At 45.2% G+C, this 57,671-nt stretch carries 52 protein-coding genes, 1 pseudogene and 1 riboswitch (2 of these 54 cut by a window edge); of the genes and pseudogenes, 34 read left to right on the forward strand and 19 right to left on the reverse strand.

The window, feature by feature from the left end:
- Together B9Z54_RS22755 and B9Z54_RS22760 are read left to right on the forward strand one after the other, a co-directional pair.
- Nucleotides 1-804, forward strand: partial view of a hypothetical protein gene (locus tag B9Z54_RS22755; RefSeq protein WP_113930626.1) — the 3' portion only. The gene continues 66 nt to the left of window position 1, outside the view; the window shows 804 of its 870 coding nt (coding positions 67-870); the start codon falls outside the window, past its left edge; it ends in the stop codon at nt 802-804.
- A gap of 61 nt (nt 805-865) precedes the next feature.
- Nucleotides 866-1,294: a hypothetical protein gene (locus B9Z54_RS22760; protein WP_113930627.1), complete on the forward strand. Its 429-nt coding sequence runs from the start codon at nt 866-868 to the stop codon at nt 1,292-1,294.
- A gap of 106 nt (nt 1,295-1,400) precedes the next feature.
- Here B9Z54_RS22760 and B9Z54_RS22765 read toward each other — a convergent pair whose 3' ends face one another.
- A complete protein-coding gene (locus tag B9Z54_RS22765; protein ID WP_113930628.1) occupies nt 1,401-3,059 on the reverse strand; it encodes a M4 family metallopeptidase in 1,659 nt (552 codons plus the stop codon).
- A 270-nt stretch (nt 3,060-3,329) separates the two neighbouring features.
- Complete coding sequence (locus B9Z54_RS22770; RefSeq protein WP_113930629.1) at nt 3,330-3,647, reverse strand: hypothetical protein; 318 nt, start codon at nt 3,645-3,647, stop codon at nt 3,330-3,332.
- A gap of 357 nt (nt 3,648-4,004) precedes the next feature.
- On the opposite strand from B9Z54_RS22770, the gene B9Z54_RS22775 reads away from it, so the two are divergent.
- The 14 genes from B9Z54_RS22775 to B9Z54_RS22845 all read left to right on the forward strand — a co-directional run bounded on the left by B9Z54_RS22775 (nt 4,005) and on the right by B9Z54_RS22845 (nt 17,739).
- Nucleotides 4,005-4,763 (forward strand): transporter substrate-binding domain-containing protein, encoded by a 759-nt coding sequence (locus tag B9Z54_RS22775; RefSeq protein WP_113930630.1) that lies wholly within the window; start codon nt 4,005-4,007, stop codon nt 4,761-4,763.
- Between the two features lie 28 nt (nt 4,764-4,791).
- A complete protein-coding gene (locus tag B9Z54_RS22780; protein WP_113930631.1) occupies nt 4,792-5,451 on the forward strand; it encodes an amino acid ABC transporter permease in 660 nt (219 codons plus the stop codon).
- Nucleotides 5,444-6,178 carry an amino acid ABC transporter ATP-binding protein gene (locus B9Z54_RS22785; RefSeq protein WP_275887840.1) on the forward strand — a complete coding sequence of 245 codons (735 nt, stop codon included), beginning with the start codon at nt 5,444-5,446 and terminating at the stop codon, nt 6,176-6,178. The genes B9Z54_RS22780 and B9Z54_RS22785 overlap by 8 nt, the downstream gene beginning before the upstream one ends.
- An 88-nt stretch (nt 6,179-6,266) precedes the next feature.
- Complete coding sequence (locus B9Z54_RS22790; RefSeq protein WP_113930632.1) at nt 6,267-7,469, forward strand: M20 family metallopeptidase; 1,203 nt, start codon at nt 6,267-6,269, stop codon at nt 7,467-7,469.
- 116 nt (nt 7,470-7,585) lie between these two features.
- Nucleotides 7,586-7,783, forward strand: coding sequence for a hypothetical protein (locus B9Z54_RS22795; RefSeq protein ID WP_113930633.1), 198 nt, complete (start codon nt 7,586-7,588; stop codon nt 7,781-7,783).
- Nucleotides 7,784-7,964: 181 nt separating this feature from the next.
- Nucleotides 7,965-8,414 carry an Lrp/AsnC family transcriptional regulator gene (locus B9Z54_RS22800; protein ID WP_113930634.1) on the forward strand — a complete coding sequence of 150 codons (450 nt, stop codon included), beginning with the start codon at nt 7,965-7,967 and terminating at the stop codon, nt 8,412-8,414.
- 464 nt (nt 8,415-8,878) lie between these two features.
- The gene (nikB, locus tag B9Z54_RS22805) at nt 8,879-9,820 is read left to right on the forward strand and encodes a nickel ABC transporter permease (protein WP_113930635.1); all 942 of its coding nucleotides are present in this window, start codon (nt 8,879-8,881) and stop codon (nt 9,818-9,820) included.
- Between the two features lie 25 nt (nt 9,821-9,845).
- The gene (locus B9Z54_RS22810; RefSeq protein ID WP_187444491.1) at nt 9,846-10,751 is read left to right on the forward strand and encodes an ABC transporter permease; all 906 of its coding nucleotides are present in this window, start codon (nt 9,846-9,848) and stop codon (nt 10,749-10,751) included.
- Between the two features lie 207 nt (nt 10,752-10,958).
- Nucleotides 10,959-12,497, forward strand: a complete 1,539-nt coding sequence (locus tag B9Z54_RS22815; RefSeq protein ID WP_113930636.1) for a glutathione ABC transporter substrate-binding protein — start codon at nt 10,959-10,961, stop codon at nt 12,495-12,497.
- 7 nt (nt 12,498-12,504) lie between these two features.
- Nucleotides 12,505-13,509, forward strand: coding sequence for an ABC transporter ATP-binding protein (locus tag B9Z54_RS22820; protein WP_113930637.1), 1,005 nt, complete (start codon nt 12,505-12,507; stop codon nt 13,507-13,509).
- The gene (locus B9Z54_RS22825) at nt 13,478-14,473 is read left to right on the forward strand and encodes an ABC transporter ATP-binding protein (protein ID WP_113930638.1); all 996 of its coding nucleotides are present in this window, start codon (nt 13,478-13,480) and stop codon (nt 14,471-14,473) included. The genes B9Z54_RS22820 and B9Z54_RS22825 overlap by 32 nt, the downstream gene beginning before the upstream one ends.
- 8 nt (nt 14,474-14,481) lie before the next feature.
- Nucleotides 14,482-16,086: a gamma-glutamyltransferase family protein gene (locus B9Z54_RS22830; RefSeq protein WP_113930832.1), complete on the forward strand. Its 1,605-nt coding sequence runs from the start codon at nt 14,482-14,484 to the stop codon at nt 16,084-16,086.
- Between the two features lie 562 nt (nt 16,087-16,648).
- Nucleotides 16,649-17,212 (forward strand): chromate transporter, encoded by a 564-nt coding sequence (locus tag B9Z54_RS22840; protein ID WP_113930639.1) that lies wholly within the window; start codon nt 16,649-16,651, stop codon nt 17,210-17,212.
- Nucleotides 17,209-17,739: a chromate transporter gene (locus B9Z54_RS22845; RefSeq protein ID WP_113930640.1), complete on the forward strand. Its 531-nt coding sequence runs from the start codon at nt 17,209-17,211 to the stop codon at nt 17,737-17,739. The genes B9Z54_RS22840 and B9Z54_RS22845 overlap by 4 nt, the downstream gene beginning before the upstream one ends.
- Before the next feature lie 60 nt (nt 17,740-17,799).
- Here B9Z54_RS22845 and B9Z54_RS26295 read toward each other — a convergent pair whose 3' ends face one another.
- The 3 genes from B9Z54_RS26295 to mntA are packed head-to-tail and all read right to left on the reverse strand — an operon-like array spanning nt 17,800 to nt 19,793.
- Nucleotides 17,800-18,942 (reverse strand): SEC-C metal-binding domain-containing protein, encoded by a 1,143-nt coding sequence (locus B9Z54_RS26295; protein ID WP_275887841.1) that lies wholly within the window; start codon nt 18,940-18,942, stop codon nt 17,800-17,802.
- A gap of 55 nt (nt 18,943-18,997) precedes the next feature.
- Complete coding sequence (gene hepT / locus B9Z54_RS22855) at nt 18,998-19,405, reverse strand: type VII toxin-antitoxin system HepT family RNase toxin (protein WP_113930641.1); 408 nt, start codon at nt 19,403-19,405, stop codon at nt 18,998-19,000.
- Nucleotides 19,395-19,793, reverse strand: coding sequence for a type VII toxin-antitoxin system MntA family adenylyltransferase antitoxin (gene mntA / locus B9Z54_RS22860; protein ID WP_481747818.1), 399 nt, complete (start codon nt 19,791-19,793; stop codon nt 19,395-19,397). The genes hepT and mntA overlap by 11 nt, the downstream gene beginning before the upstream one ends.
- Before the next feature lie 812 nt (nt 19,794-20,605).
- On the opposite strand from mntA, the pseudogene B9Z54_RS22865 reads away from it, so the two are divergent.
- The 6 genes and pseudogenes from B9Z54_RS22865 to B9Z54_RS22895 all read left to right on the forward strand — a co-directional run bounded on the left by B9Z54_RS22865 (nt 20,606) and on the right by B9Z54_RS22895 (nt 30,337).
- Nucleotides 20,606-22,098, forward strand: a pseudogene (locus B9Z54_RS22865) (TIGR02677 family protein).
- Nucleotides 22,099-23,262: a TIGR02678 family protein gene (locus B9Z54_RS22870; protein WP_113930643.1), complete on the forward strand. Its 1,164-nt coding sequence runs from the start codon at nt 22,099-22,101 to the stop codon at nt 23,260-23,262.
- Nucleotides 23,259-27,371, forward strand: coding sequence for a TIGR02680 family protein (locus B9Z54_RS22875; protein ID WP_113930644.1), 4,113 nt, complete (start codon nt 23,259-23,261; stop codon nt 27,369-27,371). Before B9Z54_RS22870 ends, B9Z54_RS22875 begins: the two co-directional genes overlap by 4 nt.
- Before the next feature lie 8 nt (nt 27,372-27,379).
- Entirely contained in the window at nt 27,380-28,642 is a 1,263-nt protein-coding gene (locus B9Z54_RS22880) for a TIGR02679 family protein (protein WP_240190068.1), read from the forward strand.
- A 694-nt stretch (nt 28,643-29,336) separates the two neighbouring features.
- The gene (locus B9Z54_RS22890; protein WP_113930647.1) at nt 29,337-29,744 is read left to right on the forward strand and encodes a hypothetical protein; all 408 of its coding nucleotides are present in this window, start codon (nt 29,337-29,339) and stop codon (nt 29,742-29,744) included.
- A 71-nt stretch (nt 29,745-29,815) separates the two neighbouring features.
- Complete coding sequence (locus tag B9Z54_RS22895) at nt 29,816-30,337, forward strand: type 1 glutamine amidotransferase domain-containing protein (RefSeq protein WP_113930648.1); 522 nt, start codon at nt 29,816-29,818, stop codon at nt 30,335-30,337.
- A gap of 47 nt (nt 30,338-30,384) precedes the next feature.
- Here B9Z54_RS22895 and B9Z54_RS22900 read toward each other — a convergent pair whose 3' ends face one another.
- Together B9Z54_RS22900 and B9Z54_RS22905 are read right to left on the reverse strand one after the other, a co-directional pair.
- On the reverse strand, nt 30,385-31,080 hold the full coding sequence (locus B9Z54_RS22900) for a hypothetical protein (RefSeq protein WP_113930649.1): 696 nt from the start codon (nt 31,078-31,080) through the stop codon (nt 30,385-30,387).
- A 183-nt stretch (nt 31,081-31,263) separates the two neighbouring features.
- Entirely contained in the window at nt 31,264-31,584 is a 321-nt protein-coding gene (locus B9Z54_RS22905) for a hypothetical protein (RefSeq protein ID WP_113930650.1), read from the reverse strand.
- A 308-nt stretch (nt 31,585-31,892) separates the two neighbouring features.
- On the opposite strand from B9Z54_RS22905, the gene B9Z54_RS22910 reads away from it, so the two are divergent.
- The gene (locus B9Z54_RS22910; protein ID WP_113930651.1) at nt 31,893-33,029 is read left to right on the forward strand and encodes a sensor histidine kinase; all 1,137 of its coding nucleotides are present in this window, start codon (nt 31,893-31,895) and stop codon (nt 33,027-33,029) included.
- Between the two features lie 38 nt (nt 33,030-33,067).
- The gene (locus B9Z54_RS22915; protein ID WP_113930652.1) at nt 33,068-33,529 is read left to right on the forward strand and encodes a VanZ family protein; all 462 of its coding nucleotides are present in this window, start codon (nt 33,068-33,070) and stop codon (nt 33,527-33,529) included.
- Nucleotides 33,530-33,615: 86 nt separating this feature from the next.
- On the opposite strand, the gene B9Z54_RS22920 is transcribed toward B9Z54_RS22915, so the two are convergent.
- On the reverse strand, nt 33,616-34,977 hold the full coding sequence (locus tag B9Z54_RS22920) for an FAD-binding oxidoreductase (RefSeq protein WP_113930653.1): 1,362 nt from the start codon (nt 34,975-34,977) through the stop codon (nt 33,616-33,618).
- A 304-nt stretch (nt 34,978-35,281) separates the two neighbouring features.
- Here B9Z54_RS22920 and B9Z54_RS22925 point away from each other — a divergent pair, with 304 nt between their 5' ends.
- The 5 genes from B9Z54_RS22925 (at nt 35,282) to B9Z54_RS22950 (ending at nt 40,888) form a co-directional block, all read left to right on the forward strand.
- Nucleotides 35,282-36,232, forward strand: a complete 951-nt coding sequence (locus B9Z54_RS22925; protein WP_113930654.1) for a hypothetical protein — start codon at nt 35,282-35,284, stop codon at nt 36,230-36,232.
- A 642-nt stretch (nt 36,233-36,874) separates the two neighbouring features.
- The gene (locus B9Z54_RS22935) at nt 36,875-37,516 is read left to right on the forward strand and encodes a DUF4129 domain-containing protein (protein WP_113930655.1); all 642 of its coding nucleotides are present in this window, start codon (nt 36,875-36,877) and stop codon (nt 37,514-37,516) included.
- A 12-nt stretch (nt 37,517-37,528) separates the two neighbouring features.
- Nucleotides 37,529-38,656 (forward strand): DUF4350 domain-containing protein, encoded by a 1,128-nt coding sequence (locus B9Z54_RS22940; RefSeq protein ID WP_113930656.1) that lies wholly within the window; start codon nt 37,529-37,531, stop codon nt 38,654-38,656.
- A complete protein-coding gene (locus B9Z54_RS22945; protein ID WP_113930657.1) occupies nt 38,653-39,582 on the forward strand; it encodes an AAA family ATPase in 930 nt (309 codons plus the stop codon). Before B9Z54_RS22940 ends, B9Z54_RS22945 begins: the two co-directional genes overlap by 4 nt.
- Before the next feature lie 7 nt (nt 39,583-39,589).
- Nucleotides 39,590-40,888, forward strand: a complete 1,299-nt coding sequence (locus B9Z54_RS22950; protein WP_481747821.1) for a DUF58 domain-containing protein — start codon at nt 39,590-39,592, stop codon at nt 40,886-40,888.
- On the opposite strand, the gene B9Z54_RS22955 is transcribed toward B9Z54_RS22950, so the two are convergent.
- Entirely contained in the window at nt 40,866-41,843 is a 978-nt protein-coding gene (locus B9Z54_RS22955; RefSeq protein WP_113930659.1) for a stage II sporulation protein M, read from the reverse strand. The two genes, B9Z54_RS22950 and B9Z54_RS22955, sit on opposite strands and share 23 nt — an antisense overlap.
- A gap of 109 nt (nt 41,844-41,952) precedes the next feature.
- Here B9Z54_RS22955 and B9Z54_RS22960 point away from each other — a divergent pair, with 109 nt between their 5' ends.
- Nucleotides 41,953-42,759 (forward strand): RDD family protein, encoded by an 807-nt coding sequence (locus tag B9Z54_RS22960; protein ID WP_113930834.1) that lies wholly within the window; start codon nt 41,953-41,955, stop codon nt 42,757-42,759.
- A 448-nt stretch (nt 42,760-43,207) separates the two neighbouring features.
- Here the strand turns inward: B9Z54_RS22960 and B9Z54_RS22965 are convergent, their stop codons facing one another.
- The 4 genes from B9Z54_RS22965 to trhO all read right to left on the reverse strand — a co-directional run bounded on the left by B9Z54_RS22965 (nt 43,208) and on the right by trhO (nt 48,042).
- On the reverse strand, nt 43,208-44,170 hold the full coding sequence (locus tag B9Z54_RS22965) for a polysaccharide deacetylase family protein (protein ID WP_113930660.1): 963 nt from the start codon (nt 44,168-44,170) through the stop codon (nt 43,208-43,210).
- A complete protein-coding gene (locus tag B9Z54_RS22970; RefSeq protein ID WP_113930661.1) occupies nt 44,167-45,516 on the reverse strand; it encodes a glycosyltransferase family 2 protein in 1,350 nt (449 codons plus the stop codon). The genes B9Z54_RS22965 and B9Z54_RS22970 overlap by 4 nt, the downstream gene beginning before the upstream one ends.
- A gap of 15 nt (nt 45,517-45,531) precedes the next feature.
- The gene (locus B9Z54_RS22975) at nt 45,532-46,395 is read right to left on the reverse strand and encodes a glycoside hydrolase family 16 protein (protein WP_113930662.1); all 864 of its coding nucleotides are present in this window, start codon (nt 46,393-46,395) and stop codon (nt 45,532-45,534) included.
- Nucleotides 46,396-47,067: 672 nt separating this feature from the next.
- Nucleotides 47,068-48,042 (reverse strand): oxygen-dependent tRNA uridine(34) hydroxylase TrhO, encoded by a 975-nt coding sequence (gene trhO, locus B9Z54_RS22985; RefSeq protein ID WP_113930664.1) that lies wholly within the window; start codon nt 48,040-48,042, stop codon nt 47,068-47,070.
- 276 nt (nt 48,043-48,318) lie between these two features.
- Nucleotides 48,319-48,405, forward strand: a riboswitch (cyclic di-GMP riboswitch).
- A gap of 71 nt (nt 48,406-48,476) precedes the next feature.
- Between trhO and B9Z54_RS22990 the strand changes: the two genes are divergently transcribed.
- A complete protein-coding gene (locus B9Z54_RS22990) occupies nt 48,477-48,695 on the forward strand; it encodes a hypothetical protein (protein WP_113930665.1) in 219 nt (72 codons plus the stop codon).
- Between the two features lie 7 nt (nt 48,696-48,702).
- Nucleotides 48,703-49,518 carry a GGDEF domain-containing protein gene (locus tag B9Z54_RS22995; protein WP_113930666.1) on the forward strand — a complete coding sequence of 272 codons (816 nt, stop codon included), beginning with the start codon at nt 48,703-48,705 and terminating at the stop codon, nt 49,516-49,518.
- Between the two features lie 37 nt (nt 49,519-49,555).
- Here B9Z54_RS22995 and B9Z54_RS23000 read toward each other — a convergent pair whose 3' ends face one another.
- Together B9Z54_RS23000 and B9Z54_RS23005 are read right to left on the reverse strand one after the other, a co-directional pair.
- Nucleotides 49,556-49,756, reverse strand: a complete 201-nt coding sequence (locus B9Z54_RS23000; protein WP_113930667.1) for a hypothetical protein — start codon at nt 49,754-49,756, stop codon at nt 49,556-49,558.
- Between the two features lie 102 nt (nt 49,757-49,858).
- Entirely contained in the window at nt 49,859-50,596 is a 738-nt protein-coding gene (locus tag B9Z54_RS23005) for a plasmid pRiA4b ORF-3 family protein (protein WP_113930668.1), read from the reverse strand.
- Nucleotides 50,597-50,692: 96 nt separating this feature from the next.
- Here B9Z54_RS23005 and B9Z54_RS23010 point away from each other — a divergent pair, with 96 nt between their 5' ends.
- Nucleotides 50,693-51,601 carry an acetamidase/formamidase family protein gene (locus tag B9Z54_RS23010; protein ID WP_113930669.1) on the forward strand — a complete coding sequence of 303 codons (909 nt, stop codon included), beginning with the start codon at nt 50,693-50,695 and terminating at the stop codon, nt 51,599-51,601.
- 822 nt (nt 51,602-52,423) lie between these two features.
- Here the strand turns inward: B9Z54_RS23010 and B9Z54_RS26565 are convergent.
- The 4 genes from B9Z54_RS26565 to B9Z54_RS25085 form a co-directional block, all read right to left on the reverse strand.
- Complete coding sequence (locus B9Z54_RS26565) at nt 52,424-52,981, reverse strand: hypothetical protein (protein WP_345840760.1); 558 nt, start codon at nt 52,979-52,981, stop codon at nt 52,424-52,426.
- The gene (locus tag B9Z54_RS26570) at nt 52,978-54,099 is read right to left on the reverse strand and encodes a beta/alpha barrel domain-containing protein (protein ID WP_345840761.1); all 1,122 of its coding nucleotides are present in this window, start codon (nt 54,097-54,099) and stop codon (nt 52,978-52,980) included. Before B9Z54_RS26570 ends, B9Z54_RS26565 begins: the two co-directional genes overlap by 4 nt.
- A 344-nt stretch (nt 54,100-54,443) precedes the next feature.
- The gene (gene murB, locus B9Z54_RS23020) at nt 54,444-55,364 is read right to left on the reverse strand and encodes a UDP-N-acetylmuramate dehydrogenase (RefSeq protein WP_113930670.1); all 921 of its coding nucleotides are present in this window, start codon (nt 55,362-55,364) and stop codon (nt 54,444-54,446) included.
- Nucleotides 55,365-55,620: 256 nt separating this feature from the next.
- Nucleotides 55,621-55,770 carry a hypothetical protein gene (locus B9Z54_RS25085; RefSeq protein ID WP_162785337.1) on the reverse strand — a complete coding sequence of 50 codons (150 nt, stop codon included), beginning with the start codon at nt 55,768-55,770 and terminating at the stop codon, nt 55,621-55,623.
- A gap of 527 nt (nt 55,771-56,297) precedes the next feature.
- On the opposite strand from B9Z54_RS25085, the gene B9Z54_RS23025 reads away from it, so the two are divergent.
- Nucleotides 56,298-57,671: the 5' portion of an LPXTG cell wall anchor domain-containing protein gene (locus B9Z54_RS23025; protein WP_113930671.1), read on the forward strand. The gene runs 942 nt beyond the window's last position; the window shows 1,374 of its 2,316 coding nt (coding positions 1-1,374); the start codon lies at nt 56,298-56,300; the stop codon falls past the right edge of the window.

The following is a 57,671-nucleotide window of genomic DNA, read 5'->3' on the forward strand; positions in this document are numbered from 1 at the left end:
GCGGTCCTTGCCGCAGGCCGTCTTTTCGATGTTCACCTTGTGTATGAGTGGATCTTCTATGCTAACAACTACATACTGGTTGTCTTGCTGCTATTATTGGCAGTGCCAAAGAATGTATATGCCCTTTGGACAATCAGAGCGGCAGCATTGATGCTCCTTGTCTCCAATACCACTTTTTATTACTATATGGGAAATATAAATGTGGTTGTTTCCAAGCCGGAAGATGGTGATCATACGCTGATTCTCAAAGAATATGAAAATAGCAGATATGAAACGGTCAGGTTAAAGCCCTTGGCATTCCTTTTCGGCAGGGAAACAGCTGTCTTAAAAGGAAGTTCGGAATATAAGGCCATCCAAGAAGGTGAATACAACGTAGAATGGGTCAGCGGCGATTCTGCTATTATTACTTATAAAACAGAGGAAGAGAGTCTTTTGGAACAGGATGTGTTCAACTTCCGAGACTCTGATTATGTCAGTTATCAATATGCTCTCGTTGCCTTGACGGGTAAGTGGTATGAGAAGGATAACCCGGATAGCTATTTTATGGTTGACCAGGGGGAGATACTATATGCGAAAGATGGAGAACTGCATTATTACAGTGAGGATGAGGCAGAGCAGCAGGGAATCTTCTCTCTGGTTTTTAAAGGAGCTGATGAAAAGCCTTCCTTTACCATCATCCTTAATTCCGATGCAGAGTATGGAGAAGATGGGCTCATTAAAAAAGGCGGGACCATCACCATCTCTCCAGCTGATTTAAATGAGACAGAGGGGAAGGTCTACCTCAAGGAAGAAAATCAGGAATGAGTTTCCTGTGAATTGAATAGGAAGATATACTATAGATAAACCAATCAGGGAGAGGGATAGTATGAAAGTGCTAAAGGTGTTGCTTTTCGCAGTGATTTTTCTTGGAATAGCAGGCTATGCAGTCTATCATTTCGGCACTAATATGGCTTCTGAAAAGATAGCAGACTATGTCAATGAGGAAGCAGTCAATTCTGGGCAGCTCGAGGACGTGAAACAGCAGATAGCAGCAAACCCAGAGCTTCAGCAGTTTCTGACAGACGGTATTGAAAATGTGGATGAAAGCTCTTTGGTATATCAGACAAAAGAAGAAGCGATTAATGGTGTGATCAAAAAGGTCGGGATCAGCGAGTTGATAAACCTTCAGTCTAAGGTTTCAGATGGTGTTACTCTAGAAGAGCAATCTGAGATTATTGCTATGCTGGAGGAGAAAATGAGTGAGGAAGAGATTCTTGCGCTTAAAGTATTGGTGAATAAAGAGCTGGGACTATAAAGAGAGGAATGGGGCAGCGGTTTGTGACTGCTCTTTTTTAATATGAAAAAGAAGCATCCAGGAAAGGGCAGCTGCCTTGGATGCTCCTTTTAACTATGAAATTTTATTATTCTGTAATCCCCACCGAATCAAATCCACCGGCAGCGGCTGCAACTTCAGGACTTCCTTCTCCATAAATGTCGATAGCTGACTGTATAATGGATTCCCTGGCATGGCTGAAGTCTGAGTCAGGTGTCAGATAGACAGTAAGCGCGCGGTAGTAGATTTTACCGAGCTTTTCTCTGCCGATGTCCTGGGCCGTCAAATAAGCGGCATGGTTAATAATCGAAGAGTTGATGTGCACTCCGCCGTTGTCCAAGTCACCAGGCAGATCGTAATATTCATCCATATGGGAAGGGTACATGCCGTCACCATTTCCGTATGGAACATAGTCAGCACCGACTGGGAATCTGCTTGGATCGCTCAAGCTTCTAAGGGCATCCCTGCCATCTTCTCTCGCTGCAGGAGCCATGATGTCTTCCCCCATTTCCCAATCAGAATCGTCAATTAAAGCTCCGAAGATATCCGAGAAGGCCTCATTCAATGCACCTGATTGGAAGCGGTAAACGAGTCCGGCCGAGTTGGATGTTACTCCGTGTGCCATTTCGTGAGCCGCTACATCAAGCCCTGCGGACAGAGGTACCATGAATTCGCCATCTCCATCCCCGTAGACCATATAGGTTCCATTCCAAAAAGCGTTATTATAGTTTTCCCCGTAATGGACGACCGATTGAATCGGCATACCGTTATCATCAAGAGAATTGCGGTCATGTTCATGCAGGTAGTACTCGTACACTTGTTCAGAATTATAGTGGGCATCCACCGCCGCTCTGTCAAAGTCATCCTTAAAGGATGCGTCTTTTCCATGGAACACCTCTAAATATCCTTTTGAGTAATCATATGTAATGATCCCCTCTAATCCTTCGTGACTGTAATCAGCCAGGTTAAAAACAGTTCCACCATGCTTTGGCTTGCTTCTTGAAATGTGTAATTTGCGTTGTTCTCCCCATACTCCGAGTCCTACTCCATTTTGGGTTTTGATCTCTTCCGCGTGCATGATGGCGTTGTATTGATCGATGACTTTTCCAGTTTTAGCGTTGACAAATACATACCAGTTACCCGGTTCATCTCCTAGGAAATTGATGTTCACTTTATGGGCGAGATGGTTTTCTCCTTCGAACGGATAGATTACCAGATCAGAAGAAGGCAGCTGGTCTAAGGTGGCGGGAGCGTCTACGGAAGCTTTTGCTGTTTCAAGGGCAGTTTTTACTGAAACAACTGGAGTGGTATCAAAACTGCTTTCATCAATCTCTTTGTTGAGTGCGCCGTTCACTGATGTAATTTCATTTTTTTCATTATAGTGGACAAGCACCTCTGCTCCTTCAACAGGGACTCCATTTTTCGTCTGGCTGTAGCGGAAATGGGTCATGCCCAGTTCATCTTTTTCTTTCTTTTTCAACTTTAGGTTTGTATGAGGTTTTTTCATGCTGAGTCTTGTTTTATTCTCATTGAGGAAGTTGAGGGCATCTGCAGACGATACAGCAGAACGTTTGGCGGCTTGTTTTTCCTTCACAAAGAGCGGTACGTTGGCATTTTCATTCCATTTCTTTACTGAGCTGCTTTCTGCCTGTGTTTCAGGCTGCACAGCAAGGACGTTGCTGTAAGGAAGGGAAGCAGAGATAAGGGCAGTTGTGATGAGAATAGGGGCAAAAACTTTTTTCTTCAATCAAATTCCTCCTATATTCAAGTTAGTACAAGTATAGAAGAGTTGATAGACAATTACATGATTAGTTTGAATTATCTTACAATTATACAAAATAGTGACAATAGTAGAGTTTTCTGTGTCATTTCGATTGTCGAAATAGATAGAAAGTCCTTTATTACATTAAAGCGTCAAAATAATAAAAAGAACCCTGTGGTTTGATGTCCACCAGGGTTCTTGTTTTACTAAGTATTCTTGGCTGATTTTATAAAATTTTCCATTCTTGATGGAGTATTAAGCGACTGTTCGAAATTCGTTTGAACGTCGATCAGTCTTTGAAGCATCAATCATGAGGAAAATGGCAGTGATAATATGCATAATCATTCCCACAAAAGGAATCCAGGCAATACAGGAAGTCACAATTCCTAATATACTTCCTGTGTAAGCTCCTTCATCTCTCTTTGTTAATACAAGAGTAATAATATGTAATATCAACATAATTGCTAATGGTGTCCATAGAAATCCCAGAACGATGGCAGCTCCTAAAATAGGAACCCCCAAGAGTGCTTCAAATGCTCCTGTTACCCATTTCATAATACGCGATGCAGACATGATGGCTAACCTCCTTTATTTACAATTTAATCCATTATACCATAACAGACAGCAGGAAAGAGAAGTCTCTATTGCCAGAATGGAGCAGATGTGTCAGGGAAAAATTGTTTTACTATTAGGTCAACAGTGACTATGATGAAATTTTCTACTCGTCTGTAAAGCAAGCTCCATATCTCCGAGTGCTTGGCATTTAAGAACTTTTGAAGACTAAAGAATACCAAAAGGATTACCACATAAATATACAAAGGGGGTTCATGTTAATAAATATTTATAAATAACGTTGCATAAATATAAAAATGTGTTAAAATACATTTTATTGAATAAATATTAATTTTATTTTTAGGGGGATCAAGCAATATGAAAAAACTAATGACAGGTTTGATGGCGGTTGTAATGGCCGGTTCACTGGCTGCTTGCGGTACTTCGGAGGAAACGAGCGGAGAAGGGAAAGAGAAGATCGTGATGGGGACATCGGCAGACTTCCCTCCATTTGAAACGCATGATACTGATGGAGAGATTGTCGGTTTTGATATTGATCTTGCTAAGCATATTACAGAAGAACTTGGCTATGAACTTGAAATCAAGGATATGAATTTTGACGGACTGATCGGGGCGCTTCAGGCTGATACGGTGGACTTTGTGGCTTCCGGGATGTCCGCGACAGATAAGCGAAAAGAGAATGTCGATTTTTCGGTTGAATATCACCGCTCAGGAGAAATGTTCATCACTTTGCCAGAGTCAGAGATTGAGAGCATGGATGATTTAGATGGCACAAAAATTGGCGTTCAACTCGGAACAATCCAGGATGAAGCAGCGAAAAAATTAGCAGGTACTATTGATATAGAAGTAAAGGCATTGGATAAGGTACCCGCTTTGATTCAGGAGTTGAAATCGAAACGAATTGATGCCATTTACCTTGATAAAACAGTAGCTGAGGGGTATATCGAAGAGGTAGGTCTGAAAGGCTTTGATGATGAAAGTTCCGTGTCTCCCGGGATGGCCATCGCCTTTCCAAAAGGAAGCGAACTGGCAGAAGACTTTTCTGAAGTAATCGAAGAAATGAAAGAAAACGGCGAGTTGGAGAAGCTTGAAGAGAAATGGCTGAAGGATGAATAAATATTAATTAAGAAATGAGGTGGCAGGCATGAATTTGGATTTTTCCCAGATCGTGCCTTCTATTCCTTTTATACTGAACGGAGTCTGGGTCACGTTACTTTTCGTTTTAGTGTCGGGAATCGTAGGTTTTATCATCGGAACAATACTATCATTATTCAAGATTGGCAGAATCAAAGTTTTGAAATGGATTGCGGATGCCTACACATCCATTTTCAGGGGAACTCCGCTGATTTTACAGCTGATGCTGATTTATTTTGCCACTCCTCAGCTGACAGGCTATGACATTCCGCCGTTCCTTGCCGGGATGCTTGCATTCGGGCTGAATTCAGGAGCGTATATTTCGGAAATCATCCGTGCGGGTATACAGGCAGTGGACAAAGGGCAAAGGGAAGCAGCCGAGGCGCTGGCAATCCCATACCGTCCGATGATGAAGGATATCATTTTGCCGCAGGCGTTGAAAAATATTCTTCCTGCCCTGATGAATGAATATATTACATTGACAAAGGAATCCGCCATTGTCTCGACAATCGGGTTTTTAGATATTATGAGAAGATCGCAAATCGTCAGTGCCAACACGTATACAGCGTTTGAACCGCTGATTTTTGCCGGGTTCATCTACTACGTCCTCGTGATGGGCTTAACGCTGCTTGGAAGAAGACTGGAAAGGAGGCTGAGACAGAGTGAATAAGGAATATATTAAGATAAACAATCTTCATAAAAAATATGGCAAGCTGGAGGTTTTAAAAGGAATCTCGACCACGATTGGCAAAGGAGAAGTAGTGGCGATCATCGGTCCTTCCGGTTCAGGGAAATCCACGATGCTGCGCTGTCTGAATCTTTTGGAAACACCTACAAGCGGCGAAGTCTGGATCGGTTCGGAGGAGATTACGAATCCGAAAACCGATATAATGAAAGTAAGACAGAACGTTGGGATGGTATTTCAGCATTTCAACCTTTTTCCGCATAAAACGGTCCTTCAAAATGTCATGTATGGCCCGATGGTTGTAAAAGGTGAATCAGAGGCCGAAGCGGAGCAGAATGCGCGGCGGCTTTTGAAGTCAGTAGGGCTGTCGGAAAAAGCAGATGACTATCCGAACCGGCTGTCCGGCGGGCAAAAACAACGTGTGGCTATAGCGCGGGCACTCGCAATGTCACCGGATGTCATGCTGTTTGACGAGCCGACATCCGCCTTGGATCCCGAGATGATCAAAGAAGTGCTTGATGTTGTCAAATCACTTGCGCATACAGGGATGACGATGGCCATTGTCACGCACGAAATGGGGTTCGCCAAAGAAGTTGCAGACAGGATTCTGTTCCTGGACGGCGGGGTACTTATGGAAGACGTGCATCCTGAGGAGTTTTTTCATAATCCAAAGAGTGAGCGTGCCAAAGAATTCCTGGAGAAGGTGCTTTAGTGCTTTAAACCACTAAAAGTATTTTGCCTGGTGACAGTCACTCCCCGAAATATGTCGAACAATTTTTATGTAAGGAGGTTTGAGATGTATGAATGAGATAAAGCAGCGAGTGGCGGAAGAGATTGATGGTTTGAAGACAATTTTTAATGAAATCAGTATTTATATTGGAGAGAATCCTGAGCTTGGTCATGAGGAATTCAAGGCGAGCAAGGTTCTGTCGGAAACCCTCGAGGAATATGGTTTCGAAGTCGAGAAGGGCACATGCGGTTTGCCGACTGCTTTCCGGGCTGTTTTTGACAGCGGGATGGAAGGACCGGTCATTGGGTTTATGGCTGAATACGATGCACTGCCGGAAGTCGGGCACGCATGCGGTCACAATTTGATCGGCACGATGGGCATTGCTGCCGGGATCGGCCTTAGCAAGGTCCTGTCAGAAACAGGAGGCAAGGTGATTGTCTACGGAACGCCTGCGGAAGAAACCCGCGGCGGCAAAGTGACGATGGCTGAGGAGGGAGTATTCGACGAATTGGATGCTGCCTTGATGCTTCACCCTCTCAACAGCTATGTTAAGAGCGGTTCTTCACTTGCGATGGACGCCATCCAATTTGAGTTTTTCGGCAAGCCAACCCATGCAGCGGCCAGCCCGCAGGATGGAATTAATGCACTGGATGCCGTCATCCAGACCTTTAACAGCATCAATGCCCTGCGCCAGCATATCCTGCCGTCCGCCCGCATCCACGGCATCATCACAGAAGGCGGGAAGGCTGCGAATGTAACCCCGGATTATGCTGTAGCTCAATTTTATGTTCGAGGGAAAACCCGTGCTTACGTAAATGAATTGACTGAAAAAGTGAAGAAGTGTGCGGAAGGGGCAGCCCTGCAGACAGGGGCCGAAATGAAGCACTCCTTCTACGAATTTTCTTATGATGACATGATCACCAACTCTGGATTGTCAGATGCTTTTACAGAACAATTGATTGCCCTGGGAGTCTCTCCGTCTGAAATCCAGGATCAGCGCGACGGCAGCGGGTCGCTCGATATGGGCAATGTCAGCCAGGTGGTGCCATCGATCCATCCTTATATCAAGATCACTGACGGAGCCTTTGCCTGCCATACCCATGAATTCCGGGAAGCGGCCATGACGGATCAGGCAAGGGAAGCGATGATACTCGGCGCAAAGGCGATGGCGTTGACTGGGGTTGAGGTGCTGGTTAATAAGGAGCTGTTGGCTAAGGTGAAAGGTGAATATGCCTTGGTTCGTGACAGTCACGCCCCGGAATATGTCGAATAATCATTAGGTGAGTGAAACTCTGTTTAAATTCCATCGTCGGACACCCGGTTCTCTGGAATATTCCCTGCCCAGTTGGTAACTATAAGCTCATACATGTTATCAAGGGAGGAATCAGCATGGCTAAGGGTAATGAAGACAGGATTGCCGAGCAAGAGCGGCAAAAAGTTGTGGAAGCTCAAAATAAGGTTGAGCAGTTTAATGGAGTGGATACTGAGTTTTCGCTTTATGAGGATGTCCAAAAAGCGATGGCGAAAAGCCAGCAATATCAGGCTAAGCATAATCAGCCGACATATGAACCGAATAAACCCTTATAAAAGTAAAAGATCCAATTGTCATCTCATAGTGACAATTGGTTCTTTTTTGTATGAAAATTCAATCATTCGACATATCTCGGGGCGTGACTGTCACCAAAAAAGAAGATGGCACCCTTCACAAACCAAGGATCATAAGTATAATAGGAAATATGATTAAATCGGAAATGTGGTGCTAAACGGGATGAAGATTGATGATGTTGATCGTAAGATTTTGCAAATCCTGACCCAGAATGGCAGGACATCGTATGTGGATATCGGAAAAGAGCTGGGTTTGTCACGGGTATCTGTTCGTGAGCGGGTTAACCAGCTGATTGAAGGCGGAGTGATTGAGCGTTTCAGCGTTGTGATCAATTCGGAGAAGGTAGGAAAGACGGTTTCTGCTTTCTTTGAGGTGGACTGTGAACCTGCGTATCTGGTTGAGGTTGCCGAGAAGTTGGTCGATCTTCCTACTGTTGCAAGCTGCTACCAGATGACCGGTCCTAGCACCTTGCATATGCACGTACTGGTAGATGACTTCTCAGCATTGGAAAACTTCGTCAACAACGAGTTATATGCGCTCGAAGGCATCACCAGGGTGGAGAGCCATATTCTTTTGCGCAGATTCAAGAGCCGGAATGGTTTGAAATTATAAAAATTGCCTGCATAACGGAACCATCCCATTGTGACTTAGAAGGTGCTTGAAGCCTTTCTAAGTCTTTTTTTGTGCTTTTTGAGTGAATCTAATAATACTTCTTTAGTACTTTAAAGCGCTAAGAGGGGCCGTCCCTTTTAGTGATTTAATCCTCTAAAGCAATCAGCAAAGCTCTCATTCTGAAAATCTTTTACTCCTACGCACCATCTATTGTTAAATTTTTCAATTTAAGCAGTAGTTTATCCCTAACAAATCAGGTTGAACATGGGTCTTAATAAACAACTTAATCTTTTTTTCAAAAACACTAGAAATATTCTGAATAATCATTTATAATCGTCCCTAACAACTTTTTACTTCCGTTTGTAAAGTTAAATGATTTTTTGAGCTAACAAACGAAGGTTATCAACTGAAAGTGTTATCTAAAGTAATGAAGCGCTTTCATAATGAGGGGGAGGGAGAACTACATGATAGCTCTGATTTCACGCAGATTTATTCAACTGATCTTATTATTATTCGGGATTTCCTTTCTTGTTTTTGGGAGCATGCACTTGGCACCAGGAGATCCGGCCGCGATAATCGGCGGTCCGACAGCCAGTGATTCCGACATTGCAGCCATCCGGGACAGCCTGGGCTTGAATGATCCATTCCTGGTTCAGTACTGGGATTATTTAAAAAATATCGTCCAGGGAGACTTTGGTTATTCCTACCAGACGAAACAATCGGTATCAGAAGCGATTGCCGTCCGCTTCCCGAACACTCTTAATCTCGCAATTGCGAGTATGATTGTCGCAGTGGTCATCGGGGTCGTTGCCGGTATCATTTCCGCCCTGAAACAAAATTCCTGGCTGGATGTTACCAGTACCGTGTTTGCCCTAGGGGGAATATCCATCCCGAACTTCTGGCTTGGGACCATCCTGATTCTCGTTTTTGCAGTAAACCTTCAAATTTTACCCGTCGGAGGCTTGAGTGCTCCATTCTGGACAGTAGAAGGGATGAAGCAGCTGATCCTGCCGGCAATCACACTTGGAACCGGATCGGCAGCGATGATTGCCAGAATGAGCAGATCTTCCATGCTGGAAGTCATCAGGGCGGACTACATACGTACGGCAAGGTCGAAAGGTGTTAAAGAAAAAACCGTTATCTGGATACACGCACTGAAAAATTCCATGATTCCCGTCATTACCGTCATTGGCTTGAATTTCGGTTTTCTATTAGGAGGAACTATCATCACGGAACAGGTTTTTGCTATCAACGGAGTCGGTAGATTGATGATCGACGCGATTGCGGCAAGGGATTTCCCGATGGTACAGGGTTCAGTGCTCCTGGTTGCGACATTATTCGTTCTAGTTAACCTGATCGTTGATATCGTTTACGTCTTTATTGATCCAAGAATCAGCTACGATTAAGCCGTTAAAGGAAGGAGGAACCATCTTGTCAGCTCAAGCAGTAGTTAATGAAGAAATCAAGCAAGAAACAAAGCAGAAGAAGAAAGAAAAGTTTCTCTTCACAACCTTTAAGCGATTGCTGAAAAATAAACTGGCCGTCATTGGCCTTGTCATCATCGCCATACAACTGATTCTCGCCATTGCAGCACCGGTCATTGCCACACATGATCCTTTAAAGCAGAACTTATCTGCCAGTGAGTTGCCTGCCTTTTCAGAGGGATATTGGCTCGGGACAGATAACTATGGAAGGGATATATGGAGCCGTATCGTCTACGGAGCAAGGATTTCCTTAACGGTCGGTCTTCTGGCTGTGAGTCTAGGGTTGATTGGTGGAGTCACGCTGGGACTGATTTCAGGATACTATCGCCGTCTTGATGGCATCATCATGAGAATCGTCGATTTGCTATTCGCGTTTCCGGGTATCCTGCTGGCGATGCTGATCATTGCCATCTTGGGAACAAGCCTGGTGAATGTCGCCATTGCGATCAGTATCTGGTCAATTCCATCCTGTGCCCGGATTGTCAGGGGATCGGTTCTGACTGTTAAAAAACAGGAGTACATTCAGGCGATGCGCTCGCTGGGAGCAAGTGATCTCAGGATTCTTGTCAAGCACATCCTGCCGAACTGCATGGCGCCGATCATCGTTTTTGCGACAATGAGGATGGCAACCGCCATTCTTTCAACATCGGCTTTGAGCTTCCTTGGACTAGGGGCACAGCCTCCGACACCAGAATGGGGAGCAATGATCGCCCAGGGGCAGAACTTCATGTGGACTTCACCTCATATGACGGTAGTGCCGGGAATCGCAATCATGCTTATCGTTTTTGCTTTTAATGTAGTAGGAGATGGATTGAGAGATGCGCTGGATCCCAATATGGATATGAATCAATAGTTATTGTTGCTATTTAAATAATAGTTGATTACCGCTCGTGGTATCCGGCCACGAGGGGATAGGCGCTGGAACAAGACGCACGCTGGTCCTAAAGGAGAGCGCACACCTTCCGCTCCAATCAAGTTTGAATATAATCAGGCATGACTTAGATAAAAACAACTTACATCTTTTTTAAATAAATGACCTAAAAAATAGGGGGAAAGCTCAATGAAAAAGTGGTTGGCAGTTCTATTGACAGCAATGCTTGCACTAGCAGCAGGATGTTCCAGCAACGCAGGCAGTTCGAGCGGAGGAAGCGCAAGTGGAGGGGATGTACCTCAGGAGCTAACGTATGCATCTACCTCTGATATCGTCGGACTTTCACCGATCGGCACCAATGATTCGGTTTCATCCCGCGTTATCGAACAGGTTTATGAAACTCTTTTCGTCCGTAACCCTGAAACGATGGAAGTGGAACCGAAATTAGCAGAGTCCTATGAAACACCTGATGAAAACACATGGGTGATCAAGCTGAAAAAGGATATCGAGTTCACAGATGGAACTCCTTTAAATGCCGAAGCGGTTAAATACACGTTTGATAAGTTCCGCGATCCTGAAACTGCCGCGCCGCGTGCCTCCCTATTGGAACCGATTTCCGAAGTAAAGGCCGTGGATGAATTCACGGTTGAAATCAAAACAGAAAAGCCATATGGCGCGATGCTGGCAGCACTTTCTCACACGAATGCTTCCATTGTCAGCCCTGAAGCAGATCAATCTCAGGACTTAATGAAGGAACCGGTCGGAACAGGTCCATTTAAATTCGTCAGCTGGACACAGGGCGATCAGGTTGTTTTAGAAAAAAATGCCGGCTACTGGCAGGGTGAGCCGACTCTTGAAAAAGTTACATTTAAAGTCGTTCCTGAAGTCAACACAGCCATCTCCATGCTGCAGACAGGGGATGCTCAGTTCATCGATGCAATTCCATCGGATCAGCTGAAACGTGTTGAATCCTTGAACAATGTCGAAGTCACGAAAAATGAAGGAACACCGATGTATTACATGGGCTTCAATATGGAAAGGGAACCAATGAATGATCTTGAGTTCCGTCAGGCAGCAGCTTATGCCCTCGACCGTGAAGCATATGTAAACAAGCTTAATGGCTTAGGTGTTGAAGGAAACAGTGTCATCGGACCGAAAGTATTCGGTTTTGACGAATCAGCTAATGAAGCGGGATACAGCCATGATTTTGAAAAAGCAAAAGAACTTGTTGAAGCGAATGGATATGGAGATGAGGAGCTCACTATTCTTACAGCGAACACAGAAGCTTACATGATGATGGCAGAAATAGCTCAGTCACAGCTGACAGAAGCAGGATTCAATGTAGAAATCGAATCAATGGAGTGGGGGACGTTCCTGGATACAACAAAAGAAGGAAACTTCGATATCACGTTCATGGGCTGGTCCAACTCGACAGCAGACGGAAGCGAACTTCTATACCCGAATTTCCACAGCGACAACATTGGGTCTTCCAACCGCATGGGATACTCCAATCCTGAGTTTGACAAGTTAGTCGATGAATCCAGACAGAGTGTCGATCAGGAAGTGCGCCAGCAAAAGCTTGATGAAGCCAACAAGATTCTCGTAGAAGATGCGACTGCGGTCATCATGCATCATGGCGTTGTTACAGCAGCTTACGATAAATCCGTTAAAGGACTGGAAGTAGACCCGACAGGACAATGGTCATTATACAACGTTTCTAGAGAGTAGGGATACAATGTCTAACGAATTATTATCTGTAACCAACCTGAATACTGCTTTCCGTACGGCTGATGGTGAACTGTCAGCGGTACGGGGCATCTCGTTTTCAGTCGATAAAGGAGAAACACTGTGCATCGTAGGGGAATCCGGGTGCGGCAAAAGTATCACGTCGCTTTCCATCATGGGGCTGCTGCCGAGCAATGGCTACATTAAAGATGGGTCCATCGATTTTGCCGGCCGAGATTTAACGAAGCTGAAGCCAGAAGAACTCCGCAAAGTACGTGGAAAAGAGATTTCAATGATCTTTCAGGAGCCGATGACAGCATTGAATCCTGTGTTAACGATTGGCTATCAACTTCGCGAACCACTGATGCTTCATAAAAAAATTTCCAAAAGGGCCGCACATAAAGAAGGGATCGAACTATTAAAGCAGGTAGGGATCCCTTATCCGGAAAAACGGATGAATCAATACTCCCACGAGCTGAGCGGCGGAATGAGACAGCGTGTAATGATTGCGATCGCGCTGGCCTGCCGCCCGCAGCTGCTGATTGCCGATGAACCGACAACCGCTCTCGACGTAACCATCCAGGCGCAGATTCTAGATCTCATCCAGGATCTCAAGGACGACCTGAACATGGGGGTCGTCATGGTCACGCATGACATGGGTGTTGTGGCTGAAGTCGCCGACAAAGTAATGGTCATGTACGCTGGTGAAAAAGTGGAGGAGGGAGATGTCGAGAGTATCTTCACAAACCCTCAGCACCCCTACACGCAGGGGCTGCTTCGATCAGTGCCTGATGTAGATGATCCATCCTTTGAGCTGGAAGCAATTCCGGGATCGCTCCCCAATTTGAATGAGAAAATTTCGGGTTGCCGATTCCATCCACGTTGTCCTTTCGCGATGGACTGCTGTAAAACCGAATCACCCCAGGAATACAATGTAAATGGAACTCATCGTGTAAAATGCTGGCTTCAGGAGGTGCAAGAGGATGGAAGTTCTAGAGAAAAAATCGCTACTTAAACTCGATCATGTTCAGAAGTACTTCCCTATTAAAGGAGGATTCCTGAAACGTGTGCAGGGAAATGTAAAAGCTGTTGAAGACGTGAGCCTGGATGTTTATGAAGGAGAAAGTATCGGCATCGTTGGCGAGTCGGGCTGCGGAAAATCAACACTCGGCCGCACCATCCTTGGCCTGGAGGATATTACTAACGGCAAAGTCCTTTATAAAAATAATGAAATTCAAGGATTGAGCGGCAGTAAACGCAAAGAGCTGACAAAAGAAATGCAGATGATCTTCCAGGATCCTTATGCTAGCTTGAATCCGAGGCAGCGGATCGGAAATGCTCTTGAAGAAGTGTTCATTATGCATACAAATCTTTCAAGCAGTGAAAGAAGACAGAAAGTATACGATCTGTTAAAAGAAGTGGGCTTGAAAGAAGAACACTACGACAGGTATCCGCATGAATTCAGCGGCGGCCAGCGCCAGCGGATCGGGATTGCGCGCGCCATTGCATTGAATCCTTCTGTTATTATATGTGATGAGGCGGTCTCCGCTTTGGATGTGTCGGTACAGGCACAGGTGTTGAAGCTTTTGAAAAATCTTCAGGAAAAGTACGGTCTGACTTACCTGTTCATTTCCCATGACCTCGGGGTGGTCCGCTACTTCTGCGACCGTGTAGTGGTCATGTACCTAGGGAACACGGTCGAACTGGCTTCATCCGAACGCCTTTATGCCAATCCGCTTCACCCTTATACAAAAGCACTCCTTTCCTCGATCCCTCGCCCGAAGGTAGGGGCAAGAAAGGACAGGATCCGTCTGACAGGAGAAATTCCCAACCCGGCGAATCCTCCATCAGGCTGTCCTTTCCATACGCGCTGCCCGCTTGCGACAGAGATTTGCAAACAGGAGAAGCCGGAATGGAGGGAGATCGAGAGGGATCACTTTGTGGCTTGTCATCATGTTGAACAGGAGGTTGTAAATTAATGGAGAACATGGACTTTTTATACCACCCGTATTCTTCCCAGCGAAATACGGTATTTTCAAAAAAAGGGATGGTGGCGACATCCCAGCCATTGGCCGCACAGGCAGGACTTGAGATTCTGCAGCGCGGCGGAAATGCGATTGATGCCGCCATTGCGACGGCAGCTGCTTTGACGGTCGTAGAGCCTACATCCAATGGAATCGGCGGTGATGCCTTCGCGCTCGTGTGGGTGAAGGATAAGCTGCATGGCTTGAATGCCAGCGGACCGGCACCTAAATCGATTTCCATTGAAAAAGTCAAAGAACGCGGTCATGAGAAGATGCCGGTTCATGGCGTCATTCCCGTCACAGTTCCAGGAGTTCCTTCCGCGTGGGCGGAGCTGTCTGGGAAATTCGGAAAGCTTTCTTTAAAAGAAGCGCTGGAACCGGCCATCCGACTGGCTGAAGAAGGATACCCGCTGACACCGATTCTCGGTAAGTATTGGTCACTTGCGTACAAAAAATTCAAAGAAATTTTAACCGATGAAGAATTTCAGCCGTGGTTCGAAACCTTTGCTCCTGATGGAAGGGCACCGGAAATCGGGGAGGTCTGGTCGTCGAAAGGCCATGCTTCAACTTTGAGATCCATTGCCGAGACAAACGGAGAAAGCTTTTACAGAGGCGAGCTTGCTGAAAAAATCGGTGCCTTCATGGAGAAGCACGACGGATTTTTATCAGCAGACGATCTGAAGGATTTCCGTGCAGAATGGGTAGACCCGATCAAGACCGATTACCGCGGATATGATGTCTGGGAAATCCCTCCTAATGGGCAGGGATTAGTCGCATTGATGGCATTGAATATCGCAAAAGGCTTCGAATTCCAGGAAAAAGATGCAGTCGATACATACCACAAACATATCGAAGCAATGAAGCTGGCCTTCACCGACGGAAAAGCCTTCATCACGGAGGAAAGCCATATGCCGCTTTCAGTCGATGAGTTGCTATCCGACCGTTATGCATCAGAGCGCCGTGGACTTATTGGCGACGAAGCTCTCACTCCGGAAGCTTATGATATTCCAAGAGGGGGTACTGTCTATTTAGCGGCAGCGGACGATGAAGGCAACATGATTTCATACATTCAAAGCAACTATATGGGCTTCGGATCAGGCGTTGTAATACCGGGAACAGGAATCGGCCTGCAAAACCGCGGCCACGATTTTTCACTGAATCCTGAGCACCCGAACGCCTTGAAGCCTGGCAAAAAGACATATCATACGATCATCCCGGGTTTTCTGACGAAGGATAATAAAGCCGTCGGACCGTTCGGTGTCATGGGCGGATATATGCAGCCGCAAGGCCACTTCCAAGTGGTCAGCAACACAGTCGATTTTCAGCTGAATCCACAGTCAGCTCTAGACGCGCCAAGGTGGCAGTGGATCGAAGGGAAAAAGGTGTTAGTCGAACCAAACTTCCCGACACATATAGCACAGGCGCTCGCAAGAAAAGGACATGAAATCGTGACCGCAACAGATGAGGGAATGTTTGGCAGAGGCCAGATTATCTGGAGAGATGAGAAAACAGGCGTCCTCATGGGAGGAACAGAGTCGAGAACAGATGGAGCCATTGCGGCTTGGTAAAATCATGTCCGGACATCAGAAGAAGCGGAGCGGGGCATACTAACAGTGCCTTCTTCATTGATTGATGTCATGCTCATTTAAGGCTTTTTGAGAAAGTTGCTTAATAGGGTTGTTTCATACAGGTTTATTGATTTCCGCTCCAGGTGCCGACTCCGCGGGGCGGGCGGTGAAGTAAAAGCAGAAGCGGCCGTTCAGCGACGTACAGATTTTAGGGCTCTCGCATGAGATAAAGGAATCACGAAGAGAGAAAGCGATTCGATGATGACTTATCGCAAGGAGAGAGACCGAAATCTGCTAGTCGCTGGCCGCTGGAGCTGGATGAGCCTCCTCAGCTTCGCCTGCGGGGTTACGTTCCAGTGGGTACGTAACCTTGGTCTCACCTGTCCCGCTAGTCCCGCAGGAGGTCGAACACCTTCCGCTCCAATCAATATCAGGCAGGTAAGTATCCAATTGTCAAATAAAGAGTTATTGCCTAACCTGAAGGCGCAACACCTCTTAAAAGCAGCAATTATTAAAATAGCTTAATTATGAGCATATCCAACAACAAGAGGGTGATAAAACCTTGAAGCAGCTTCAATTATTTTTAGCATTTTTCCGGGTGGGGATTTTGGGTTATGGCGGAGGGCCGTCATCCATCCCGCTCGTCCATAAAGAAGTCGTGGAGAAATACAAATGGATGGACGATGATGATTTTTCCGATGTTCTCGCACTTGGAAACGCAATGCCGGGACCGATTGCGACGAAAATGGCGGGATATATCGGCTGGAGAGTCGGCGGTCTAATAGGAATGATCAACGCCGTACTGGCCACAATCATCCCGACAATTATTTTAATGATTTTGCTCCTCAATGTTCTGAATGCTTATAAAGACAAGGCCTGGGTGCAGGGGATGTCCAACGCGGTGGTTCCCGTCGTCGGTGTCATGCTTGGTGTTCTAACCTGGGACTTTATCGTAAAATCCAAGGGTGCGCTGGGCTGGACGGTGACAATCGCAATCCTGATCGGCAGCCTCATTATCATTGAAATGCTGGGCATCCACCCGGCCATCGTCATAATAGGACTCCTTCTATATGCCCTGCTTGGGAAGAGGAAAAAGGTACCTGAGAGAGGGGTGAAAGCCTCATGATCTACTGGGACATCTTTTTAGCCTTCTTCATCCCGGGAATATTGGGTTACGGAGGCGGACCCGCATCCATTCCTCTGGTTGAAAATGAAGTCGTTGACCGTTATGAATGGATGACGGTGAACGACTTCAGTGAAATGATTGCCTTGGCGAATGGTCTGCCGGGACCAATCGCAACGAAAATGGCTGGCTATATCGGCTATGAGCAGGGCGGGATCCTGGGAAGCATAATCGGTGTATTTGCCACCGTCGCACCATCCTTGATCCTTATGATTGTTCTGCTGAGCCTATTGATGAAATTCAAAAGCTCACCAAGAGTCAAGAAAATGACCAACCTGGTCAAACCGACCATCGCCGTTCTATTAGGCGTAATGACATGGGGATTCCTTTCCAATTCCTACGAGGGCATCGGCTGGCTGCAAACCATCCTGATTGCAGTGGCAGCTTTCGTCCTGCTGGAAAAGATGAAGGTGCATCCGGTTTATGTCATTGGCGGGGCATTGGTTTATGGGGCTGTGTTCCTTGCGTGACAGTCACCCCCCGGTATTTGTCGAAAAAACCCCAAGCCAATCCCGGCTTGGGGTTTCCCTTTATAAACAACACTTCTTATATTTCTTCCCGCTTCCGCATGGGCAAGGATCATTCCGGCCGACTTTGTCTTCTTTAACAATAGGGGAAGCCGCCGTTTGAATTCTTTTTTCTTTCTCAATCAGATTCATTTTCGTTTCCTGAAGGGCAGGATGGTCGATTTCGTTCAAAACCACATTAGCATAAAAGGAATGTTCCAAATCTGTAATCATCATGTCGTAGCCCTCTGACAGTTGCTTTTCTACATGAGGAATAGCTTCAACGGATAAGTGCTGGCAAAGAGCGTCCAGGATGTTTGTCCGCATAGAGATATCTTCTGCTTTGGCTAAAAGCCTCAGCAGTGCCTGCTCTGCTTGCGGTGATTTGATTTTGGCCAATACATCCACGCTGTAGATGAACGTGTCTTCATTAAGTGAAATCTTTTCTACTTCTTCAACCACTTCATTTGTCCCGATTTTTATGAGGGCAGAAGAAATTTCCTCCAAAGCTTCATCTCCGTCATCCCTGACGAGTAAGCTTATCAGATCGGGAATGGTGGACTCAGTCTGCAGTTCTCCTGCCATATATACTTGAAACAAACCGATGGAAGGCATAAAGGAATACTCAAGCAGCTCTTTCATCGCGTTTTCGGCTTCCCAATCCTCTATGATTTCTCTATCGATTAACTCATTAACGATACGTTTTCCAAACTGAAGAAGAGAGTGGTTGTAGTCGCCATTATCCAGGTCATTCGCAATCCCGGCGAGCTTCATGAAGAGTCCCTCTTCGTCCATTTCCGGCAGGAGTTTCAATTCTTTTAGGAAAGTGGCGTCCAGGTAAGGTTTTAATTCCCTTTCGTATCGAAGAAGGACAGAGGTTTCCGCATTCTTCAGCAGATTGACATACCATTCTTTATTGGGTTTATCCTTTTCCAGTCTGGAGATCAGTTCTACAACCCCATCCTCATCCACCGGCAAAAAGCTGATATGAGGAAGGATGGAGGATGGGAAAAGAGTTGCGAGCCCGCGGTCATAGGTTTCCAGGGCTTTAAAAAGTGTGTTTGGCTGAGCAAGGTGGCTGTCCTGCAGGATGGTAACAGCATAGTGCTGGATAAATGGGTCATCGCTTAATAAAGCGGATTCGATTTTATGTAAAAAAGTAGACATGGGAACAGTCCTTTCTTTCAATACTAGATTTTAATAAATGGAGATTTTTCACACCCTATTCTTTCATTAGAATAGCCTTAGAGAACTGCTTGAAATCATCTAAGTGAACCTCTACTATTTTCTGAAGGATTTTGAGGTTGAGTTCCTGATAATCATGGACAGCGATATTCCGGAATCCTACCATGGCTTTCATTTTAGCTGAAATGGAATCGGATATGATGTTCTCTTTTTCCAAGAGAGTAAAGGCATCCCGGCTAGTCTGTGGAAGTCCAAGCTTTTTCTCAGCCACCACATGCATAGCCAAATAGATGCTCGCTTCACAAGCACGCTGTATTTTAAGGACAATGGAATCTTGTTTAGTGAAGTTATGAAGTGTTTGAGGGTTATGTTCATATTCTTCGTTGACTCTCTTTATGCAGCGTTCGATGATACTGACCTTGTTAAGAATCACGTCACTTTTCATATATTACTCCACTTTCTTTAATTTTTTGAAGGATGGGCTCACGCTCTTCATTCAGTTTGGCATATTCCTTGAGTACCTTCATTTGAAATTCCATTCTTTTTCGATCATCCATACAATAGATCACTTTTCCAGTGTGAACGACTTGGGCTTGAAAGACAGTGTTGGCTTCATTAAGGTCAATCAAGTCTATATCCTTATTCAATTCTGCTGCCAGTCTTTGCGCTGTCATAAAAATCGTATACTTATCAAGAGCATTCTCGCTTAAAAAGGCTATATCAATATCACTCTCTGGTGTAGAATTCCCTTTAACGGTTGAGCCGAAAATAATAATGAGATAGGGGGAGACAGCTTCCTTAAGGTTGCTTATAATCGTTTTTTTCAAGTCCACGCAAATTGCCTCCTTTTTTTAAAAAAAAGGCTGTTTTCACAAAGATTGTGGTTGTTTAAAAGTAATGGATTTCCGCTCCAGGCGCGCGACTCCGCGGGGCGGGCGTTGAGCCTCCTCGGCTTCGCCTGCGGGGTCTCACCTGTCCCGCTAGTCCCGCAGGAGGTCGCACGCCTTCCGCTCCAATCCTCCTAGCTAAAAAGGAGGAGGATAAAACCCATTCAAAATCAACAATCTTCTAGAAAAGAACCTTAAAAAAGAATGTTCTTGCTCACTATTCTATTCCCATCCTTCGGCAATCGCAACTGTTGGAGGAAAGCCTGAAAAAAACCAAGAATAAAAACTCTTCTTCTTCCACAATCCCGTTACATTCCGGGCATGAAATAAAAGTATCATTTATATGGAATCCGACATATCCGTGGGTGAGTTCCTGAATCAAAAAAATGTCCTTCCACTCGACTTAATTTATGCTCACAGTAATTGCAATGAAATTCCCTTGCACCAAAATCCTCTGCTTCTTCCTCTTTTTGTCTGCGTTTCTTTTTTCTGCCCACAATCCTCGCTCCTTTCCTATTGATGTGATTGCTTCTACTCTAGCAATTTCTTCTGGTATTCGACAAATTCCGGGTGGTGACTGTCACGCCCCGGTTTTTCTTTATTTCCTCTTCAAAAACACCTCTTGATAATTCGACAGATTCCGGGGCGTGACTGTCACCAAGATGAGAATACCAAGGAATACCGTCTCCAAATGGGAGACCATTTCTAGTACAATAGAATTAATAGATTAGCTTGATAGAAGGGGTGGGGTGTCTGGGATGGATGTTACGTTGAAGAAGATTGTGGAGGCGAGTTATCTTACAGCTGATTCGGCTCCGCATTATCGGACGATTTTGCGGTATTTTTATGGGCAGCATGAGCAGATGAGGGATTATATTGCTCCGGAAGAGGTGCTGGAGCATATGAAGTCGGTTCCCTATTTTTCTGATTATACTGAGGAGCAGCTGCATCAGCAGCTCGGACAGCTGGTGAAGTGGAATAACCTGATTGCCCGCCAGGATATGACGAACGCCAAGACGGTCGAGGAGTATAAGAAGAAGCGGTTTCGTTATCAGTGCACTCCATATACAGTGGAAATCGAGAGGATGCTGTCAGGCCTGGAGAAGATCGGTGATTCTTTTCAGGGATCACTGGAACGTTCGCAGTTTGACCGGCTTCTGCAATCACTCTCCGTTTTGGAGAATGAAGTGGACAGAAGATTGTCCAAAACACCTGAGGAGTATATGCGGGTGTGGGAAGATGTTTTCCGTTATTTCCAAAGCATCCGTACCAGCACAGCCGATTACATAGCTTATATCAATAGCGAACAAACAGATCAGCGCATGCAGACCGAGGCTTTCCTTGTTTATAAAAATCAATTCACGACGTATTTAAGAGATTTCATTGTATCTCTTCAAAAAACGTCTCTGCAAATTCAGGAGCGTTTGAACAGCTTGAGTGAGGATAAGCTGCAAGCTTTTTTCCAAAGGCTGATCAAGCACCGCCAATCGATTCCGCGCCTTGAGGACGTGTCTTCATCAACTGAAGAGTGGCTTTCTGAATATGAAGGCTACTGGGACTCGCTGTGCCGCTGGTTCCTGGAATCAGGCTCGCAGCGCAGTGAGTTGGAAGTGCTTCAGTGGCAGACGAATGAAATGATCCGCCGGATGACCAGGTATGTTCAAAGAATCGGAGAGAGGCAGCAGCATTTTCGGAGCAGGAAACGCGATTATCTTCATTTGGCAAATTGGTTCACCGAAAGCAGCGGGATCGATGAATCTCACAGGCTTTCGGCTGTCGTTTTCGGCTCCATGACCATCCAGCATTTATCCCTGGAGGAAGGCACGACTGACAACCTTCATGCAGACACCTGGGATGAAGAGCCGGTGCTGCGGACGATCAAGCCAAGGACCATCCGTTACAGGGAAAAACCAAGCCGGGCGGATTCGACTCTAATGAAGAAAAGAAGCAGAAACAACGGCAGCTTTATTTAGAAGAACGAATGCATGAAAAACAGTTGATTGAAAAATACATGAACAAAGGTGTCATTGAATTGTCTACAATTGGGACCGTGGAGCCATTCATCCGCAAAATTTTACTGAGCTGGATCGGGAAATCGATGGCTTCGAAAAACAGGAAAGTAAAAACGGATTACGGTCTGACGGTGGAGGTCAAGCTGGATAAGAGCAAGATGATCACTTTGCAGGCCGAAGACGGAAAGTTATCTATGCCGAATGCTGTTTTCCTATTCGGGAAAGAAGGGGTGAAATAAGTGGAGCAGACCCAGATTTTTGACGAAAAGGCGATTCAGGGAATGGATCTTCTTTTTCACCACTATTGGATTCTAAGATCGAAACAGCCTGAATGGTACCAGATGATCAGGGAACGCGAAAAAGTGCTGCGCCGGTATATCTCTGATAAGTTCGGACTGAGGCTTATTGTTCACCAGCATTTTATAAAACTGGAGAAAATCCCTGCTGAGCCGGAAAGGTGGATGGGCATCCAAGAGTTCCAGGAACCAATGGATTATGCAATCTTCTGCTGTGCTCTTTCGTTCCTTGAGGGAAAGGCGGTGGATGAACAGTTTCTGCTGTCGGAAATCTGCCAGGAAATCCAGAGTGATTATCCCGGCGATTTTCCGCTGGATTGGACACTGTTTACCCATCGAAAATCGCTGATCAGGGCAGTGAAGGTACTGATGGATTTTCAGCTGATCCGTACGATCGACGGAGATATCTCCCGTTTTGACCATAACGAGGAGCAGGAGGTCTTATATGAGGCAACCACCTACAGCCGGTACTTCATGAGAACCTATCCGGACGATTTTGCTGCCTATATGCATTGGGAAGAATTGCTGAAGGAAGATTGGAAGCTGAATCAGGAAGATGAACGGCGAAAACGAGTGTACCGGAAGCTGTTCTTTTCCCCGGGCCTTCACCGGCAGGACCAGCAGGATCCGGATTTTCTGTACATCCGCAATTTTCGGAACCGCCTCAGTGAAGACATTGACAAACACAGCGATTACCAGCTTCATGTTTATAAGAATACAGCCTTTCTATCCTCGGCCGAAAGCAGGCAGTACCATAATCTGTACCCAGATGCCAAAGCGTCCTCTGACCTTCTTCTTCAGCTGTCGAAAGAGTTTCACGGGCAGCCGGAACGGTACACGCCTGCTGAAAATGGGGAGATTATTTTTACAGTAAGTGAGTTCGAGCAGGCCATCGATGAGCTTAGGGAGACGTATGGCAATGGCTGGTCAAAATTTTTCAGAGAAAAGAATACAAGCGGTATCGCGGCGGAGTTGATGGCTTCGATGAAAGACTGGATGATGGCGGAAGAAGACGAGGAAACAGGCCTGATCAAAATTAAGCCGCTGCTCGGTGTCATCGCGGGAGAATATCCTGCAGATTTTGAAAAAGGAGGAGAGAGGGAATGACGGACACGCAATGGATGATGAATAAAGCGGGGCTGCTAAACTTCTGGTATTACGATGAAGAGATCTTTAAATTCTCGGAAGGCAAGCTCCTGCTTAGGGGAACGAATGGATCCGGAAAATCGGTGACGATGCAGAGTTTTCTTCCAGTGCTGCTTGATGGGAAGAAATCCCCTGACAGACTTGATCCGTTCGGTTCCAAAGCGAGAAAGATGGAGGATTATCTTCTCGGCGAAAAGGAAGTCGTAAACCGCGATGAACGGACAGGTTACTTATTCATCGAATACAAGAAACGCGGAACGGACCAGTATGTGACAACGGGAATCGGCATGCAGGCGAAGCGAAATAAAGGCATTAAATCGTGGTATTTCCTCCTGACGGATAACCGCCGTATTGGGAAGGACTTTCACCTTTCGCAAGTCCATCTTGGCGACAGGGTGCCTTTTTCAGCAAAAGAATTGGAAAACCGAATAGGAGACGGAGGCTATGTGGTCCATACGCAGCGCGAATATATGTACCTGGTCAATAAGCATGTCTTCGGCTTTCAATCGGTGGAAGCGTATGAAGATTTAATCAAGCTTCTGATTCAATTGCGGAGCCCGAAGCTCTCAAAGGATTTCAAGCCGACCGTCATTTATGAGATTCTCGAATCGGCTCTTCCGCCTTTGACAGACGATGAACTCCGTCACCTTTCCGATACGATCGAAAATATGGATCAGACACAGCAGCAGTTGGAACAGCTGGAGCGGGAATTTGACTCGAGCCAAAAGCTGACCGCGCAATATCACCTGTACAATCAATATATTCTGGCAGAAAGAGCGAAGCAGTGGCAGGTATCTCAAGATCGCCATGGCAAGGGACAAGAAAAGACTCAGGCGCTGGAAAAAGAAGTGGAGGAGCTAAGCTCGGAAATCCTTCGTTTGGAAGAGGACCAAAAGCTTGCTCTCCAAAAGCGAGACCTGGCTGAGTCTGAAAAAGGGCGCCTGCAAAAGCATGAAGTGTGGAAGCTCGAAGAAGATAAAGCGAGTATGAAGGAAGAGCTTAGCAGGTTGACCAAGAGTCTTCGTGACTTGCAAGAAAAATGGGATAAAAAGAAAGCGAAGCTCAATGATGATTGGAAACAGCGGGAAATGAACGAGACAGACTTGAGCAGGCAGGAGCAGACTGTGGAAGATTTGCTGGATGAGCTGGAAGTCGACGGAGAAGAGGCTGCTTTCAGCCAGCATGCTGTCAATGCTGCGGATTTTCAAAGACATTCCAGAGAAGAATTTGATTTCACCGTTTGGTCCAAGGAGGCTGAACAGCATGAAGGCCTGCTTTCATCACTCGGGAAGCTTGCCGAAAAGCTGGACAGCTTGAGTACAAATTACGACCGCCTGCAGCAGGAATCGTCAGAGAAAAAGCAGGAAATCGATGCATTGCAAAAAGAACAGGATCATCTTAGTCAATGGTTCACTGAACAGAAAGCCACCCTCCAGAACGACGTGTTTTCTTGGATTGGGCGCCATTCGAAATTATGCTATTCAGAAGAACACCAGCAGGAAATGGCCCGGTCCCTGCAGGGGCTCTATGAGGCGAACCGATATGACGATATCCGGGAAATGCTCCTGTCAGGCATAAATGACTATTCAGCTGAAGTCAAAGCTGAAATGAGCATGGCCCGCCAAAGGCAGTCAGAGAAGAAGCAAGAAATAGCAGAGGCCGATAACCAGCTTCACTACTGGAAGAACTTAAAAATGCCAAACCCTGACCGCCACGGTGATACAGAAGAATACCGCCAAATGCTGCGGGAGAAAGGTGTCCCGTTCCTTCCGTTTTACGCTGCGGTTGAGTTTCAGGACCATGTGACAGAAGAACAAAAAGAACGCCTGGAGTCTGCGCTTATGCATGCGGGGCTGCTGGACAGCCTGATAACGGAAGAAAAAACGGATCTCGTCCATGACCGGTTTATCCGCGCGGAGCCGCTTGTTCTCGGCCACACGCTCGCCGATTATCTGTACCCTGATGTGGATGAAAGTAATGGGATACCTGGAGCGCTCGTCGATGAGGTCCTGCGCAGCATTTCCCTCGACGAACAGGAAAACGGCTTCCGTATCGATCTCGATGGATCCTACTCGACAGGATGCCTGGAAGGCCATGCCCCGGAGGAAGGGCCTTCCAAATATATCGGCAGAACTTCGCAAAAGAGATACAAGTTGCAGAAAATTTCAGAGTGGGAAGAGAATCTTGCCGTATTGAAGGGTGAACTGCAGCAATGGGAACGAACGGTGTTGAATTGTGAAGAAGCTTTAAAAGAGGCAGAGGACTGGAAAACAACCATTCCTTCTGACAAGGAACTTAGCGATCTTCATCAAAGCATCGAAACCAATCAACGGGCCATCTCCCAGGAAAAGCAGCAGCTTTTGAAGCTTGAAAGCCGCTGGAAAGAGATTCTCCAGGAAATGCAGAAAACAAAGCTGGAATTGCATGGCCAAGGCAGCTCCCTGAATCTGAAGCTGGATCTGGAAACTCTTGCTGGAGCATTGGAAGCATCAAGGAGTTACCGGACTTATCTTCATAAGTTGGATAAGGTTTCGCAAAGGTGTTTCTTTATTTCACAACAAATTGAAACTCTTTCCTCCCTTATGGAATTAGCTGAAGAAGAGCTGGACGAAATCCGCGGCGACCAAAATGTCTCAGAATCCAGACTTTCTGCCATAGAAGCTGAAATTCAGTCAATCGAAGAACAGATGAAGCTGAAAGGCATTGATGATATCCGGAAGCGGATCAGTGAGGTCATTGACGAGCTGAGAACAGCAGGGGACCAAATCAGTGAGTTGTATGAAGTGCTTCCACAGAAAAGAGCGGCACGCCATACACTCTTGAAGGAGTTGGAGTCAGCGAGGATAAATGCCTCGTTTTGGCTGAACATGTCCTTGGAGTGGGGCTCCATTGTGAAAAAAGAACTGAGCCGCGGATTCATCGAAGGAGAAGCTTCCGATCCTTCAGGTGTTCTCTCTGAGCTGGGTGCTGTTTTAGAAAAGCATGACAGAGCCAAGTTAAGTGAGCAGCTCACCAAAACATTTTTAAATGAACAGCAGAATCTGATGGAGTACAGAATGTTCGAGTATTCCGAAGAGGAAGAGCGCCCAGACTGGTTCAGCGAAGACTTCGGCGAGTACTATGAACCTTTTAAAAATGAATGGGAACAGCTCCGGGGCCGGCGGCTTGTGCAGATGGAATATCAGGGACAGCGGGTCAGCCCGTATTTCGTCCGATCTTCCCTGGAAAAAGAATTGGAATCACAGCGCGGCTGGCTGGATGAGCAGGACCGCCAGCTCTACCAGGATATCATGGTCAACACAGTCGGTGTGATTCTCCGGAACCGCATTCAGCGGGCCCAGAAGTGGGTGAAGGAAATGAACGCCATCATGGAAAGCCGCGACAATTCATCAGGGCTGTTATTCTCCGTGGCCTGGAAGCCTTTGACGGCAGAATCCGAGCAGGAACTGGACACAAGCGACCTGGTAAAACTTCTTCAGCGCAACAGCAAATTTTTAAACGAAGAAGACCTGAACCGCATCACCAAGCACTTCCAATCAAGAATCGAGAAGGCGAAAGAACTGATCCAGCTTCGCAATGAAGGGTCGACGCTGCATCAGGTCCTGAAAGAAGTGCTTGATTACCGCAAGTGGTTCACCTTCGTCCTGTCCTTCAGGCGTGTCAACGAGCCTAAGAGAGAATTAACGAACAACGCTTTCTTCAAATTCAGCGGAGGAGAAAAGGCGATGGCAATGTATATCCCGTTATTTACCGCCGCCTACTCCCGTTATAAAGAAGCGGGTGAGATGGCGCCTTATATCATCTCGCTGGATGAAGCATTCGCCGGAGTCGATGAACAGAATATCCGTGACATGTTCGAAGTGGTCGAGCAGCTTGGATTCAACTACATCATGAACTCGCAAGCTCTATGGGGCGATTATGATACCATCTCCTCCCTCTCGATCAGCGAGCTCGTCCGCCCGAAAAATGCCGACTTTGTAACCGTCATCCGCTATGAATGGGATGGAAACCAAAGGAACCTCGTGATAGAGGAAGAGACGAAAGAGGATGAGGAAGTGCTTATCAATTGAAGGCGCCGTTGAAAATTTTTATAGAGGAACCAGGCTTTCTGAAGCTCTTCGCTCTTTTTAAGCAAAAATACCGTTCGCTGGGAAGAGTGTCCGGAACGGTGAAGCTCGATGGATTCTCAGATGAGGAAATAGCATCGATAGCAGGATTTATGGGGGTTTCCCCTGAGAACTTGAGAGATAAAGGAAAAGCAGCACTTGCCGATTTTGAGCGGGAGCTCGCCCGCACTCCATTCAGGGAGTACAGTTTCGTTGAGCTTTTGCAGGAAGTGCTCGGGGAGACGGTTTTAACAAAGAGAGAGGAAGACAATCTAACATTACAGGCGGAAAAGAAATTCCTTGCCTCGATGAAGGCGGATGCGCCCGCTGTTACATGGTGGTGGGAGAGGCTTGAGGAGAAGTCCGCTGACTCCCGTATGTTCTGGACGCTGTACAAGCAGGATCCGGTCCGGTTGCAGCAAGCGTTATTAACGGTTGCTGCTGCAGCTGGAAGCCTTCCTAAAAGAGGGGAGTTTATCCGGCTACCTGTCTTCGCGCAAAAAATAACCGGAAATCCTCACTCTTTTGATACAAGTGGTGTAACTGGCAAGCTTCTTCTTCATGCCTTGTTCGTACAAAGTGTGAGCAGGGGTGAATGGGAGGGAAGCATCCCTAAGACTTCAGGAGAAATGAATGACCTATTAGGACTTCATGGTCTCTTGAAGGATGATCTATGGAGCTTTGTGACGTGCCGGGGATTCTTGGCTGAGGACGGAAAAGGCAGGCATCCTGTCTGGGAAGGGGCTGTTGCCCGCGGCTCTGTGATGAATGTCCCGGTAAGAGAATTGCTTGGTTTGGAGAGTGTCTGGCCTGCTTCTGGAAGTGAAGTATGGATCGTAGAAAACTCCAGCGTCTGCTCAGCTTTAATTGATAAAGTGCCAAATGCTCCTGTCATTTGCACTCATGGCCAGCTCCGGACAGCCGGGTGGCTGCTTCTGGATTATCTTGTGGAAGAAGGATGTAAACTGAACTATTCAGGAGACCTCGATCCGGAAGGCCTGCTGATCGCCGATGGAATCTGGCGCAGGTACCAGGATAGTGTCATCTTCTGGCGGATGGATTCCAATTCCTATCGCAAAAGCATTTCAGAGGAAGATATCACCTCGCGAATCGGGAAACTGGATTCGCTCCAGTCCCAGGAGCTGACTTCGGTTGCGTCTTTGGTGAAGGCTGAGGGGAAGGCAGGATACCAGGAGGGCTTGATTGAGGATTTGATTCGGGATATGCGTGCGTAAACTTGAATTATTTTAAGATTAGAGAGTTTACCCCAGGCTTTGCAGGCTTGGGGTTTTTAGTATGGTGTGTGTCCGTTGTGGTTCTCTTAGGAAATATAAGAGGTGGGTGTTTGATTGTGATGATGGTTGGTGGTTTTTGGTCAGAAGAGGCTTGATGAGACCTAGTTTGGGGTGGCTTTGGACGGAAGAGGTGAGAAAGGTGCGTGGAGTGACCGAAGAGAGGGTGACTTCGGTCAGGAGAGGTGAGAAAGGTGAGAGGGGTGACTGAAGAGAGAGTAACTTCGGACGGGAGTAGAGTGAAAAGTGAGAGGGGTGACCGAGTGAGTGTGACTTCGGTCAGGAGCGGTGAGAAAGATGTGATTCGTGCACGAAGCGAAGGTAACTTCGGGCAACAATAGATGCAAAGAAGCGTGAGAAGACCGAGTCCGGTCAGCAGAAGAGTGGAGGATACGTTTCGAGCCCAATTCGAGGTAACTTCCTTTATGAATAAATACGTAAACTCACAGAAACCACTTTGTCGAATTTTCTCTAAAGGTTTCTCCTTTCAGCTCATGCCAGATAAAGATTATAATAGAAAGATAAGGAGGTATGTCTATTGATAGAAACCCTTACTATTTAACTCCACTTCATTTACCCCGGTTTCAACATCCGCGCAGTCCAATTCAAACTCTACTAAAGAAAGGAAGAAGTTAACTTGCCGAAAGCTTACCTCGTCAACACAAACAAATCCCAAAATCCCCACAACGAAGCAGAGATGCTGGAAGAACAGAAGGTCGCTGCTTATTACTCTCCATGGAAATACCTCATCAACCACATCGAAGCCAATGACATGGTGTTTCTCTACAGCAATGGAAATGGTATTATCGCCCGTGGAATCGGTTCGGGTATCATAGAAAAAACCGGAGAGGATGAACTGGAACACTTCATGCCTCTTGTTCAATTTGAAAAACTGGAGGAACCACTGCCGCCTTCAGCGATTGTGCAGCTTGCCCAAGGGATGACGGATGAAAATTACAAAATCAAGTGGAACCAGACGATGATTCATATTCAAGGATTTATTGGTGAAGAAATCTGGCGCTATATCACGAAGAATAATATGTAACCGTCCGGGAAATTTGCATTTCTATTTCTCCTGTCAGAAAATAAGGGAAGAAATGCAAAGGAGGACTGTCCATGAAACTGAAAGATAAGAAAGTGTTGCAGCTTGTCAGTGATGATTTCGAAGATCTTGAACTGTGGTATCCTGTACTGCGGTTGAAAGAGGAAGGAGCGACGGTTCATCTTGCAGGTGAAGAGAAGGGCCACTCCTATAAGGGGAAATACGGTGTACCTGCTGTTTCGGATGTTTCTTTTAAAGATGTGAATCCTGATGATTACGATGCGCTGCTTGTGCCGGGCGGATGGTCGCCGGATAAGCTGAGAAGATATGAAGAAGTTCTGTCGATTGTGAAAAAAATGAACGAGCAGAACAAACCAATCGGTCAAATTTGCCATGCGGGATGGGTGCTGATCTCAGCAAAAATCCTCGACGGTAAAAAAGTGACAAGCACTCCGGGCATCAAAGATGATATGGAAAATGCGGGTGCCACGTGGGTGGACGAGCCTTCCATCATTGACGGCAACCTGATTTCCAGCAGAAGGCCGCCTGATCTGCCGGATTATTTAAGAGATTTTATCTCTGTAATGGAAAAATAAACGAAAAAAGACGAATCCCGTTATACGGTGGGATTCGTCTTTTTTGTTTATTTTTTCAGCTTCTGTATGTCTGTCTCGGCGTTGAATAACCTTTTATTCAACACCTCTGACTTGGAATCTATTTTCGTATGAAAGGTTCTCAGCATGGCGATGACATCCTCGTTCTGGCTGGTCTCAATGCGTTTGGCGATTTCCTTGATTTCATCCTGGCCGGTTTCCAGATTGGATAGCCGTTTGTAGATGGCCTCTGTGTTATTTTCCTGCCTTGCGAAGGCTTTGTCGTGTTTATCAAGGCGGCCGCTTAAATTATGGTGTTGCTGGTCCAGCCGGGTAGTGACTTTACCTTCCAGCTCATCAAGGCGGGCATCGAACTTTTGGTCTTGTTTGTCAAAACGAGCATTGGATTTTTGGTCTTGTTCGTCAAAGCGGGCAGTGAATTTTTTATCTTGCTCATCAAGGCGGGCGGTGAATTTCTTATCCTGCTCATCAAGTCGCTCGGTAAATTTCTTATCTTGTTTATCAAGACGGGCCGTGAACTTCTTATCTTGTTCATCAAAGCGGGCCGTGAATTTTTTATCTTGATCATCAAAACGTGCATTAAATTTTTTATCTTGATCGTCAAAACGTGCGGTGAACTTCTTATCCTGTTGATCAAAACGGGCAGTGAATTTTTTATCCTGCTCTTCAAATCTTGCATCTATTTTTTCCAGTTTACCTAATATCTCTTTTAATGTTTCTTCCATTGCGATCACCTCTTTAAAGGTAATTTGTTTTGGAAAAACCTCAGGAACTTGATTTATCCCGGGATACCAAGGAGATTCTCTTTGAACAGAAAGGATCTCCTTTGCTTACCAGGATATTTAGTGATTTAACGCGATTTTTCGAGGCCAATGCCGAACAGCAACTAAGTTCAAGAAAAGGGTCTTTTAAAAAGAGTAATCTTTGCCTGCAATGGTACCAAATTCGAAAATTTTGTAGGCGGTAAGGGTGAAGCATTCGACTTCTTCTTCATTAAAAAGTTTGCCGGCGTCTTCCGTCATAGCATCCAGCCTCGCTTTGACTCCCTCTGATAAGTCTTCCCGAAGGTAATCGTCCAAAATATTAGCCTTGGAATAAAGGGAAAACAGAAAGCCGTCGAAGAAGAGATTCATTCCATAGAATTCGATGAATCGATAGTGGAAGGGAGACTCGAACAGCGGCTCGAGCCGGCGGATTTCTTTTTCAAAATAGGCAGTCTCATATAGCACTTCCAGTATATCGGGGATAGACTCACTGTAAGAGTGCAGAACATCTTCTTTTATCTTTTCCCGATTTTTTGTTAAATCATCAGATAGCGGGTGTTTTTTATTGAAGTTTTCAATGGGGACCTCCAGAATAGAATTTTTGTGGAATGCGGGGTTGAAGTGGCGGGTTCAGCAGTGAAAAATTTCCATTATTCACCTCCTCTTTGTTATTTTAACACGAATTTAATTTTAAATGAGAAAAATTTTCCGAAAAGTCACTCTATAATTTGGTATGATTAGAAGTAAGAATGATAGGTAAGGGTGGGGCTCAAGTGACGGCAACTTCTGATAGACTGGCATTATTTCTTGAAGAGAATTTTTTGGAGTTTTTACAGACCTGGCGGAAGAAGGTTGTTATATCGGAAAGTGACATGTATAAAGAAGAAGTCGTAAATAATGGTGTGAGGATGTATGAGTTGGTGAAACGCGCTATCAGCAGTCCGCTGAGTGAAGAAGAGATTAAACTGCTTGCTCGTAAGGTGGCCAGGGAGCGTGTGGAATCAGGTGTCAATATTAGTGAATTTGTTTACAATGTCAACGTGGGCAGAAGTGAAATCATCAAGTGGGTCAGTACCTCGGGGATCGGGATAGAGGAGCTTCACCCTTATTTCGAGGAAATCAACCGGGTCTTTGACCGTTTCTCTTATTTTGCTGTGAGGTTTTATTCCGAAATCAAGGACGAGCAGTTGAAGGAGAAAGAGTTGTATATCGACCAGACCCATAAAGAAAGATTGACGATCCTTGGGCAGATGAGTTCTAGCTTTGTCCATGAATTCAGAAACCCTTTAACATCCATCATCGGCTTTACGAAATTATTGAAAAGTGATTTCCCGGAGCTTCCTTACTTGGACGTAATGAGCCATGAACTGGATCAACTGAACTATAGGATCTCACAATTCCTTCATGTTTCGCGAAAGGAAATCATTGAAAGCAAGAAGGAAAAATTCCTTGTTTTCACGATGCTGAGCGAATTGATAGAATTTCTATATCCAAGCCTGGTGGATGGGGATGTGCAGGTGAAATCCCATCTTGATTCCCAAGTTTATATAAAAGGAAATAAAGAGGAACTGAGGCAGGTATTCTTGAACCTGATCATGAATTCGATAGATGCTCTGCAGCAGGTGAAACGCGACAGAAGAATTACCATCAGCTGTACGTTTGAAAATGAAGAGATCCTAATCAGGATTGCCAATAACGGACCAGAAATCAGTGAAGAAGCACTGGAAGCCATCTTTGAGCCGTTTTACACAACGAAGGAACTCGGAACAGGGATTGGTCTATATATCTGCCGCAAGCTGGTGGAAAAGCATGAGGGCAGTATCAGCTGTACCTCGAGTGTGGATGAGACGGCCTTTACCGTCGTCATTCCGGCAGCCAAAGAGGAACTGGGAGCGAGTTTGCTGCTGTAGTGGTTTAAAGTGTTAAAGGGAAAAGCATAGAGCCGCCGATGATTGGCAAGAATGATGACCGGGAGGGATTCATTTTGCGGTTGTTGGTGGTTTTTTTGTATGTGGGTATGCTGTTTGTTTTGACATGTTCATATAGTTTCAATGAAGTAATCGCTTCTCAAAAGGTGAGTTTCGTCTTTAATGCCGAGCCGAATTGGGTAAGTTTCTTTGAATATAAATTCAGCTACTCAGCCCCATCTTATATTCTTCAGAAAGCTGGACATGCTCTAAGTTTTTTCATTCTGGCATTCCTTTTGATGGTCGTATTTAGCAAGCTTACGGCAGTGTTACTTCTTTCAACCTTTTTCGCAGTCTTCACAGAGGTGGCGCAATTGTTTTTTCATAGAACGGGATGTCTGGTTGATGTGTTTATTGATTTAAGCGGAACTGCAGCATTCTTGCTGGTCTGTTCTCTGAGCAAAGATAAGAGTGGGGAAGTTGGAAAGAATGTACTCGGTTAACGAATTTCTTTCTATTTCTTCAACGCTTTAAAGCACGAAGAGGGACTGTCCCTTTTCGTGCTTTAGTGTGTTAATGTGACTGCCAATCAAAAGATCTTTCCAGGATTCAACCGGTTATCAGGATCAAGCAGCTTTTTAATGGATTTCATAACGGACAGAGCGGCACCATGCTCAAGTGCCTGATACTTCATTTTTCCAAGGCCGACTCCATGTTCTCCTGTGCAGGTGCCGCCGACCTCGATGGCTTTCCGGGCAACGAGGTCGTTGATCCGTTCGGCGGCGGCTGTTTGCCGGGAATCGCTGGAGTCATAGACTACCAGTGTGTGAAAGTTGCCGTCGCCTACATGGCCGAATACACCGCCTAAAAGTCCGCTTTCATCTATAAGTGAGCGGGCATAGACCACCATTTTTGCAAGCTCTGAAATAGGAACACAGACATCCCCGCCTGACTGGGACATTCCGGGAATATGGCGAAATGAGTAGGATAGTTCATGACGTGCCCGCCACAGCTCAATGCTTTCCGCAGCGGTACTCGCTCTAGCCCAGTTCACCCCTCCATGATCAAGGATCAACTCCCTCGTTAAAGCTGCATCTTCTTCAGCTGAAATTTCTGTACCCGAGAATTCCAAAAAGAGAGAGTGTGCTTCCGGAAAAGAATGTTGGCCAGCTAAGTTCACTTGTCTGATGCTGGCCGCATCCACAAGTTCCATCCGCAGGATTTGGACTCCGCTCATTAAAATTGAATGGGCAGCCTCTGCGCATGCTTGTGGAGTTGGGAAGGTGCACCGTGCGGTTACAGTATGCTCGGGAATGCCATGCAGTTTCAAGTTGACTTCAGTAACAATTCCCAGCGTTCCTTCCGAACCTACGAGCAGGCCGTTGAGGTTGTAGCCGCTGGAGGATTTTTTTGCGCGGCTTCCCGTGTTGATCACCGTTCCATCAGCGAGGATCACTTCCAGATTCAGCACCTGGTCTCGCATGGAACCATACCGGACGGCTGTAGTCCCGCTGGCATTCGTGGCGACCATGCCGCCGATACTGGCATCTGCGCCTGGATCGACCGGAAACTGAAGACCATGGCGGTTGATGGCTTTATTTAATTGCTTTCTCGTGATTCCCGGCTGAACGGTGACGGTTAAATCTTCCGGGTTGAACGAGAGAATATCATTCATTTTTTCAAAATTAATTGAAATTCCTTTATGGATGGGAATCGCATGTCCGTCCAAACCGGAACCTGTTCCAAATGGAATCGCGGGCAGGTTGTATCTTTTCGCGATATCCAATATGGAAATGATGTCTTCCTTATTTTCAGGAAAAACAACCACATCAGGTTCGACTGGGAGGTGGGAGGATTCATCGCGGCTGTGCCAGTACATATCTCCTTCACTAGTGCTTACATTATCCCCGCCCAATAAAACAATTAATTTGTTGATCATATCCTGCTTCATCAAATCACCTCCTAATAGTCTTAAAATTCAAACATCTCTATAAAAAATATATTAACATAAAAATTCCTATCATTCTTTTAAAGTGGTTTAACACAGGCTGCCGCGTTAAACCACTAAGAGGGACAGTCACCTATCGCGTCTCACCGCATTGCCGTACTAAATAGACTGTCCCTCTCATCTCGGTGAAGCAATAAAGCCACATTTTGAATTAATTACAGTTATTGGTCGTAATATTCTATAAAAATGATAAAATAGTCATTATATTGAATCTTTTTTGCATTCTAACTTTTGGGAGGATTACAGGATGAATTTACAGCTTAATAGGCCAAAGGGATTTGGCGAAATTTTGGATCAGACATTTCGTCTGAGCAAGAACAAATTTCTTGATTTTTTCTTGGTTTTACTTATTTTATTAGGACCGATTTACCTCCTGCAGGCTCTATTTGAGCTATTATCGGGAACAAGCTTTTTCAGGCAGGTGGGCGAAGGCGATGACTGGTTCACCCAGATGATGTCTGCTTTTGAGGGAACGACGCCGGAAATGACGGAGCAGAATTCGAACGTTTTGCTGGATTTGGGCATTTGGTTTTTGGGGCTGATCAGCACAGGTTTATCCCTGGTGGCATCTGCCGCAATTATCTATGTCGTCAATCATATTCGTAAGGATGAAGAATATACAGTCGGAGGCGTCATAAAGAAAGGTTTCTCCCGTTTCTGGCCGCTAGTGGGAAGCAGTATCGTATTTGGTCTTATTGTATTCGGCTTGGTTATTTTGCCGGTCTTGATCATCACATTCAGCGGAGTCTTTATGTTTGGATTTTCGGAGTCGTTCGCTATAGACTCGCTCGCAGGTTCCATTATGACGGTTATCTTCATCCTGCTGATCTTTTTGGCAGTCGCAGTCGGTATTGGATATCTGTTGACTCGCTGGTACTTTTACCTGGGAGTTGTCGCCACTGAGAGAGCCGCGCCTGGAATAGGCAAGAGCTGGAACCTTACAAAAGGACAGGGATGGAAGCTTTTGGGTGTGTTCATTGTTCTATTCTTGATTACAGGGGTAGTTTCTGCTGCACTTGAATTCACACTGGGGGCTTTTCTAGGAAACAGCGTCCTGTTCAACCTTCTCTATAATTTGATTACCCTCATCACCACTATTTTCCTATCCGTCGGTTTTGCCGTCATGTTCTTTGACCTGAAAATCAGGAACGATGCGGAAGACCTGCAGGATATGATCCAGGATTACAAACAACAGTAGCGGTTTGGTGCCTGCCTTCCAAGGCGGGCGCTCATTCTGTTATATGAAGTGTCTGTTTTAGTATAGGTTTTTACTTTTTAAAAGGCTCTGTTAGTTAACACTGTTGTTATTAGATGTTTTGGGTTCATGTACTACTAAGAAGGTATCACCCAATTAAGAACTAATGTGGGTTAATCAATTTGCTGAAACCATTAAATGCAATTCAATTATGAATCTGCCCAGCGTTTATATAGAAAATTTTTCCTTCCTATTTACAGTGGATTCTCATTTCTTCCGGATATGTTGACTGGAGAGGAAGGTGTGAGATCTCCTGTTGGACTAGCGGGCGTCTAGTTGCAGCGCCTAGCCTCTCGGGGTCAAATAACCTCAAGAGAATAAAAGGAAAGACCGCCTTTTTTTCTCTTGAGAACATTTGCCTGTCGGGGCTGAACAAGGCGCTTACACTTTTGGTGACAGGTGAGACCCCGGAAGCGAAGCTGAGGAGGCTCACCGCCCGCCCCGCGGAGTCGTACACCTGGAGTGGAAGTCAACATACCCTATGAAAAACAACAGCACTCTTTAACAGACCCTTTCAAAAAAATCAGGTGGGTTATACCAGCAAAGCTAATGAAAAGAGCTTTTACGAAAGTCAGGTGAGTCAGTTTGCTCAACGAAAACAATGCCAGAGAAGACCTGGAGGATATCCTCGATGACCGGGAATATAGCCAGTATCAAGGTGAAAATCAAGGATTTCTCCAAAATCTATGGGAATCCATCAAGGAAACCATCATGGACTGGCTCAATAATCTGTTTCCCGCCTATCAGGCCTCACAAGGCGGAGGGACAATGATCACGCTTATTCTTGTCATCGCGGGACTGGCCGCCCTTATCATCGTCCTTTTCCTTGTTTCGCGGAAAGTGTACAACAACCGGAAGATCGCCGGGCAGAAGCCTTTGCAGAACCTTGCTCAAAAAGACTGGTCCTACAGCGAGCACCTGGCAGAATCGGAGCGCCAGGAAGAGTCGGAGAATTACTCACTTGCCGTCCGCCATCTTTTCCTGGCCCTGCTCCTGTATTTCCATGAAAAAGAGTGGCTTGTGGCAAGGAAATGGAAGACGAACTGGGAGTATTATGAAGAACTGAAAAAGATCAATAAGGACTGGGCGGAGCAGTTTTATTCCCTGGCGCTGAAATTCGATGAAGCGGCTTATGGCGAGAGGGAGATCACCCGCGCGGAATACATTCCGTACAGAGAAACAGCAATGAAATGGCTGCAGGACAACCAGCAGGAAAAGGAAGCGTAGGGAGGAGAAAACATGGCCAAAAATAAATCAAAACTCATACTATTAGCCGTGATTCTCCTTGTATTCGCTGTACTGAGCTATTTCATAGGATCGCGTGCGCCAAAAGAGTATCCGAATTATCTTTCAGAGTCTCCCTCACCAACGGGAACAAAGGCTGTTTTTACTTATCTGGAGAATGAACTCGGCCAGGTTGAAGAGTGGACATCCTCTCCGAATCGTTTGGATAAGGAAGAGGAAGGTCAGCTGCTGATCATGGTGGAACCATTTTTTATGCCTGAAAGCGAGGAAACCGGACAGTACCGGGAGTTCATGGAAGCAGGAAACAACATTCTTCTTTTTAAAACCAACCCACAAGGCATGTTCGATATCAAAACAATTGCCGGTGGGATGGGTGCCCAAGAAATAACCACGCTGAATGATAAACAAGGTGAGAAGAGGAATGCCCTCCTCCCCGCACCGATCCGCCTGGACACTGAAGACGAGGATGAAGTATTGATTTCAGATGAAGCAGGTCCCGTTGCGTTAAAACGTCCCGTCGGAGAAGGAAGCCTGATTGTCGCGACGGCTCCACAGTGGATGACGAACGATCTTATTTTAGAAGAAGATCACCTGCCGCTCGTTATGTCGCTCATCAACGAAAGCAGTTCGGAAGCGGTACTGTTTGATGAATACATACATGGTGAAGAAAATGATTCTTCCATTGTCACCATTTACCCTCAATGGTTCTTGCTGCTCATGGTCCAGGGCGTGCTGCTCGCCATCTTATGGCTGTGGTACCAAGGAAAGCGTTTCGGTCCTGTGGTTCAGGTCCGGGAAGAATATGTCCGTTTCAGCGACGAACGGATCAAAGCCCTTGCCGCCTGGAATTTAAGAGGAAAGAGATTCACAGATTCATTGAACATCCAGGCAGATTACGTGAAGCTGCTTCTTCAGGAAAAATGGGGAATTGCCTATTCAAGGGACTGGGTGGACAGCACAGAGAGAATGGCGCGGAAATGGGCGTCAGCAGATGAAAAAGAAATCACTAGTTTCGCGGCGGGATTATCAGCTGCTTTGAAAAAAGAAACATTGAGCAAGCAAGAGTACTTATTATGGTCGAAAAAATTGGATCGACTCAGGAAAGAGGTGGAGGAAGGATGAAGCCAGAATTAGCATCCTTACTAGAAAGATATGAAAGCCGGATTTTAGGGCAGGGAACAAACCTGCGGCTGCTGCTGTCAGCAATATTGGCAGGAGGGCACGTTTTAATTGAAGGGGTACCGGGAACCGGAAAAACGCAGATGGTCCGCACGCTGGCAAGCCTTCTTGACGGAAAGTTCAGCCGCATTCAGTTCACGCCGGATCTGCTGCCGAGTGATATCACGGGAAGCACGATCTACAATATGAAAGACAGTTCATTTCAAACATTAAAGGGACCGATTTTTACCAATATCCTTTTAGCGGACGAAATCAACAGGACACCGGCTAAAACCCAGGCAGCCCTTTTGGAAGCCATGGAAGAAAAGCAAGTGACAATCCAGGGTGAAACCTATGCCCTTCCGGAAGTTTTCTTTGTAGTCGCAACCCAGAATCCGATTGAGTATGAAGGAACCTATCCACTGCCAGAGGCGCAGCAGGACCGTTTTCTTTTCAAATTGAATATCGAATTTCCTGAGCTTGAAGAAGAAAAAAGAGTACTGAGAGCTGTCCTTGAAGGAGTCTTCGGCGGTGGTTCAGTAGAGCCTGCTTTGGATACAGAAACCTTTGCAAGCATCCGCAGGGAAGTGGAAGGAATCACAATCAGCGAAAGCGTGCTCGACTATATTATGAAAATTGTCCGGAAAACGAGGGACACGGAGTCCATCCGTTTCGGCGCTTCTACAAGGGCGGCAATTTCCATCGGAAAAGCGGCGCAGGCCTGGGCGTATATGGCCGGCCGGGATTATGTCACTCCTGACGATATCAAGATTACTGCGCGTCCGGCTTTGAGACACAGAATCCAAATCTCGCCGCATATGGAATTGGAGGGAGCGACGGTTGATACGATCATTGAAGAACTTGTGGGGGCGGTTCCTGTTCCGAGATAAAGGGATCCTGCCTACCGGAAGATTAATCGCTTCATGGGCACTGTTTTCGGCCCTGTTGCTGGCAGGAGCCTTCTTTGGCATCACATGGACATTGATTTTCACGTTGAATGGGCTGTTTCTTCTTTTAAGTTTCAGCGATTTGCTGTTTTCTCCCCGTAAGAATGAGATTTCGGTCACCAGGGAAACTCCGGGAGAAATGGAGCGCGGGCTGGATTATGATGTCTCGGTTAGAATCACAAGCCGTTCGGCGAACCGTTTTTCGTTTAAAATAAGGGACGGTCTTCCACAGTCATTCCGAAGCGTCTTCCCATTAAAAGGAACCGCAGGAGAAGGGACGTCATCATTTCAATACAAAACAATTGCGCCGGTCAGGGGTAGGTATGATATCGAGAAGCTTTACCTGCGGTACCGGAGCAAGCTTGGTTTATGGGAAAAACAAAAAACATATACAATAGAAGAAAGTGTGAAGGTCATACCGGATTTGACTGATACGAAACGATTCTTGGAGAATGCGCAGCAGTTCTTGCTTTATGAAGGCTTGAAAATCCGCAAGATGAAAAGCGGAGCGGGGGAATTCTCGAAAATCAGAAATTATGCGGTCGGAGATGATCCGCGGAAAATCAACTGGCGCCAAACAGCCAAGCTTCGGGAAGTCATGACGAATGAGTATGAACCTGAGCATGGAAAATATATCACGGTATTGATTGACTGCGGCCGGATGATGGGAGCAGAGCTGACGAAAGGAAACCGTCTGGAAAGAGCACTGGAAGCGGCCATGACAGTGAGCGCGGCTGCCCTGCAAAAAGGGGATTATGTTTCGGTTCTCGCTTTTTCAAAGGATGTCAAAGTCTTCGTCCCGCCGGCAAAAGGAATGGCCCACCTGCAGACAATCCTTCACAGCATATACAATCTCCAAGTGGATTCAGCAGAATCAAATTACGCCGCTGTCCTCAGCTACTTGCAAACCGTCCAGAAAAAACGCAGTTTGCTGCTGTTGTTCAGTGACGTCGGATCCTTCCTTCATGAAGGAGGCGCTTTGACCTATCTGCAGCGATTGCGCCAGCGCCATCTGTTTTTAATGCTGGGGATTGAAGACCGGACCCTGTTGAACAGGGCTGGAGAGGAACCTCAGTCTATGAAGAATACGATGGTCAAGAGCATGGCACAGCAGCAGCTTCTGATAAAGAAGCGTGAAAAGGTAAAGTGGGAAAAAAGAGGCCTCCAAATGGCGGAGGCTCGGGAAGAGAAATTGGCGGCAAGCGCGGTTTCTCATTATATCGATATCATGAACCGCGGGCTGCTGTAGGTTTCTTCTTCAGCAGCATCGCCCCGATCAGGACATAAAGGATCAAACCAATGACCGTCAGACCGGCAATCAGGTATTTTGCTTCCAATGAGAGAGTTGAAGGTGTAATGAAACCCTCAATGATACCAGCGATGACAAACAGCGGAATGGTTCCGAGAAGCAGCAGGACAGATTGTTTTGCCTGCTGCTTTAATACATAGCCGCGTGAGTAAGGTCCCGGGACGAAGAGCTTGTAGCCCATGAGAAGACCGGCGCCGCCGGCAATGAAAATCGCGGTCAGCTCAATCATGCCGTGCGGAACGATATAAGCCCAGAATTCATAGCTCTTGCCGTAGTGCCAGAATAGTGCGGCAATCGCACCGACAATGATTCCGTTATAAATCAGCACGTAGACGGTCAACAGGCCGAATGTGATTCCGCCGGCGAATGCCAGGAAGGCCACCTGTATATTATTCGTCATGATAGTGGCCGACATCATCGGTGAATCGACCTCGCCTTCATTTTCGCCGAGTCTGTCAGGGTCGAAGCTCTGAGCCATATTTTCAGGCAGGACGGAATATATGTGCAGCGGGTCATCAGCTACGGCAAAGAAGCTGCCCAAGCCCCCGATGGTAAAAAGAATCATGGCGACGGCAATCATTTTCCACTGCTGCAGAAACAGGTCGATGAAGGTAACGCCAAAGAAATGCCGGACCTGCTTCAGGCTGGAAACCTGGTCGCGATAAAGAAGATTATGAGATTTGGAGACGAGTTCGTTCAAGTAAGGTGTGACTTCCTCTTGGGGATAATAAGTCTGGCTGTATGATAGATTCTGTGCGGCTTTCTGGTAAAGACGGCTGAAGCGGTTGATATCGGCTCCCTTGATTTTGCTTTTTCGCTTATGCATTGTGGCAGCCAGTTCCTCCAGCTCCTTCCAATCCTGGCGGTGATGCTGGATGAATTGCTTTGAGTTCATTAAAACACCTGCTTTTAGTAGTTTTCTAGATATTAAGGGATTTAGACAATTTTTGGATGGTTCCGTCATCCCTATTATAGTACAAAATTCAGGAAATGAGGAATCAGAAATGCAAGAAGAACAGGTTGATATAAAAACTCCCGAATATGTGTCGCTGCAATTCCAGACGGCAGGGCTCGGAAGCAGGGCAGCAGCATTCCTGATCGATCAGCTGCTCCTCTCCCTGATCAATTTTTCCGTTATCATCGGTCTTGTGTTATTTATGGATATCCAAAGCGGTTTTTTCTTTTTTGAAGAATCACCGTTCAGTTCCGGGGCGATTGCCATTGCAGTTATCGCATTGTTCGTCATCAACTGGGGGTACTTTTTCGCTTATGAATTTTTTTCAGGGGGAAAGACACTTGGAAAATCGATCATCGGAATTCGCGTTATCCAGGATAACGGCCAGAGCATCACACTACTATCGAGCTTTATCCGCAATCTCTTGCGGGTGATTGATATGCTGCCGTTCTATTATATTGTCGGCATGCTGATGATTTTCTTTCATGGAAAACACAAGCGCCTGGGCGACTTGACCGCCGGAACAGTGGTCGTACACGAGAGAAAGAAAAAATCGAATAAAAAGACGCCGATTGAGAAAGTCGCCTCTTCAAGAGGCTTAAGCCGGGACAGCTTCAGCTTTGAAGAAGGAGCCTTGAAGACGCTGAAGGCGAAAGAGTGGAAGCTCTTGAAAACCTATATCCAACGTTTCAGGGGCGTCGAAGAGAACCAAAGGCTGATTCTGACAAAGCAAGTCTCCGGCATCATCCTCCCTAAAATCGGGATGGAAATGGACAGGCATACGGAAGAGGAGCTGGAAAACATCCTCCTGGTCATCTACCTCAACATTAAAGAAGAGTGGGAATTTGAACTTTGATCATTTATCACTTTAAAGCCTCAAGAGGGTTGGTTCCTCTTGGGGCTTTTGTGATTTATAGTACTAACAAAACAGATGGAAATCCAGCTCATGAGTGCGAAGCGGCCAGATCCATAATATGTAACTGAAGAAAATGGGCTCCTCGCGACCGAAGCAGCCCCATCTTCATACATATCTCAGCTGAAATTTGTCTCTCCCGACCGAAGCCACCCCAACTTCATCCATATCTTTGTGGAAAGGTGGTTCCTCCCGACCGAAGCAGTACGTACTTCATACATATCTTGGTGAAAATGCGCCCGTCGAGACCGAAGTAACCAAAACATCCTACATATCTCAACGAAAATACGCCCCTCCCGACTGAAGTAACAGCAACTTAAAGAGCAGAAAAGGGAAAGACATCCCCTTTTCTGCTCTTTAAACGATTTGCCTGTCGAGCTAGTCTTCAAGGCTATTGCTCAACGTAGTATTTAAAAGTTTCAAAGTCGACATTATGATAGATTTGGTATCTCGGAATTTCATACAGATGATGATCTCTTGTGGCGGCTTCATCAACGACCGTGAATGCCATCTTGAAGCCAAGCTCTTTCAAGACGCTGATGGTATCAGGTGAGTATTCGCCATACGGATAGGCGAAACCAAGGTTTTCTCCGTTCAGGTGCTGCATACTGGTTTTGATATCATTATAGATTTCATCTTGAGGTTTCGCCACAAGGTAGGAAGGATGATTTCCCCACGCGTCCACCGGTTTGTCCTTGTCCCTTTTATGGTAGTTGTAAGTGTGGCTCTGATAATCAAACACATCGCAGCTTTTCTCCATTTCCTTTTTGCTGAGGTACTGTGAAAGCTTTGGAGAGAAGGAGTATCTTTTGTTTGTAATCGCTCCCGTCACGATGAAATTCGTGGCATTGAATCCGTATTTCTTCAGAATCGGGTAGGCTTCCTCGTAGTTGTCTTTGAACCCGTCGTCAAAGGTGAGGACCACACTTTTTTCCGGAATGTCAATCTCTCCTTTTAAAAAAGCGTGGAGTTCTTTTAGCGTCAGAGTTTCATAGCCATTCTCATGGAGGTACTCCATGTGTTTCGCAAATTCCTCCGAATATACAATCATTGAGTTGACTTCTCCATTGATATAGTGGACTTTCTTTAAATCCTCTTTGCCCAGTATGCGGTGATACGTCAGGATTGGGATGGAGTCCGCTGCATTTCCCTCTGCCTCAAATTCTCGAATCTCCATTTCGGAGCCTCTCACGCAAGCTTCCATTTCCACCTGTTCTTCAGCAGGAAGCACCCCGTCATGTTCCTCCGCCAGCAGGGAATATTCTTCGATAGTAAGGCTGAATCCGACGGCGATGATGCTTAACAAGGTGAAAAAACCGACGGCAAAAGCTGTTTTTCCAAAGATGTTCTTCATGCTCTTTCGACTCCTTTCCAAGCAATTTTTCCGGATCGTTCCAGCTTGTCCCAGGCGTGGGGGCTGTGAAAGTATGACAAGGTTCCGTACACAACGAACGACAGGTTGATCAGCATCCTGAACAAGATGATGTCAATCGGCAGGAAGAGCAGAAACCTCACCAGGTCATTCTTTGAAAATCTCAAGCCATGCAGGTAGCTGACGAACATGGTTGTTACACTTTGATAAATAAACAGCAGGAAAGCGCCCGACATCAGCATCAGAAGCAACGTGAGCTGGCCGCCGTTCATATACAGCATCAGTGGAGTAAGCAGTACCGGGAACGCACTGAGTGTCCCGATCGTAAACTGATCGACCAGAAAGAACACCGAGAATGTTTTGGGCAGATTTCGGAAATAATCCTTCCGGTAATAAATCAGGCAGTCAATGAATGCCTTCTGCCAGCGGACTCTCTGTTTGAACATGTTTTTCAGTGTGCTAGGGCATTCTGTGTAGCAGAGGGCTGCTGGAACAAAAATGATGCTCTCCTTGCTGCCGCGTTCTTTAATCCATTTATGAAGTTTGAGGGTGATATCCATATCTTCCCCGACCGTCTTCCTGAAGCCTTTTATACCAAAGAGAGTTTCCCTTCTGAAGGCACCGAAGGCACCGGCAATGACGGTGATTGAATTCATTGCTGCCTGTGCTCTTTTATGTAAGTAGAATGAAGACAGATACTGAAGGAACTGAAATTTTATCACATTGTTCACTTTAAGAGTGGGCTTCAAATTTTCCAGGGAGCCGTTAAAGGCTTGTGAAATCAAAACATTTCCGCCGCAGGCAATGACGTTCTTCCTTTGGAATGCGGAGTTCATTTCGTTCAGGGAATTTCTTTCTAAAATGCTGTCGGCATCAAGCGTAATGACAAGTTCTTTTTCGCTGAAATTAATGCCGGCATTAAGGGAATCGGCTTTTCCGCCATTTTTTTTGTTGATGACAAAGATGGAGGGATACTTCTGCGATTGATAAAAAGCGGTGACTCTTTCATGCTTCAGGCGGGTGTCGACCATGCGGCTTACTGGTTTTAACAGAAGAGCCTCATTTAAAACATCCAGCGTCCGGTCCTTCGAGCCGTCATTGACGATGAGGAGTTCTGCGTCCTCATAGGCGACACGGTTGAATCCCTGGATGCAGTTCTCAATGACTTTTTCCTCATTATAAGCAGGGACAATGACAGAAAAACTGTGCATCTTCGTGATCTTGTTCTTATGTTTATTTTCATCTTTGAAAAGAGGGATCAGGACATATAGAGTTTGAAATAAGACAAAAGATAAAAACACGGCAAACGTGAGGTAAATCATGGTCATTGTTTTTCCTCCTTACTATTGCTTCTGAAAAACCTGCTGCTGGTAGACGCGCACATGGTCGATCAGCATTTCTTTCGGGTACTCCTCATCTGGATGGGGATCTCCAGGCCATTCTCCGCCAATCGCTGTATTCATATAAAGATACATCGGGACATCGGGGGAGTGCTCCTCAGATTGAAACACAACATTTCCGTCCAGTGTCCAGGTTAATTTTCCCGGTTCCCAGATCAAACCGTAATCATGAAATTCTTCGGTGAAATCAAGCTGCTCACTGATATAGTGGGAGTAGTCTCTCTGCCGCTCGCCATTCTCGTCTTCCCAATGAACGACTTGGAAGTATTCGTTAGGCTTCTGTCCTAAAAAGTCCATGATATTGATTTCCGGCAGCCAATCTTCTTCACTGGGGACCATCCAGAAAGCGGGGAACATTCCCTTACCCTCAGGGAGCTTGGCTCTGATTTCAACCATTCCATACCGGAATTGAAATTTATTTTCTGTTGTGACGGCACCGGATGTGTAATCGCGGCCTCTGTAGGTTTCTTTCTTGCTTTCAATTTTCAGGTGGCCATCCATCACTTCCACATTGGATGGGGAGTAGTATTGTAATTCGTCATTTTTATCTGACGGCCAATCCTGTGCATTCCAGTTGGCAAGGGAGTCAGTGTCAGAAAACTCATCATGCCAGACAAGCGTCCAGCCATCGATCTTCGTCTCTTTTTCCTCCCACTCTTCTTTGAGGTTTTTTGGTTGCGGCTTTTCCAATTCTTCCGCTTTGGCAGTAGGCTGTGAAGTTTGGGTGAGGTCAGTGAAAAATTCTTGTTGTTCACTGCAGCCGGAGAGCAGGATTCCTATTGCCAATATCACACTTAGGCTTCTCATATTCGTATTACCTCCCAAAGTGATTCTTTATTAAGAACGATAAGTTCAAAAAAATAAACCATGTATAAAATAGATTTGGTTCTTCATTAAGAACAAATCTGCCGAAAAAATTTCCCTTTGAGTTGCCAAGGGACTGTTGTTCTTTAATAAGAACGATGTAAAGACGAGTTTAGCAGATGATACTATCTCTGTCTACAAATATACTCATAAAGTTTCAAAAATTTCTCTATGTATTCTAAAGTATTTGAGCCATTATGTCGAATGAATCACACAGACTCAAGTTGCTGAATTTGTTCGTTATAATGGAATTACCCGGGTGGCTAGCTGCTAAACCTAATGGATGAAAAATTCCTTTAAAGACTAAAAGGCTGACTTGTAAGTACATTAATATAGATGGCTCTTTACTAAATGATTGTTGCTTTTGAATGCTAGTTTACCCTCATCTCTCTAGTTCGTAGAAGGATTGGAGCGGAAGGCGTGCGACCTCCTGCGGGACTAGCGGGACAGGTGAGACCCCACAGGCGAAGCCGAGGAGGCTCACCGCCCGCCCCGCGGAGTCGCGCGCCTGGAGCGGAAATCCATTACGATTAAGAAAAGCCGCAATGTTTGCGAAAGCGGGCATATTAAAAAAAGCTTGAGAGCCATGGCCCTCAAGCTTTATCATATAAGAGATTATGCGTTCACCGCATGATCTTCTTCTTCAATTCGTTTCAGTCTTTCTGCTATTTCTTCTTGTGAGAGGTTGTGTTCCATCACATAGCGGTTCTCTTCATGAGTACGGCATTCGTGAGAGCAGCTTCTCATATATTTATGCTCGTTTTCTTCAGAGCAAAGAATTTTCTTGTTACAAGGAGGGTATGCGCAGTTCACATATCGCTCACAAGGCTCACCTGTATAGTAATCTTTACCGACAACCACATGTTCTTTGCGGTTTACCGGCACAGCGATTCTTTCATCAAATACATACAACTGACCGTCCCACAGGTCACCTTGAACCTCAGGGTCATAACCGTATGTCACGATTCCGCCGTGCAGCTGGGCTACATCTTCAAATCCTTCACGCTTCAACCAGCCTGAGAATTTTTCGCAGCGGATGCCGCCTGTGCAGTAAGTGATGACTTTTTTGCCTTCCAGCATTTCTTTATTATCACGGACCCAGTCAGGAAGATCACGGAAGTTCTCGATATCCGGTCTGATTGCTCCTCTGAAATGTCCCAAGTCATATTCATAATCGTTTCTTGCATCAAGCAAGATTGTATCTTCACGTTGGATCTGCTCATAGAAATCCTTAGGGGTCAAGTATTCACCAGTGATTTCATGAGGGTTAACATCGTCTTCAAGGCGAAGAGTCACCAATTCTTGGCGGTACTTTACTTTCAGCTTCTTGAAAGCATGTTCTTCTGTTTCGTCAATTTTGAAAATTGTATCATGGAAGCGATGATCGTTTTTCATCATTTCCATATATTGATCTGTCGCTTCAACTGTACCGGAAACGGTTCCGTTGATTCCTTCAGAAGCGATCAGTATTCTGCCTTTAAGGCCCATTTCTTCACAACGTTTCTTGTGATACTTGGTGTATGCCTCAGGATCCTCAATTGTTACATAGTTGTAGTACAGAAGGACTCTGTAAGGTTTTGTTTCGCTCATATTCAATTCCACCTATCGATTTATATTTGCAAGATATAAATGCAATATGCCATTTCTCTTACGATTTTCTATTATAGCAAAAAACGTAAAAAATATTAGTGGAAATTTTAACATTGTATGTACAACCTATTAAAAATAGAGAAGAAGAGGTGTTTAGTACGTTAAAGTAATAAAAGGGACTGTCACTTTCAGTGCTTTAATGTGCAATAATACTCACTTAAGGCTTGTATTCAGCAATAGTCAAGTGTAAAATATAGGTAATAAGAACTAACTGAAATGAATAATGGGCAAATCAGTCGAAAGGCTGGGACGCAAAACTACAGGGGCTATAATCCGCCATGGATATGCCAGCCAGTTGCACAACACTTACTGCGCGCCCTTTTCGAGTGCGTTTTTATTTTGCCTTTAATAGAAGAGCTAGGGAGAGAAAAGCCATGGCAAACGCACTGCCGTTGTCGCTTCAGAAATTAAAATATCGATTTTATGCTGTTTTGCTGCCGGTTTTTCTTTTGGTGGCCGGGTTAGGCTGGTATGAAGAGGCCCAGAAGCCAGAAGAGGACCCTATCAACATGATCATCATGCCAACCCTCATTGTGCTGTTTTTATTTCCATCCTCGTTCTTTTTTCAAAAAGGATTGGAGCGAAGCCGTTGAAAAGTTTATGATCATTGCGGTCTGTCTGGTGAGCGCGGTTAAATTCACATACGTGGTCACCTATGAACTGGAGCAAACGATGTCCCTGGGAACCTTTACCTTTTGGATGCCGATGTTTTATATGTTCCTGTTCTTTCTCCTAAACATCAGGTGGGCCTTCATCGTGACAGCTTTTACGTATATCTGGTTCCTCGGAGTAGGGATTTACAGATTCCCCGACCTGATGGGAACGCCGGCTGCATTCATACTCATTCACTATTTTTTCGCCAATCTTGTTTTCCTTGTCACCTTGTTCTTCCTTCACACCGTCAAGCAAAGCTACATCAAAGCCGAGGTGCTCGAGGAAATGGCCAACACAGACTACTTAACGGGTCTCCCAAATAGGAGAAGAATTGATAAAGAACTGATCAAAGGGTTGGAAAAAAAGCAAAAGCTTTCGATTATCTACATGGATATCGATCACTTTAAACAAATCAATGATTCTTATGGACACACTGCGGGAGATACAGTATTGAAAGAATTTACTTTTAAAACCTTAGAGGTTCTCGATAAAGGAGATTTGCTGGGACGCTGGGGCGGAGAAGAATTCATGCTGGTTTTAAAAAGGAAAGGCATTGAAGACGCCAAGCACCTCGCCGAAAAAATCAGGAAGCATATATCACGTCAAGATTATAAAAGAATCAATGGATTGACGGCCAGTTTCGGAGTCGCCGAATTGCAGGCGGGCGACACGCTGGACAGCCTGTTAAACAGGGCAGATAAAGCTTTATATGAGGCAAAAAATAATGGCAGGGATCAGGTTGTCATGAAAAAACAGCAGTAAAAAAAGCAGTCGGGCGTATAAACCCAACTGCTTTTTCTTATTCTGAATGCTCTTTAACCGCGACGTGCGTTACCTTATCCAAAACAATGCGGTACAGCACATTATTCTCCTTGAAATCAAAATAACTAGAGTTGTTTCCAAAAACCTTATGGAGCACCGTTGCTTCCGTTCTTTCTTCTATAAAAAAGGTGACCGTGTTTTCATTATCGAAATGGAATTCCACACGAAAATTTTTCAATGTCGTTTCTCCTTTCAAAACCTATAGTCAATGGTTACTTTCCCGCTGAAGCTTTGAATAAACGTTCTGAAAGGAAGATCTTCGCTGGTATTACAAGGAAAATCACTTAAAATCTAACCTTCTCAGTTCATCGTTTGTTTTCTGAAGGTCAAAATGCCCGGCATCCTCTCCTTGAAGCAAGTCTCTGTAGAAGTCATCTTCCTCACCTGCAGCAGCCCCATCTTCCAAAAGCTTTAAAGCATGCATATAGTTATCCACGCCCCCAACTGCTTCAGGAGGAGTGGCTCGACGCCCTTTTAGACAGATCGGACCGTCAACTTCCTTATCCTCGATTTTCTCTAATAGAATCGTGTGCTCCCAATTGTTCTTGAAATCATAGGTATATGCCAGCTTTTGGCCCTCTTTCACAAGTGCATTTCCCACTAATGCTTCCTTGGAATCGTAGATTTCATTGAATTTCGACATGCTCGACTCTTCTTCCTCTTCGATTTTCTCAAAATAGACATTGCCTTTTTGAAATTCATAAAGATGAAAGTTGGTCCATCCCATAGCAGCTTGAATGACTTCATGAAGCTGGTGAAGAGTAAGGGTATCGGAAACAAGCAGCCTTCTCCAAATGGGAGGTTTCGCTCCCTTAAGGGAAACTTTTAATTGAAGAGCATGTCCTTTTGTCGGTGCTGAGTAATCGACCGAGGGACCACCACCAACAGGCAGCAGACTGAGAGAATCAGCACTGACCATCTGTTCAAAGCGCTGCTGCTCTTCTTTATCCAGCTGTTTATATTCATCAGATTTCTTAATGCGTTCGGCAACTTCATTAAGAATGTTCTTAAGGTCCATTAGGAAAACCTCCTTTATTACTTAATAAAACTTATTATAGGCAATTATAAAAGAAATATAGTAAAGTAAAAGAAAATTCAGAAAGAAGGGATTTCATTGACCACTATCCAAAAAGAAAACTTCTTTTATTCTTTCAGCAAAGAAAATAAGATTACCGAAAAAGTATCATCCGGAACTACCTTTACAATCGAAACCTATGACTGTTTTAAAGATCAAATCACTTCGGAAGAAACAGAACTGAAGAAACTAGACTGGAATCAGGTGAATCCGGCAACAGGAGCTGTCTATGTAGAGGGAGCAAAGCCTGGTGATATTTTAAAAGTTAAAATCGATAGGATCGAACTCGGTGATAGAGGCGTAATGATGGTTGAACCCGGACTTGGAGTCATGGGGCACAGAATTGAAGAGTCGAGAGTGAAGGTGGTACCTATTGAAGGGAATGAGGCTGTATTTAACGATGAAATTAGAATTCCTCTTAATCCGATGATCGGTGTGATAGGGGTGGCACCTGCAGAAGGAGAGATATCCAACGGTACCCCGGGCGCACATGGGGGGAACATGGATACAAAATTAATTGCTGAGGGAAGCACACTCTACCTGCCTGTGTTCCAGGAAGGAGCGCTGTTTGGATTAGGGGATCTTCACGCGGCAATGGGAGATGGGGAAGTCAGTGTTTCTGGCATCGAGATTGCCGGTAAAGTGACTGTGTCTGTAGAGGTTCTGAAAGGCAGTTCAATACCTTATCCCTTCGTGGAGAATGATGAAGGGTTAGCAGTGATCGTCTCCAAGGAAACGGTGGATGAAGCAGCCAGGAGTGGAGTCGAAATCATGATCGATACTCTCTTACCGCAAACAGACCTCACTCTTAGTGAATTGACAATGCTGTTCAGCGCAGCTGGACAATCGCAGATTTCACAAATTGTGGATCCGCTTATGACAGCAAGGTTTTTCGTTCCGCGATATCTCCTGGAGAAAATAGGGAAGCCTGATTTCATGATGAAATAATAGTCGGTGCGAGAAGGTCGAAGGGGATTGAGAAAGTATAACTAGGCCGGCCAATGACCATGGTTGTAAAAGTGGTTTCCTTAGGCACTCTTTTTCAACATTGAGCGCTGGCTGATCGCTTTCAAAATGAACATTTTATCCTGCAGAGTCAGCATTCTCCAGCTTTTCACTTTAATCTTCATAAGAACCGCTCCTTTACTTTTAGTAGTATTTATGGATTTCTTGATGAAGAACTGCCTTGCTTTTGGCCTAGTTTTTGATTTATAAGATTAATACCCGTGATTAAACATGGTATAAACAACAAAAATTCCTACAATTTCCGGGGAAATATGTCGAGGAAAGGGCGGGGTGGCGGGGATTAGGAGAGAGGGTCGTTTTTTGAAAAATTGAGGTGGATGAATTAAACGATTCATGTAATTTATTGTGGGGATTTAAGGTAAAATCTTATGGAGAAAAAACTTATAAAATTTTATTGATGTGTCCGGAGAAATGAGAAAGTTGTTTATAGGTGTGGACTTAGGCCTCATGCCTGATCAAGAAGGCTTACGCCATTTTAAGCTGGTGGTGGCCTGTTTTTGACCGAGGATCCCCAGCCTCGGTCAAGCTCACCCCCCCAATGCCCTGCTCCTGTCCGAGGTAAACCTCAGTATCCGCCACCCATCAGTGCTGATCACCCTACATCTAACCCAATCGCCCCCAACTCAATAAAAACCCCTCCCAAAACCCTACAATATAATAAAGGGATGAAACTAAAAATAGTTTCTTCCCTTTATTACTGCTGCCACAGGTATCACAACGGTAGGCTAGTAAACACGAATACCTCTAAACATCCTTATCCTTATGAAAAAACCGATAAGTCATCACCAGCCCGCCAAGATACAGCACAATCGCAAAATAAGCAGGAAGCAAGTGGATGAAACTGGTATACCCAATTGCAAAATGAACATAAATTCCTGTGATGAATGCGGGCATTCCGCCAAAAAGAAACGTCCGCCACATCCACTTATTTCCCTGCTGGAAGCCCCACAAAGCAAGCAGAAGAACCAGAAGTCCAACACTCAATAAGGCACTTCCAAAACCAGCACGGTCATGAGCGATGACCGGAATAAGCCTGCTATTGAAACTTTCCAGCTGTTCAGGTGTCATACATAAATAGAGAAGATCGGTCGGAACAAAAACGGAGGTGACACCAAAAATGGAAATGACGATTCCCCCGGTAACAAAAGAAAAACCCAGAAGAACAAATAAAAACTGGCCAAAGAGAGACCTCTTCCAAACAGAATGATTTCTCCGGTTGCTTGAAGAAGGCGTCCCGGATATCCCTCTGGTTTTGATAAAACCATAAATATAAAAGGGCAGCAGCACCAGCCAAAAAATCAAATGCAGCCAATCAAAATAACCAAAGCCGATAAACGAAAAATCCCCAGAAAACCAAGGATGGCAGCAGCATCAATGGCCTGCTTCGCCCACTTTAACTGTTTTTTCACTCCATGCTTTGCCAGATTCATATAAACAATCCCACCGGAAATCATCGTCCCTGCAAGGGTCATCCGATCGTGTGCCATGAATAACATGATTCGCTCGTTGTATGCCCAGATGTCTTCCCGGTTCACACCCAAAAACAGCTCGTCGTAAGGCAATAGAATTGAGGTGAGACTGAACAACAGGGCAAGCATCCCGCCGAGAAAAATGAATAGACCGAAAAGCCAATAGGCATACCAGCCTTGTGGCGGAGGGGCTGGCTGCTCTCTTGAAACCAGAGCTTCTTTTATCCGCTTTGTCAAACCGGGACCAGAAAAGACATACCCTCCAGACAGCATTACCAAATTGGCACCAGCATCCAACAGCTGCAGTGCATCTTCGGGTTCCGTCACAGAACCTGAGGTGATAATGGTGTTGGAGTATCCTCTTTCCCGCAATTCTTTCACCATCAAAATACTCTCATTGCTGAACTTCTCATTCAGCTCCAGAACGATCCCTGAGTAGTGCTGTATTTTTACAAAATCCACCATGCTAGGATCAGAGGTAGAGAGATACATTGGTTTTTTGGTCGCAAGGTCCGTATATGAATCTTCTACAATAAAACCATCCGCAGCTTCTGCCAGCTGGTCTATCATAGTTTGGTTTTCCCGGGAACTTCCTGCCAGCCTGATAAAAATCGGTTGTTTCTTCTTTATATTTTTTAGTTTCTCCTTTACAGAATCCACTCCTGCAGATTCATCTTCAGGAAATTGTATAAAAAGTTGATCATTGTCCACTGCAGGTGCGCTTAGAGACTTCATTCTAGTGAGCGAGACAGGCCCAATCTCCAGAAAGCCGAACCCTAAATTGGTAAAAGCTCTGGTTCCGGAAAGCTCGGGATCCACCTTCCCGGAAAGCCCCACAGGATTTGAAAAGGAAATTCCATCTATGAACCGTGACAGCGAAGGGGAACTTTCTTCCCGGCCTAAAAAGTTTATTATATGAAAGCCCAGGGGGAGAGAAGCAATTCGGTTCATCCCCTTATGAATGAATTCCCGTGAAGCCACAGGTGACAATTTATTTAAAATAGGTTTGAAAATAACATGATAGGACCAATCAGGCATCGAAGTACCTCGCAATCTATGTGTTGTCATTGATAGTTTACCATTTTGACAGGAGGATATGATTGGATTTTTAAAATAGTGGAGAAAAGCAGCGCAGCCAATCTTTTTATGGGTTAGGTAGTTTTAAAGAGGTCTAAAGAATTTTCACTAATGGAATGCGGAAGTCCTTTAAGTGAGCCTGTGTATCTTCATCTGCCCCTGGAATATATATTTTCATAAGAAAACCGCGCACCCAGCGGATACGCGGTCTCTCGTCCTTATTCCAAATCCTCGCCAATAATTCTGACTTCACGCTCAAGCTCAACATCAAATTTTTCTTTTACTGTTTTCTGAACGTGTTCAATCAACGAGATATAGTCTCTTGCTGTCGCATTGTCTTTATTGACAATAAACCCTGCGTGCTTGGTGGAAACCTCAGCTCCACCGATATTTGTTCCCTGCAGCTGGCTGTCCTGAATAAGCTTTCCGGCAAAGTACCCTGGCGGACGCTTGAACACAGATCCGCAAGAAGGAAACTCAAGCGGCTGTTTGGATTCGCGCTTATAGGTAAGGTCATCCATTACGGCTTTAATTTCCTGGTACTCGGCAGGCTTCAGCTTAAAAGTAGCCTCCAGCACAATATCACCGTTGTCAGGGATGTTGCTTGTTCTGTAATCGAGGTCAAGCTCGGACGCCAGGCGCTTCACAAGGTTTCCTTCTTTATCCACGACATAGGCATAATCAAGGACATCTTTGATTTCACCGCCGTAGGCACCAGCGTTCATGTAAAGAGCACCGCCGACTGTCCCTGGAATTCCGCAGGCAAACTCCAGACCAGATAAGCTTTCAGCGAGTGCCCTGCGGGAAGCATCGATAATGCGTGCGCCGCTTTGAGCAACAAGAACCTCCCCGTCGGTTGAAATGTCATCAAGGTGCTTCAGGTTGATGACGATTCCGCGGATACCGCCGTCTTTAATGATCAGATTAGATCCATTCCCAAGCAGGGTGAATGGAATATTTTCTTCATTAGACAGCTTCACGACATTTTGAATCTCTTCATACGTCGTGGGTGTGATGAAGAAATCCGCTTTTCCGCCAAGTTTTGTATATAAGTGGTCTCTAAGCATTTCATCTACTTTAATATTTTCGGTTTTCACAACTTGCAATAATTTATCATGTATCTTCTTGTTATCGATCATTTACATCATTCCCATTTCAAGTTTTATTTCCCCTGTAGGTATATGACTTGCTTCTCTCATTATATGCCTAATCCCGCCTAAAGTTAAACGTTTTGAGACCAGGAAATTTCAGCAGGGCTCTTGCTTGTTCCATCTTAATACATCCTGGGAAGATTTGAAATGGATATATGTTCTTATGTAATACCACGCATTTATCACCGCTTTAAAGCACGAAAAGCGACTGTCCCGATTCGTGCTTTAAAGCGGTGAAGGAATATTAATCTCCTATGACTTTCAGCCTGTGATATTCAATTTTGTTCTTTATTTTTGCTTTCATTTCCTCGTCCAGACAGCCCTTCAAAATAGTCTTGTTGTAGCCAAGCAGGAAGTTATGCCAGAAAGAGCGGATTTGGGTTATGGTTTTCACAACGGTGTACCTCCCTGTGAGGTTTTTTGTATATTTTCACCTTTAGACAGAGGGTTAAACCATCTGGTCTTAAAGTTTAATAAATTTTTCTTTTGGAAGGGGGTCATGTATAAAGTAGGGGGTATTTTTATTTTATGGGGGAGAAAAGGCTGTTATATTGGAGATTTGTGCTTAATAGAGAAGAAAAACATATTTTTTCAAGGACTTTTGGTTTACGAGTTGCAATGCCGGGTAATTCCTCTAGTGTAAGTTGCTTACTCGATTGGTTAAAATAGTAAATTACATACTCGTACATAACTAGCTGAGATTTGCGGAACATGAGTGTTATTACTTTTGAAAGGGTTTGCAGCTTGCGAAAAACTGCAGAAAGGGAGGTTAATAAGCTTTTCGAATTTCGATTTTATAACTGGGTTATGAAATGCTCAAGAAAATGCACTATGTAAATATCACCTTGTAATCAAGCAAGCGAATCGACTTATGAAATTGAAAATTATTATTACTATTTTAAAAGAAAAGAGGATGACTCTATGAAGCACAGATCAAAGATTGTACCGATTACACTCAGCACCTCCTTAGTAATGTTTAGTTTTGGGGCATTGCCGGCCAGTGCTACCTATGATGGAGATGCAGATACGGCTGCCAAAGAACAAATTGAAGAAGCAGTGGAGCAGGTGCTGGAAAATGAAAACGCTGAAGAAACAGCTTCAGATTCTACTAGCCAAGAGGAATCTCAAGTAGAAGAGAGTGAGGAAACACCTGAATCTTCTGCAGAAGAGAATGAAGCTGAAGCGGAAGAAACCGCACCTCAATCCGAAGAAAGTGAAGAGGCAGTCACTGAAACAGAAGAAGAGCAGGCTGAAACTGAAAATGAAGCTGGACCAGATGAAGAAGCGTCCAGTGAAGAAACACCAGTTGATGAAGAGAATGCGGACACTGATGTCAGCGGCGAAGTTACGGATACTGTAGATCCTGAAACAGCTGAAATGGATACAGATCTTTCATTCGTAAAAGCCCTTCTATATGGTGACATCGAGGCAATTGCCCTTCTAAAAGCAGATGGAACCACGATTAATTTAGAATATAGTGCAGGGTATTGGTGTAACTTTGATTACACTGAATTACCGGAAATCAGCGGGATACAAATCACTGTAGAGGGTGAAACACACAAACTATTATTCTCGGAATTTTTCGAAGAAGTAAAAAGTTTTATATACCTATGGCTGGATGGTAACGTATCGTTCGATGAAACCCCTTCAAACCTTCTAACTGAAGTCAATGTGGATCTTCAGGTCGACCTTGAAGTTGAAGCAGCGAAATTGAAGCTTAACGACGGTTCGTCAGTCGAACTTGACCCCCAGTCAAACTATGCAATCGTAGGTGACATTGCAGTGGATGCAGACAGTGTAGTTGCTTTATGGTTGGTAATTGACAGTGAAGAATATCTTATCGACCTAAGTGGTGTTCAAGCAGAGAGTGGCGTCTTAGAGATTGTAGTAGATGAAGAAGCTCTTGGAATTATGTCCAATGTCGTCACTAAGATAGACCTTAGCCTTCCAGAAGGACTGGACCTGCAAGAATTGAAATTAATCCTTGTGGACGGATCAGAAGTAGAACTTCAATCTCATGAAGAATTATATGTTTTATTGAGTGAAGGCCACATTGAAATCGAGCATTTGAAAGCACTATGGCTGATGATCGATGGAAAAGAATGCACTGTTGATTTGAAAGATACTACTCTTGTAGATGGTGTGCTTACTATTGACATTGATATGGATGACTTAGAGTTTCATGAAGTAACAGAGCTGAATTTGACATTGCCTGAGGGAATCGAAATTGAAGAGGCTAAACTAGTGTTACAAGATGAAAAGACCATTGATTTAGATATTTCAAATGGATTAAGT

The sequence above is a fragment of the Bacillus sp. P14.5 genome (assembly GCF_003316765.1).
GTDB lineage: Bacteria > Bacillota > Bacilli > Bacillales > Bacillaceae_B > Rossellomorea.

Bases quoted from the DNA above. Each gene is read 5' to 3' on its own strand.
- B9Z54_RS22760 (WP_113930627.1), top strand. From the start codon at position 866: ATGAAAGTGCTAAAGGTGTTGCTTTTCGCAGTGATTTTTCTTGGAATA.
- B9Z54_RS22770 (WP_113930629.1), bottom strand. From the start codon at position 3,647: ATGTCTGCATCGCGTATTATGAAATGGGTAACAGGAGCATTTGAAGCA.
- B9Z54_RS22775 (WP_113930630.1), top strand. From the start codon at position 4,005: ATGAAAAAACTAATGACAGGTTTGATGGCGGTTGTAATGGCCGGTTCA.
- B9Z54_RS22780 (WP_113930631.1), top strand. From the start codon at position 4,792: ATGAATTTGGATTTTTCCCAGATCGTGCCTTCTATTCCTTTTATACTG.
- B9Z54_RS22790 (WP_113930632.1), top strand. From the start codon at position 6,267: ATGAATGAGATAAAGCAGCGAGTGGCGGAAGAGATTGATGGTTTGAAG.
- B9Z54_RS22795 (WP_113930633.1), top strand. From the start codon at position 7,586: ATGGCTAAGGGTAATGAAGACAGGATTGCCGAGCAAGAGCGGCAAAAA.
- B9Z54_RS22800 (WP_113930634.1), top strand. From the start codon at position 7,965: ATGAAGATTGATGATGTTGATCGTAAGATTTTGCAAATCCTGACCCAG.
- nikB (WP_113930635.1), top strand. From the start codon at position 8,879: ATGATAGCTCTGATTTCACGCAGATTTATTCAACTGATCTTATTATTA.
- B9Z54_RS22815 (WP_113930636.1), top strand. From the start codon at position 10,959: ATGAAAAAGTGGTTGGCAGTTCTATTGACAGCAATGCTTGCACTAGCA.
- B9Z54_RS22820 (WP_113930637.1), top strand. From the start codon at position 12,505: ATGTCTAACGAATTATTATCTGTAACCAACCTGAATACTGCTTTCCGT.
- B9Z54_RS22825 (WP_113930638.1), top strand. From the start codon at position 13,478: ATGGAAGTTCTAGAGAAAAAATCGCTACTTAAACTCGATCATGTTCAG.
- B9Z54_RS22830 (WP_113930832.1), top strand. From the start codon at position 14,482: ATGGACTTTTTATACCACCCGTATTCTTCCCAGCGAAATACGGTATTT.
- B9Z54_RS22845 (WP_113930640.1), top strand. From the start codon at position 17,209: ATGATCTACTGGGACATCTTTTTAGCCTTCTTCATCCCGGGAATATTG.
- B9Z54_RS26295 (WP_275887841.1), bottom strand. From the start codon at position 18,942: ATGTCTACTTTTTTACATAAAATCGAATCCGCTTTATTAAGCGATGAC.
- hepT (WP_113930641.1), bottom strand. From the start codon at position 19,405: ATGAAAAGTGACGTGATTCTTAACAAGGTCAGTATCATCGAACGCTGC.
- B9Z54_RS22875 (WP_113930644.1), top strand. From the start codon at position 23,259: ATGACGGACACGCAATGGATGATGAATAAAGCGGGGCTGCTAAACTTC.
- B9Z54_RS22895 (WP_113930648.1), top strand. From the start codon at position 29,816: ATGAAACTGAAAGATAAGAAAGTGTTGCAGCTTGTCAGTGATGATTTC.
- B9Z54_RS22900 (WP_113930649.1), bottom strand. From the start codon at position 31,080: ATGGAAGAAACATTAAAAGAGATATTAGGTAAACTGGAAAAAATAGAT.
- B9Z54_RS22915 (WP_113930652.1), top strand. From the start codon at position 33,068: ATGATTGGCAAGAATGATGACCGGGAGGGATTCATTTTGCGGTTGTTG.
- B9Z54_RS22920 (WP_113930653.1), bottom strand. From the start codon at position 34,977: ATGAAGCAGGATATGATCAACAAATTAATTGTTTTATTGGGCGGGGAT.
- B9Z54_RS22925 (WP_113930654.1), top strand. From the start codon at position 35,282: ATGAATTTACAGCTTAATAGGCCAAAGGGATTTGGCGAAATTTTGGAT.
- B9Z54_RS22940 (WP_113930656.1), top strand. From the start codon at position 37,529: ATGGCCAAAAATAAATCAAAACTCATACTATTAGCCGTGATTCTCCTT.
- B9Z54_RS22945 (WP_113930657.1), top strand. From the start codon at position 38,653: ATGAAGCCAGAATTAGCATCCTTACTAGAAAGATATGAAAGCCGGATT.
- B9Z54_RS22955 (WP_113930659.1), bottom strand. From the start codon at position 41,843: ATGAACTCAAAGCAATTCATCCAGCATCACCGCCAGGATTGGAAGGAG.
- B9Z54_RS22960 (WP_113930834.1), top strand. From the start codon at position 41,953: ATGCAAGAAGAACAGGTTGATATAAAAACTCCCGAATATGTGTCGCTG.
- B9Z54_RS22965 (WP_113930660.1), bottom strand. From the start codon at position 44,170: ATGAAGAACATCTTTGGAAAAACAGCTTTTGCCGTCGGTTTTTTCACC.
- B9Z54_RS22970 (WP_113930661.1), bottom strand. From the start codon at position 45,516: ATGACCATGATTTACCTCACGTTTGCCGTGTTTTTATCTTTTGTCTTA.
- B9Z54_RS22975 (WP_113930662.1), bottom strand. From the start codon at position 46,395: ATGAGAAGCCTAAGTGTGATATTGGCAATAGGAATCCTGCTCTCCGGC.
- trhO (WP_113930664.1), bottom strand. From the start codon at position 48,042: ATGAGCGAAACAAAACCTTACAGAGTCCTTCTGTACTACAACTATGTA.
- B9Z54_RS22990 (WP_113930665.1), top strand. From the start codon at position 48,477: ATGGCAAACGCACTGCCGTTGTCGCTTCAGAAATTAAAATATCGATTT.
- B9Z54_RS22995 (WP_113930666.1), top strand. From the start codon at position 48,703: ATGATCATTGCGGTCTGTCTGGTGAGCGCGGTTAAATTCACATACGTG.
- B9Z54_RS23005 (WP_113930668.1), bottom strand. From the start codon at position 50,596: ATGGACCTTAAGAACATTCTTAATGAAGTTGCCGAACGCATTAAGAAA.
- B9Z54_RS26570 (WP_345840761.1), bottom strand. From the start codon at position 54,099: ATGAACCGAATTGCTTCTCTCCCCCTGGGCTTTCATATAATAAACTTT.
- murB (WP_113930670.1), bottom strand. From the start codon at position 55,364: ATGATCGATAACAAGAAGATACATGATAAATTATTGCAAGTTGTGAAA.